Origin of the sequence: Parasaccharibacter sp. TMW2.1890, assembly GCF_023337645.1 — a bacterium.
Lineage (GTDB): Bacteria > Pseudomonadota > Alphaproteobacteria > Acetobacterales > Acetobacteraceae > Bombella > Bombella apis.
In genome coordinates this window covers 807400-864174 of record NZ_NWUV01000001.1, presented here as the reverse complement: position 1 = coordinate 864174, position 56775 = coordinate 807400, and the positions used below count along the sequence as shown (strand labels likewise).

Genomic DNA, 56775 nt, shown 5'->3' with positions numbered 1-56775 from the left:
TTTACCAAGAACAGCACGGAGGGCCTCAATCTGCTGGCCCATTCACTGGGCAGCCAGCTTAGGCCCGGGCAGGCCGTGCTGATCTCCGCTCTGGAGCACCATGCCAACATCGTGCCGTGGCTCATGCTGCGGGACAGGCTGGGCATCGAGCTGCGTGTGGCCCCCATCAATGCGGATGGGGACATCGATCTTGCCGCTTATGAAGAGCTGCTGGGTGATGGCCGTGTTGCGCTGGTTTCCGTCACGCACATGTCCAACGTGCTGGGGACCATCACGCCCGTGAAAAAGCTGGCGGAGCTGGCCCACAGGCACGGGGCGAAAGTCATCGTGGATGGCTCCCAGTCCATCGTCCACCGCAGGGTGGACGTGCAGGCTCTGGGGGCGGATTTCTTCGTCTTTACCGGCCACAAGCTTTATGGGCCTACGGGTGTCGGCATCCTCTGGGGCAGGCTGCCCCTGCTGGAGGAGATGCCGCCTTTTCTGGGTGGAGGGGACATGATCCGCTCCGTCTCGTTCGAGAAGGCAAGCTGGGCCGATGCGCCGCACAAATTCGAGGCTGGCACGCCCGCCATTCTGGAAGTGCTGGGTCTGGGAGCCGCCATCCGTTTCGTGGAGGAGCTGGGGGCAGACGTGATTGAAGCACATGAGCGTGATCTGGTCTCTTATGCCCAGAAGGTGCTTGAAAAGACGGATGGTGTGAGCATCATGGGAAACCCGGTGGAGCGGGGCGGTGTCTTCTCACTTCAGGTGGAGGGGGCACACCCGCATGATCTTGCCGTGCTGCTGGACCAGCAGGGCATTGCCATCCGGGCCGGGCAGCATTGTGCTGAACCGCTGATGCAGGAGCTGGGCGTGCAGGCAACCGCCAGAGCCAGTTTTGCCATTTATACGACACGTGACGAGATAGACGCTCTGGCCCACGGCATTGAGCGTGCGCGTGCCTTACTTGCGTGAGGATGTCATGACAGAAACAGACGAGCTGAAGAGCAGAGATGAGGCGGTTTCTTCCGCTGTGGAAGAGAACGTTCCCGCCGGGCCGTCTGTTCCGACACGGGAGCAGGCCTATGCGGGGCAGGAGGAGCTTGTTCCTCCCCCCGTGGATGCGCCGCCACAGCAGGATGAGGTCATCGCCGCCATCGAGACCGTCTTTGACCCGGAGATTCCGGTCAACGTCTACGAGCTGGGGCTGATTTACGCCATCGACCTGCATGATGACGGGCGTGTGGATATTGAGATGTCCCTCACGGCCCCGAACTGCCCGAGTGCGCAGGAGCTGCCCCAGATGGTGCGCTATGCCGTGCTGTCCGTTCCGACCGTGCGGGAAGTGACCGTCAAGGTGGTCTGGGATCCGCCGTGGGACATGAGCCGGATGAGCGACAATGCCCGTCTTGCCCTGAACATGTTCTGATCCTGAATGAACACGCTGGAAACTGAAGATCGGGAGGGTACCCTCATGACAGATACTGCCCCCAAACGCAGCCTGCCACCCCTGATGACCATGACAGACCGGGCCGCCGCCCGCCTGAAGACCCTGTATGAGGGAGCCGAGAAGGGAAAGTTCCTGCGCATCAGCGTGGGCAAGCGTGGCTGTTCCGGCATGTCTTACGAGATGAATTTCGTGCCGGAAGTCCAGAAAGGGGATGAGCGGATCGAGGATCATGGGCTGACCCTGCTGGTGGACAGCAAGGCGACGCTCTTCCTGATCGGCACGGTCATGGATTATGAGGTGAAGGAGCTGGAATCAGGCTTCACCTTCACCAATCCCAATGAGAAGGGCCGCTGTGGCTGCGGGGAGAGTTTCCACGTCTGATGGTGGAAGCAGGCGCAACGTGATGAAGCGGGAGGGAGGTTATCCCTTCCGCTTTTTTTCGGCTTTGCGGATGCGTTTCGGATCTCTGGAAAGAACCAGCACGGTCTCGACATCCGTGGACCAGAGAAACTGGTCGATCACGGTCCATGACAGCACGGCAAAACCGGCCTGCTTCAGGGCGGGGAGTTCTTTTTCCAGCGCAGCTGGATTGCAGCTGACATAGACCACATCCTGCACTTTGGAGCGCAGAAGGGAGGCCAGCTGCTTGCCTGAGCCAGCATAGGGCGGGTCCAGCACGACAACACGGGCCTGATTCAGTTCAGGCGGCAGGAGGGGCTGGCGATTCAGGTCCCGCTCGGAGCCTTCTGCACGGCTGCCGTGGGTAGCGGCACGGAGGGAGGCGATGGCCGCCCTGTCGCCCTCATAGGCCTGCACGAAACCGTGCTGGGCCAGCGGGAAGGTCAGGGTTCCGCATCCAGCATACAGCTCGATGATCCGGTCCTTCCGGTTCAGCGGCGGCAGACCGGCAAGAACGGCTTCACGGATGGCCTGCTCACCTTCCTGACTGGCCTGAAGGAAACTGGCTGGTGGGGGTGAGACCCTGACACCGCCAAAATGATGGAAGACCGGCCCCGTCTGTGCAGCCGTTTCCATCATCCTGCCGGGAGCCGGACGCCATGTGATGCGTGGAATCCCATGGTCCCGTGCAAAAGCGGCCAGTTTTTCCCTGTCAGAACCGCTCAGGGGAGCGGGTGTCTCCAGCGTCAGGTCTGGGCCGCTGTCCAGAAGGTTGATGGCCAGATTGCCACGCCCTGTCAGGGCACCAAGGGAGGAGAGGCACTCACGGAGTGGAGGAAGCAGCTTCAGCAGTTCCGGGCGGATGAGGGGACATTCCGTCATGTCCACCGGGTCACCACCCCGTTGATGCAGCCCGAGAATGATGCCCCCTGGTACCCTTTGCAGGGCTACGTCCAGCCGCTGGCGGCTGTGAGGGGGCGTCTGGTACAGGGCAGGTTCTGGCAGGTCCGTAAAGCCGCTTCTGTTCAGGGCACGCTGGACCTGATCCTTTTTCCACTCCAGCAGGGCGGTCTGGTCCATGTGCTGGAGGGCACAGCCGCCGCAGAGGTCGGACAGGGAGCAGGGCGCTTCTACCCGATGGGGGGATGTGCTTTCCCGCTCCAGAAGTTCCGCTTCGCCGTCATGGAATCGCAGATGCAGTTGCTCGCCCGGCAGGGTTCCGGGAATGTACCAGGCCCGCCCCTCATGACGCACCATCCCGTCTCCCGAACGGCCGAGCTGTTCGACAGTGGCGTGAATCTGCGTGGACGTTTCCATCATGAGTCGGACGGATCACGTGGTTCCGGCAGGAAGCTGACCTTCATGAAAGCAGGTACATTCTCGCCAAAGCCATCCTGCATCCCGTTCTTTTCCGGTACGGGCGGCAGCAGTTCGGCTCGGCCGGACCGCTTGTGGTCATGCTTGCGGGCTTCCGGCAGAGGATCACGCTCCGGCTGCTTCTTGCGGGCCGGACGGTCTTCCTGCTTCGGTTCGGCAGTTTTCCTGTTTCTGCCATTCCGCTGCTGACCCTTGCTCTCATCCTTGGCGGAGGCAGGGGAGGCATCCTCCTCTCCACGCCATTCAAGATGGCGGAAGCCTTTTACAGCCAGCGGCTCGATCGTCTTGCCCGTCAGGCTCTCGACGGCCTCGAGCAGCTTCTGCTCATCAGGTGTGGCCAGACTGTAGGCCTTGCCTTCCTTGCCGGCACGGCCCGTGCGGCCAATACGGTGGACGTAATCTTCCGCATTGAAAGGCAGGTCATAGTTGAAGACATGGGACAGCCCGCCAATGTCAATGCCACGGGCCGCCACGTCGGAGCAGACGAGAATCTGGAGATCACCTGTGCGGAAGCGCTCAAGGGTTTCGAAACGTAGGTCCTGCGTCAGGTCGCCATGCAGGTGGCCGACAGAGAATTTCTGCCGTGTCAGATGGCGTTCCAGTGTGTCCACGTCACGCTTGCGGTTGCAGAAGATGATGGCGTTCTGCACGTCATCCTGCCGCAGCAGGGCGCAGAGGGCACGGCTCTTGTCCTTCTTCTCCACGACCAGCAGGCCCTCGGTAATGGTGCTGGCAACGGAGGACTGGCGGGCGACGGTGATTTCCTTGGGACTGTTCAGGAAATTGTCGGCCAGACGGCGGATCTCCGGAGCCATGGTGGCGGAGAAGAAAAGGGTCTGGCGCCGTCTGGGCAGCAGGCTCACGATGCGCTCAATATCGGGAATGAAGCCCATGTCCAGCATACGGTCGGCCTCATCAATGACGAGAAGGTCAGTCTGCGTCATCAGCAGTCCGCCCCGTTCGAACATGTCGAGCAGCCGCCCCGGGGTGGCGATGAGGACGTCCACGCCACGGTTGAGCAGTTCCTTTTGCTCGTTCATCTTGCCGCCACCGATCAGCAGAGCGTGGGTGAGGCGCAGATGCGCCCCGTACTGCTTGAAGTTCTCGGCAACCTGGAGGGCAAGCTCACGGGTGGGTTCCAGAATGAGCGAACGGGGCATCCTGGCCCGGGCTCGGGATTTGGAGAGCTTCTCCAGCATCGGCAGGGTGAAGGAGGCCGTCTTGCCGGTGCCAGTCTGCGCCACGCCAAGGACGTCACGCCCGGTCAGAATCTCTGGCACGGCCTGTGCCTGGATGGGCGTGGGATGAGTATAGCCCATTTCCTCCACGGCCCGGAGGATCGGTTCGGAAAGACCAAGATCGCTGAAGAGGATACGGCTTTCCGAGCCGGTCTCGGTGGGTGTTCCCTCAGCTGGTTTTTCTGCCTGCGGCTCAGCCGTTTCTGCTTCAGCCTTCTTCGCTCTTTTCCGGCGAGACTTGGCTGGTGTGGCGGATGCCTTGTCTTCCGTTCCGGCTGGTGCGGCGCTGCCTGCCGTGGTTTCGACCGTTTCTTCAGCAGCTTTCCGACGGGTGGAAGGGCGGCGTGTTGGAGGGGTAGCCGACTCTTCGTGGTCGTCCACGGTTTCCGTGGCCGGTGTGGCTTCGGCCGTCTTTTTGCGGCGTGTGCGAGGCGTTGCCGGTTTTTTTTCCGGGACGTCGGCTTTGGCAGTTTCTGTTTCGGCTGTTTTTCTGGTGCGGGTAGTCGCCCTGCGTTTGCGTGCGGGGGGAGCTTCCTCACTCCCGGCAGCTGCTGTGGGGTCTGCCGGGGCAGATGCTTCCTCAGCAGTGGCAGCCTTGCGGCGGGTGGGCTTTACTGTTTTCTTTGCCGGAGTGGAGGCGCTGCTTTCTGTCGCCTCATCTGGGGAGGGAGCATCTTCTGGCGTGGGTTTCACGCTGCGGCGGCGCGTCGTGCGCTTGGGTTTCTCGGCAGGCTCCGCAGCTTCAGCAGCCGGGGCTGTCTCATCAGCAGCCGTGGCGGCTGGAGTCGTGGCTTTCTTCCTGGTACCGGCTGCCGTGCTGCGGCGTCGCGTGGCTGGCTTGCGGGCGGCAGTGGTGGTGTCATCCTGCACAGTATCGTCCGCTGGCTGTTCCGTCCCGGTTTCTGTCCCGGTGCGGGGTGTCTTCGTGCGGGGAGTGGACGTTTTCCGCACGCGGCTGGTGCTGCTGCGGGTCTTGGACGGACCAGAGGATGGTTTACTGCTCAAATGACTCTCGGAATGTTTCTGTTACAGGGCAGGCTGCCCGGCAGCCTGTCGGGCAGATGAAAGGCAACCGGAGAGGAAGGGTATCAGCCTCTCCGGTTCGTTAATATCCGTTATCGTCAAATGCCGTTTTTGGCAAGGTAATAGGCGGTCGCTCACAGTGAAGAGAGCTGGATGTCAGGCGCCGCCACCAAGAGCACCGGCGATGATGGCGATGATGCCTGCCAGCGCCATGAGGGCTGCCCGCCGATGCAGGGAGCTGAAAAGCTGCGGCTGAGGGCGGATGGCACGCCGTGCTGCCCGCAGTGGGCCGAAAAGCATGCTCAGGAAAATGACGATCATCACCAGCCCGCAGAAGGCCATGAGGTGGAACGGCCAAGGCAGATAGGCGCCTGCATGGATGATGAGGGCGATTCCGCTGAGGACAGCCACAGGGACGACGTGGCAGAGCGCCTTGAGATAACGGCCATAGGTCTGAAGCAGAACCGTGTTGGCCTGCTGTGCTTCCAGCAGGCGGACGCTGCGGCGGGACTGGAGGCAGAAGATGGCGCCACCGACCCAGTAGGTGATGCAGAGGAGATGCAGGGCGAGGATGAGCCCCCAGAGAATGGAACTGGTCATGGTCAATCCGTAACGTGTAACTGAGTGATTGGCCACGTCTTATAGAGGGAAGATTCCATTATGTCCTGTTTTCCGTATCAGGAAGCCCTGTCGCAGGTTCTTCTGGCTCCTGAGGATACACGGCGGATGGATCATGCCATGGCATCGACTCTGTCTGTAATCATGGAGAGAGCTGGCATGATGGCTGCCCGGGCTGTCTGCCAGCATGTCCGGCCCTGCCGGGTTCTGGTGGCCTGTGGGCCAGGGAACAATGGGGGCGATGGCCATGTGCTGGCCCGTCATCTGGCCGAGCGTGGCTGGCCTGTGTCCGTGGCGGTGCTGCATCCGCCTGAGCCTGGCAGTCTGGCTGACAGGATGGCAAAGCGCTGGCATGGGCCGGTGGTGGCTTTCACGCAGGAGGAGGCCCGACGGGCTGATCTGGTGATTGATGCCGTATTCGGTGCTGGCATGAACCGGTCCCTGTCGGAATGTGTCGAAGATTTCTTTGCTGCGGCACGGCAGATCATTGCCATTGACGTTCCATCTGGTCTGGACGGTGCTACAGGGGCGTGTTCGGGGCGTGTGGCAGCCTGCCGGATGACCATTGCCCTGATCCGCAAAAGGCCGGGCCATCTGCTGGAACCGGGGCGGTCGCTCTGTGGTGAGGTTGTCTGCGTCGATCTGGCGGCGCCTGCCGCTGCCATGATCCAGATGGAGAGTGTCCGGCTGTGGGAGAATGCACCGGGTTTATGGCGGCTCCCGGCGCAGAGGCCTGGGGACCACAAATACAGACGGGGCGTGGTAAGCATCTGTGGTGGTGCTGCCATGCACGGTGCCGCCTTGTTTGCGTTCGAGGCAGCCCGGCATGTCGGTGCCGGGCTTGTCCGCCTTACGGTGCCAGCCGAGGCTGCCACGCTGTACCGACTCGCTTCACCGGCTGCTATTGTGGATGCACAGCCCATGGAGCAGGCGCTGGAGGATGAGCGCCGGCACGTCTGGGTCTGTGGCCCCGGCCTGTGCCCGGAGGAGGTGGAGCGGACACTGCCATGCCTTCAGAAGTCTGGTCGAACAATCGTGGCTGATGCCGGTGCGCTGTCATGGGCGGCCGGGCACCCCGAGCGACTGAAGGGGGTTTCCGTCATGACGCCGCACATGGGTGAGTTTTCCCGCCTTTTCGGGCAGGTGGAGGGGAGCCGTCTGGAGGTTGCACGGTGGGCTGCAGCCCGGTTGGGTGTCGTGGTTGTTCTGAAGGGAGCCGATACGGTCATTGCGGCTCCGGATGGCCGTTCGTCCATCAACGTCCACGCCACGCCAGCTCTGGCCATTGCCGGGGCAGGGGATGTGCTGAGTGGGCTTGTCGGGGCCTTTCTCGCCGCAGGGCTGCCCGCCTGGGAGGCTGCTGCGGCGGCTGTCTGGGTTCATGGTGAGGCAGGACGGCGTGCTGCCCGCAGGAAAGCAGGCTGGATCGTACCGGAAGACCTTTTTGGAGAGCTGGGGGCGGCCCGGCATGCGGCTTCCAAGAGGCCTGAAGGGGACAGTGTGTGCGTGAGGGCAGAATAACAGGACCGCCCATGGCAGAAATGACATCTTTGCAAAGAGAAACCCTTGCCGATGCCTGTCTCATGCGCTAAATCCGCAGACTGATGAAGGGTCCGTGCCTGCCTGTCAGGGGGTGCGGATGCTGGAGAACAGGTCGTATGGTTCATGCGGGCGTGGTGAAATTGGTAGACACGCCAGATTTAGGTTCTGGTGGCGCAAGCTGTGGGGGTTCAAGTCCCTCCGCCCGCACCAAGGCAGTCTCCTCCTGAGTACAACAATGTCGATGATCCCCTTGTCATAGAGAAGGAATAGCGGTTTCATGCAGGTTACGCCCACACTCACCGAAGGCCTGAAGCGGTCCTTCACCGTAGTTATTCCCGCTGCTGACCTGCAGGGCCGTTGCGATGCCCGTCTGGCTGAAGTGGCTCGTGATGTGAAGCTTCCCGGCTTCCGCCCGGGCAAGGTTCCGGCCTCCGTCGTCAAGCAGCGCTTTGGTGAATCCGTCCAGGCGGAAGTGACGGAAAAGCTGGTGCAGGAGAGCGTGAAGTCCCTGCTGGAAGAGCGTGACATCCGTCCGGCCATGCAGCCGAAGGTTGAGATCGTTTCTGGTGGAACTGAGGGCAAGCCCTTCGAATTCACGCTGGAGATGGAAATCCTGCCGGAAATCCCGACCCCGGACATGGCAGGCACGAAGCTGACCCGCTACAGTGCCAAGGTTGCTGATGAGGTTGTGGACAAGGCTCTGGCCGAGGTTGCCCAGCGCAACCGCAAGTTCGAGACGGTGGATGAGAGCCGTCCGGCTGGCAAGGGTGATGTGCTGAACGTCAATTTCGTTGGCAAGAAGGATGGCGTGCCGTTTGATGGTGGTACGGCCGAGGATGTCAATGTCGAGATTGGCGGTGCTGGTTTCATCCCCGGTTTTGCCGAGCAGATGGAAGGCATGAAGCCGGGTGAGGAACGCACGATCACGGTGACCTTCCCGGAGAATTACCAGGCCAAGGAGCTCGCCGGTCAGGAGGCTACATTCGAGATCAAGGCCAATGCGCTGAAGAAGCCGGTCGATCCGACGATTGATGATGAGTTTGCCAAGTCTCTGGGGCTGGAGAGCGTCGAGCAGATGCGCAAGCTGATTGCCGAGCAGGCAGAGGGCGAGTACAAGCAGCTTTCCCGTATGCGCATCAAGCGGGACCTGCTGGACATCCTGTCCAAGAAGGTTGACTTTGAGGCCCCGCAGAGCATGGTGGATGCCGAGTTTGGCCAGATCTGGAGCCGTATCGAGGCTGAGCGCAAGAATGGCAGCCTTGATGAGAAGGATGCTGCCAAGGATGAGGAAACCCTGCGGGCCGACTATCGCAGGATTGCCGAGCGCCGTGTGAAGCTGGGTCTGCTTCTGGCCGAGCTTGGCCGCAAGCAGGACATCCAGGTCTCGCAGGAAGAGCTGCTCTCTGCCATGCAGCAGGAGGCTCGCCGGTACCCGGGGCAGGAGCAGGCCGTGTTCGAGTTCTTTACGAAGAATCCTCAGGCCATCGATAACCTGCGCGGGCCAATCCTTGAGGATAAGGTCGTCGATTATCTGATCGAGCTGGCTGAAGTGACCGACAAGGAAGTGACGGCAGAGGAACTGGCCAACATTCCGGATGCTGACTGATTGCTGCATCTGAGGAAGGAAGGGGCAGCAGCCGCTGCCCCTTTTTTTTGCTCTTGGCAGGAAGATTCCTCTGATATTAGTCCATTCTGTGCGAAGACACGGGCAAAGAGGGTGTGCTAGGCTAGGGGGAGTTGTAAAGGAAAATACCTATGGGCATTGAAGACCGTAATCCTCTGGACGTGTTCAATAACACTCTTGTTCCAATGGTGGTGGAGCAGACCTCAAGGGGTGAGCGCTCTTTCGACATCTATTCCCGGCTTTTGCAGGAGCGTATCATTTTTCTGACAGGCCCGGTCTATGACCAGGTCTCGTCTCTGATCTGTGCGCAGCTGCTCTATCTTGAGAGTGTCAGCCCGACCAAGGAAATCTCTTTCTATATCAACAGCCCTGGTGGGGTCGTTTCTGCCGGTCTGGCGATGTACGACACCATGCAGTATATCCGTTCACCGGTCAGCACGGTCTGTATCGGTCAGGCAGCGTCCATGGGGTCACTGCTGTTGGCTGCCGGTGAGGCGGGCCGCCGTTTCTGCCTGCCCAATGCCCGTGTCATGGTCCACCAGCCTTCCGGTGGAGCGCAGGGGCAGGCTTCGGACATCGAAATTCAGGCCCGTGAAATCCTGCATATCCGTCGCCGGCTGAATGAGATCTACCGTGAGCATACAGGGCGTGCGCTGGAGGAAATCGAGGAGGCGCTGGAGCGTGACCGTTATCTCTCTGCTGCGGAGGCCAAGGAGTTCGGGCTGGTGGATGAGGTTGTGACACGTCATCCCGCGGAGAAGAAAAGGGCCTGATCTGATTGTTGAACAGGGCATTCAGGGGTCTGAACATACCCGTCTCCCATACGGGTTTGAGGAGCTGTAATGAGCGGAAAAGATAGCGATTCAAAGAATACGCTTTATTGTTCATTCTGTGGGAAATCCCAGCATGAGGTGAAGAAACTCATTGCCGGGCCAACCGTATTCATCTGTAACGAATGTGTTGAACTGTGCACGGACATCATCCGTGAGGAGCGGAACACAGGCCCTGTGACCAGTGGTGAAGGGGTGCCAACTCCACGGGAAATCTGCCAGATACTCAATGATTATGTCATTGGCCAGAGTGAAGCCAAGAAGGTGCTTTCGGTGGCGGTGCATAATCATTACAAGCGGCTGGAGCAGTCCGAAAAGGCTGGTGATGTCGAGATCGGCAAGGCCAACATCATGCTGATCGGTCCGACGGGAACGGGGAAGACCCTGCTGGCCCAGACACTGGCCCGCATTCTGGACGTTCCCTTCACCATGGCCGATGCCACGACACTGACAGAAGCTGGCTATGTGGGAGAGGATGTTGAGAACATCATCCTCAAGCTGCTTCAGGCCTGTGACTATAATGTTGAACGTGCCCAGCGTGGCATTGTCTATATTGATGAGATCGACAAGATTTCCCGCAAGGCGGAGAATCCGTCCATCACCCGGGATGTCTCTGGTGAAGGCGTGCAGCAGGCTCTGCTGAAGCTGATGGAAGGCACGGTGGCCTCCGTTCCTCCGCAGGGAGGGCGCAAGCATCCGCAGCAGGAGTTCGTGCAGGTCGATACGACCAACATGCTCTTCATCTGTGGCGGGGCCTTTGCCGGGCTGGACAAGGTCATCAGTGCCCGTGGCAAGGGCAGTGGCATTGGTTTTGGGGCGGATGTGCGCTCCGAGGATGACCGCAAGCTGGGAGATATCCTCAAGGATATCGAGCCGGAAGACCTCATGAAATACGGCCTGATTCCGGAATTCATTGGTCGTCTGCCGGTCATCGCCACGCTGAATGACCTTGATGAGGCCGCTCTCGTCCAGATTCTGACAGAGCCGAAAAATGCTCTGGTCAAGCAGTATCAGCGTCTCTTCCAGATGGAAGGGGTGGAGCTGGAGTTTGAGGAAGAGGCCATCAAGGGGATTGCTGCCCGTGCCATCGAGCGGCAGACCGGGGCCCGGGGTCTGCGTTCCATCATGGAAAAAATCCTGATGGAAACGATGTTTGACCTTCCAGGCCGGAAGAATGTCGACAAGGTTGTCGTCACCCGGGATGTGGCGGAAGGCCGTGCAGAGCCTGTCTATGTTCATGGCCAGCAGGCTGAGGAAGAAAAACAGGCGGACTGAAAGAGGCGGACGCTGGCAGATTTCCATCATCTGCTAGCGCTTCGCAGCGACAGGGGTATTGTCCCTTGTGCCTTGATACCCCACATAGAGATACAGAATGAAAGAGCCCCTTGCCGTGCCACTTTTTCAGGGCGGCGGGGGTTTGATCGTCCGTTATGGAGATCCTGAAGCATGAGTGACGAAAAGAAACCAAAGACAGCCCGCCGCAAGACTGCTGCCAAGGATGCCGACAAGGGTAGCGTCGCCCGGACGCGGCGTACGGCTTCCACGTCTGCTACCCGTAAAGATGGAGAGGCCAAGGCTTCTGCGGCTCCTCGCAGGAAGGCTGCGTCCTCCAAGGCTGAAAGCGGCAAGGCTACAGTGGCCGCTCAGTCGCCCCGGAAGGAAGCGCCTGTCATGCCGGTGCTGCCCCTGCGGAATATTGTCGTCTTCCCACACATGATTGTTCCACTCTTTGTGGGACGTGAGAAATCAATCCATGCTCTGGAGCAGATGCCGGAGGATGTCCGTGAGATCATTCTCGTGTCCCAGAAAGATGTGGGCAAAGATGAGCCGACTGTTGATGATGTGTTCCGCATCGGGACGGTTGCCAGCGTCCTCCAGCTTCTGAAATTGCCCGATGGTACGGTGAAGGTTCTGGTGGAAGGGCTGCGCCGTGTCCGTCTTGTTGGCCTGAAGGAGCAGGATGGCTATTTTCAGAGCTCTGTGGAAGACCTTCCTGATGAGCTGGGTGCCCGTGGTGGGGAACGTGAAGCTCTGGCCCGTTCTGCCGTAAAACGGTTTGAGGATTATGCCCGGCTGAACAAGAAGGTGGCGCCGGAGGTACTGGCCTCGGTCAGCCATCTGGAGGATCCGTCCCGTCTGGCGGATACGATTGCCAGCCACCTCAACCTGCGGATTCCGGAACGGCAGGAGCTGCTGGAAACCCTCTCCGTGGAGGAGAGGCTGGAGCGTGTCTTTGCGGGGATGGAAGCGGAAATAGACGTTCTTCAGGTGGAGAAGCGTATCCGCAGCCGTGTGAAGAAGCAGATGGAGAAAACCCAGCGGGAGTATTATCTGAATGAGCAGATGAAGGCCATTCAGAAAGAACTGGGTGAAGGCGAGGATGGCCGTGACGAACTTGCCGAGATCGAAGAGAAGATCGAAACGCAGGGGCTAAGCCAGGAAGCCAGGGAGAAGGCCCGTGGCGAGCTGAAAAAGCTGCGGAGCATGAGCCCCATGTCTGCCGAGGGCACAGTGGTCCGCAGTTATCTGGACTGGCTGGTCAGCCTGCCATGGAAGAAACGCTCCAAACTGGCAAAATCCCTCCAGAAGGCAGAAGACGTTCTTGAGGCTGATCACTATGGGTTGGAGAAGATCAAGGAACGTGTCCTCGAGTATCTGGCCGTCCAGAGCCGTGCGAAGAAGCTGAAGGGGCCGATCCTCTGTCTGGTTGGCCCTCCGGGTGTTGGCAAGACCTCTCTGGCACGGTCCATCGCCAGGGCGACAGGGCGGAAATATGTCCGCATTTCCCTTGGGGGGATGAAGGATGAATCCGAGATACGTGGTCACAGACGGACCTATATCGGTGCCATGCCGGGCAAGATTGTCCAGGGTATCAAGAAGGCCGGGGTGAGCAATCCACTCTTCCTGCTGGATGAGGTGGACAAGCTGGGGTCGGACTGGCGGGGGGATCCGTCTTCCGCCCTGCTGGAGGTGCTGGACCCGGAACAGAACAACACGTTCGGGGACCATTACCTCGAGGTGGAATATGATCTTTCTGACATCATGTTCATCGCCACGGCCAATTCTCTCGACATGCCCCAGCCGTTGCTGGACCGCATGGAGATCATCCGTCTTTCTGGATATACGGAACAGGAGAAGCTGGAGATCGCCAAGAGGCATCTGCTGGCCAAGCAGGCGAAAGAGCATAATCTGAAGCCTGGTGAATGGCACGTGACAGACGAGGCTCTTCTGGCGCTTATCCGGTCTTATACACGGGAAGCCGGGGTGCGCAGTCTGGAGAGGATGATCGCCCGTCTGGCGCGTAAGGCCGTGCGTGAGATTCTGTCTGGCAAGGTGAAAAAGATCGAGGTGACGCCAGAGACGCTGGAGGTTTATGCCGGTGTCCCACGTTACCGTCATGGTGAGGCTGATCAGGAGGATCAGATCGGTATCGTGACGGGCCTGGCCTGGACACAGGTTGGCGGAGAGATCCTGACCATCGAGAGCCTGACCATGCCGGGCAAGGGCACGATCCGTCATACCGGCAAGCTTGGTGATGTGATGAAGGAGAGCGTGTCTGCGGCTTTCTCCTATGTGAAGTCCCGTGCCGAGACATTCGGTATCGACCCGGCCGTGCTTGAGAAAACGGACATTCACGTGCACCTGCCAGAGGGGGCCGTGCCGAAGGATGGCCCTTCTGCGGGTTCAGCGCTGACCACGTCTCTCGTCAGTGTGCTGACACGCATCCCGGTCCGGCATGATGTTGCCATGACGGGGGAGGTGACCCTGCGTGGCCGTGTTCTGGAGATTGGTGGGTTGAAGGAGAAGCTGCTCGCAGCTCTGCGGGCTGGCATCAAGACGGTTCTCATCCCGGAAATGAATGTCAAGGACCTGGCTGAGATTCCTGAAAATGTGAAAGAAGGGTTACAGATCATTCCCGTCCAGCATATGGATGAAGTGCTGAATATTGCCTTGACAGAGCCGCCGAAGGCTTTGGCAGCGGGGCAGATGGCGGGCAGGAGTGCCAAGAAAGTGAACGGGGAAGGAATTTCTCGCTCAATTCAACATTAAGTAAGGGTATTCTTGGCTTCAGGCTGTTGACGCGGACGAAAACCGCTTCATAGTGCAGGTGTAAATCGCAATATGTGATTCTGGCCTCTTTGCGAGGCTGTCTCACCAAACGTTGAAAGGCTTACCATGGAGAAACCTCTGAACAAGCAGGAACTCATTGCTTCCGTTGCCGAGGCCGCTGATCTTCCCAAGGCGAAGGCTGGTGATGTCGTGGATGCCGTGTTCGGCACCATCGAGAAGACCCTGGCCAAGGGGCAGGAAGTTCGCCTGGTAGGCTTTGGCAGCTTCGTGACAGCCACCCGCAAGGCTGCCAAGGGCCGCAACCCGCGTACGGGTGAAGAGATCGACATTCCGGCTTCCACGTCCGTGCGTTTCAAGCCGGGCAAGGGCCTGAAGGATGCCGTCAGCAAGTAAGCTGGCATCGTGGAAACGGGGAAGATAATTTTCTGAAAAAAAATGAGAATTCCCCGTTGCGCTCCGTGAGGCTTTTGCCTATAAACCGGGGCGGGCAATTAGCTCAGCGGTAGAGCGTCTCGTTTACACCGAGAGGGTCGGCGGTTCGATCCCGTCATTGCCCACCATCTTACATTCAAGTTTTTTTATGACCTGGCGTTTCGAATATCATGAAACGCTGGCATCCACTTCCGATCTCTGTCGGGAACGGGCTGAAGCCGGCGAAGAAGACAGGCTGGCCGTTGTGGCAGAGCGACAGAGCGCAGCCCGGGGAAGCCGGGGGCGTAGCTGGCAGAGTGGCGAGGGAAATCTGGCATTTTCCTTTCTTTTCCGTTTTTCCGAAAATCAGGCCATGCGGGCGGTTCTGCCCTATATGGTGGCTCTGGCCCTTCGTGATGGGCTCGTGGCTGCAGCGGATCTGTCGGGGGAGGCTTCAGCCTCGCTATGGCTGAAATGGCCGAACGATCTTCTGCTTTCAGGCCGGAAAATGGCAGGTATTCTGATTGAAACCGGTTTTCTGGCAGCCAGGGCAAAGGGGCTGCCCTGTTGGGCGGTCATAGGCATGGGGGCCAATCTGCGGCAGGCTCCGGTCGTGGAAGGCCGGACACTCGCAGCCCTTTCCGAGGTCTGCTCTCCGCCGGATGCCCAGGCCTGCGCCCAGGCCATCGTGCGGGCGTTCGATGGATGGATGGAACGCTGGCAGCGTGAGGGCAACGGTGTGATCTGGGAGAGCTGGATGGAGCGTGCTCATCCTCTGGGTACTCGACTGATCCTTCGAAGACATGGTAGGGAAGTAGCAGGACAATTCGCCGGGCTTGATGCGCAGGGACATCTTCTGCTCGCACTGGACGATGGTGGCATGACCTCGGTCGTGACGGGTGATGTGATCTGTGAGTAAGGGAGGGGATGTGCTGCTCGTCATTGATGCTGGCAATACAAATGTGGTTTTTGCCGTTCATGATGGCGAGGCATGGGTAGGACGCTGGCGCATCTCGACGGATGATCGCAGAACGGCGGATGAATATGCCGTCTGGCTGCTGGCCTTGATGGAACGGGCAGGTCTGGGCCCGGATTGTGTAACGCAGGCCATTATCGGGACGGTGGTTCCGGCTGCGTTGTATGATCTGCGGCGCCTGTGCCGTAGCTGGCTGCATGTGGAGCCTCTTGTGGCCAATCATGAGCTGGACTGGAACATGGATGTGCTGGTGGATACGCCGGCAGAGCTTGGGGCTGACCGCCTGCTGAACGGCCTTGCCGCCCGGCAGCTTTACGGCGGGGGCCCGCTGGTGGTTGTGGATTTTGGTACGGCGACAACCTTCGATGTTGTCGATGCTCGGGGCCGCTATTGCGGTGGAGCGATTGCACCGGGGGTCAATCTCTCGATGGATGCCCTGCATCAGGCAGCGGCCCGTCTGCCCCGTGTCAGTGTTGGCCGGCCGGTGGAAGCAATAGGCCGCAGCACAAGTGTTGCGATGCGATCAGGCCTCTTCTGGGGGTATGTAGGTCTGGTCGAAGGGATTGTTCACCGCATTGCCGGTGAGATGGATGGACGTCCCCGGGTTGTGGCGACGGGCGGTCTGGCTCCGCTCTTCTCCGAGGGGACAACGTTATTTGATGAAGTGGCACCCGACCTGACGCTGGAGGGACTGCGCCTCCTGGCCGGGCAGAACAGGGACCGTTTCATCACCGATTTTTCCGGGCAACAGGCCCATACCGCCTTCGGGCACCCTGATAATTCTTGAACAGGAACTGATGCGTTTATGACAGACCAGAAGAGTGATTTTGCCTTCCTTCCCTTGGGAGGGACGGGCGAGATCGGCATGAATTTCAACCTGTACCGCCTGCGCGAAAATGGTGAGGAACACTGGCTGGCCATCGATTGTGGCATCGGCTTCTCCGGCAATGATACGCCGGAAGCCGACGTGCTGATGTCCGATCCGACCTTCATCGCAGAACGGAAAGACAGTCTGCACGGGCTGGTCATTACCCACGCCCATGAGGACCATGTGGGGGCTGTAGCCCACCTCTGGCGGCAGATGCGCTGTCCTGTCTACGCCACGCCGTTCACGGCAGCCGTGCTGCGGCGCAAGCTGAGCGAGGCGAACCTTCAGAACCAGGTCGTCATCCACATCATCATGCCGGGTTCCCGGTTTGAGGTCGGGCCGTTCGATCTCCAGTTCATCCCGGTAACCCACTCCATTGTGGAAGCCCAGTCCGTCGCCATTCGCAGTCCGTATGGCATTGTCATTCACACCGGGGACTGGAAGCTGGACCCGACTCCGCTTGTCGGCCCCGTGACGGACGAGGATGCCTTCCGTGCATTGGGTGATGAAGGCGTGTTGGCCATGGTGGGTGACAGCACCAATGTCATGAAGGAGGGGCGGTCCCAGTCTGAGGCGGATGTCCGTGTCGGCCTGACGGAAATGATCGCCGGGCTGGAAGGACGTGTGGCCGTGACGTGCTTCGCCAGCAACGTGGCTCGTGTGGAGAGCATCGCCAAGGCTGCGCTCGCTTCTGGCCGTGAGGTGATGGTGGTGGGACGCTCCCTGCGCAATCTGGAGGCCGCCGCCCGGGAATGTGGCTACTTTGCCGATCTGCCGCCTTTCCTGACGGAATATGACATCAAGGATGTTCCTGATGAAAACCTGCTGATGATCATTACGGGGAGCCAGGGTGAGGCCCGCTCCGCCCTGTCTCGTATCGCCTGTGATACCCATTCCACCATTTCCCTGGGGGAAGGGGACACGGTGATTTACAGCTCCCGTGTCATTCCGGGGAATGAGCAGGCCGTCATGACGGTGCAGGACAATCTGACACGCCGTGGCGTGACCGTGCTGACGGACAAGGATGGCATGGTGCATACATCCGGCCATGCAACGGGTGGGGATATCCGCCATCTCTACAGCCTTGTTCGCCCCCGTTACAGCATTCCCACCCATGGGGAATGGCGCCATCTGACAGCCCACGGGGCTTTGGCCCGTGAGGCCGGTGCTGAGGCCGTGCTGCTGGAGGATGGTGACATCCTCAATCTGGGGCCGGGGCCGGTCGAGGTGGTCGATACGGCTCCGACGGGCCTTCTGGCTCTGGATGGTGACCGCCTTCTGCCCATGACGGGCGGTGTGCTGGCGGCCCGTCGCCGGATGCTTTTCAATGGCGTGGTGCTGGCCAGCTTTGCCGTGGATGATGAGGGTTATGTCATTGGCGAACCACGCATCAGTGCACCAGGTCTTCTGGAGCGGGATGACCCTGAAAGCACCCGCATCCGTGAAGAATTCGCCTATGCCATTGATGAGATTCCTGATGAATTCCGTCAGGACGATCAGGCCTTCCGGGATGTGGCCCGCACAGCCCTGCGGCGGGCACTCGGCCGCAAGCTGCGGAAGCGTCCGCTGGTTGATGTCCATCTCCTGCGCGTCTGAGGGAAAAAGAACATGCGGTTAAGTCAGGCATTCCAGCCTACTCTGAAAGAAGTCCCCGCCGAGGCGCAGATTGCCTCACACCGGCTGATGCTGCGGGCGGGGCTTGTGCGGCAGACATCCTCGGGCATCTATACATGGCTGCCCGCCGGGCTGCGTGTCCTGCGGAACATCGCCACCATCGTGCGGCAGGAGCAGGACCGGATTGGCGGACAGGAAATCCTGATGCCGACCGTTCAGTCCGCCGATCTGTGGCGGCGTTCCGGCCGTTATGATGCGTACGGACCGGAGATGCTGCGTCTTGAGGACCGGCACGGGCGTGAGATGCTTTACGGCCCGACCAATGAGGAAATGGTGACGGACCTCTTCGGCAGCACGGTGAAATCCTACCGTGAGCTGCCGAAGATGCTCTACCATATCCAGTGGAAGTTCAGGGACGAGGTCCGTCCCCGCTTCGGCGTGATGCGCGGCCGTGAGTTCTACATGAAGGACGGTTACAGTTTCGACCTGTCCTATGAGGATGCGGTGAGCAGCTATTACCGCATCATGCTGTCCTACCTGAAGATTTTCCGCCGTCTTGGTGTGCAGGCCGTGCCGATGGCGGCCGATACGGGGCCGATTGGTGGCGAGCTGAGCCATGAGTTCCTCGTTCTTGCTCCGACAGGGGAGAGTGAGGTCTTCTATGATGCTGGCTGGGACGAGATTGACTGGGACAGCATCGGCCTGGACCCGCAGAAGGAGGAAGACCTTCAGAAACTCCGTGAGATCGTGAAGACGACCTATTCCGCCACGGATGAAAAACATGACCTTTCCGCCTGGGAGGCCGTGCCGGAAGACCGTCGTCGTGGTGGCCGGGGCATCGAGGTCGGCCACATCTTCTATTTCGGCACGAAATATACCGAATCCATGGGTGTGGAAGTGAGCGGTGCCGATGGTGCGCCCCTGCATCCGCACATGGGGTCCTATGGCATCGGGGTGTCCCGTCTGGTCGGGGCCATCATCGAGGCGTCTCATGATGAGGCCGGGATCATCTGGCCGGAAGAAGTGGCTCCCTATCGGGCAGTTCTGCTCAACCTCCGCCCCGGTGACGAACTGTGTGACCAGCTCTGTGAATCCATCTATAGCCGTGACCCGGAAGGGCTGCTCTATGATGACCGGTCCGACCGTGCCGGGGTGAAATTCAATGATGCCGACCTGATGGGTCATCCGTGGCAGATCATTGTCGGTCCCCGTGGGGCCAAGGCGGGCATGGTGGAGCTGAAGCACCGTGCCTCCGGCGAACGCAGCGAACTGTCTCTTGATGAAGCTCTGGCGAAACTGGGGCTTGGCTGAGCATGTTCGGGCGGTTTGAGCGAACGGTTGCCCTGCGTTATCTGAGGGCCCGCAAGGGGGAGCGTTTTGCGTCGGTCATTGCGCTGTTCTCCCTTGTCGGCATCTCTCTGGGGGTGGCGACGCTCATCATCGTCATGGCCGTGATGAACGGCTTCAAGGCCGACCTCATGGGCCGGATTCTCGGCCTGCATGGAGACCTGAATGTCTATGCCTATGGGCAGGTCATCCGGGACTACAAGGATGATGCCGCATTGATCCGCAGGGTGCCCGGCGTGACGCAGGTCCTGCCCATGACGCAGGGCACGGTCCTTGCGGAGGCGGGGCGTTATTCCACCGGGGCGATGCTGGAAGGGCTGGCACAGGAGGACCTGCGGAATTGGAAGGCTCTCAGCGATGGAATCATGGAAGGCAGTCTGGATGACTTCCAAGGGGATTCCGCCGTTGCCGTGGGGGTCACGCTGGCCGAGCGGGCCGGGCTGCATGTCGGTTCGTCGCTGACCATTCTCTCGCCCAACGGGCAGGCCACGCCATTCGGCACGATGCCACGGGTGCGGAAACTGCACGTGGCCCTGGTCTTTGATGCCAACTGGAATGACTACAACAGCAACATCATTCTCATGCCACTGGCAGCCTCCCAGAAATTCCTGATGATGGGAGACGGGGTCTCGCTGATGCAGGTCAGCACCTCCGACCCGCTGAATGTCAGGCCGGTCAGCCGCCAGATCACGGAGGCCTTGAATGATCCCCGTCTTCAGGTGCTGGACTGGACACAGAGTGCCAACGGTTTTCTGGATGCCGTGACGGTAGAACAGAACGTGATGTTCCTCATCCTTACGCTCATCATTCTGGTGGCGGCCTTCAACGTGATCTCCTCGCTCATCATGATGGTCAAGGACAAGACACGGGACATCGCCGTCCTGCGGACTTTCGGAGCCAGCCGGGGCAGCGTGATGCGCATTTTCCTCATGTGCGGAGCGTCTGTTGGCGTCGTGGGGACCGTGGTGGGGACGGGGCTGGGCATCTGCTTCGCCCTGAACATCGAGCGGATCCGTCACGTTCTGGAATCCCTGACGGGCACGGACCTGTTCAATCCTGAGGTCTATTTCCTGGCCCGGCTGCCGGCCCGTCTGGTCTGGTCGCAGGTTGTGGAAGTCGCCGTGCTGTCGCTGGCCCTGTCCCTGCTGGCCACGCTGTATCCCTCATGGCGTGCGGCGAAGACCGACCCGGTGGAGGCCCTGCGTCATGAGTGACACGAAACAGACCACGGTTCTGACGCTTGAGAAGCTGGGGCGGTCCTTCCGTTCCGGGGATGAAGAACTGCACATTCTCCGGGAGGCTGATCTTTCCCTGAAAAGTGGTGAGCTGGTTGCCCTCGTGGCCCCGAGCGGCACGGGCAAGTCCACGCTGCTGCATCTGGCTGGCCTTCTGGAACGCCCCGACAGGGGAGAGGTTCTTATCAGGGAGAAGGCCACATCCAGACTGGGTGAGGCGGGACGGACGGCCTTGCGGCGGGATGAAATCGGCTTCGTGTATCAGTTCCATCATCTGCTGCGGGAATTTACGGCTGTGGAGAATGTCATGCTGCCCCAGCTTGCGGCAGGCGTGAAACCTGCCGAGGCCCGGAAGCGGGCAGAAGACCTGCTGGTCCGTTTTGGGCTGTCCCATCGGCTGGAGGCCCTGCCGGGACGCATGTCCGGTGGGGAGCAGCAGCGTACGGCCATCGCCCGTGCGCTGGCGAACCGGCCCAGCCTGCTGCTGGCCGATGAGCCGACGGGCAATCTGGATACGAAAACCGCCGATCTCGTCTTCGCTGAGCTGATGCGTGTGGTGCGGGAAGAGGGCGTGGCGGCTTTGATCGCCACCCATAATGAGGCTCTGGCGGCGGCGATGGACCGTACCGTCACGCTGGATGAAGGGCGGATCGTTCCTTTTCAGGGGTAGGGCGTTTTCTGTTCCGCCCCGGCGCGGGGGCGTGGTAAATGGGCGGCATGTCCTATGCCAGCTTTGTCCATCTCCGTAATCACTCCGCCTATTCCCTCAGCCAGGGGGCGATTCGTGTCTCCGAGCTTGTGGAGCTGGCCAAAAAGAATGCCATGCCCGCCGTCGCCCTGACGGACAGCGGCAACATGTTTGGCGGGCTGGAATTTTCCCAGAGCTGCCGCAAGGCCGGTGTGCAGCCCATCATCGGGTGCCAGCTGGCCCTGCCGTCAGCTTCGGGCAGGCCCGGCGTTCCGGCGGAACCGCTGGTCGTTCTGGCCCGGACGGAAGAAGGGCTGGAGAATCTTCAGTATCTTTCCACGCAGGGCTTCTTGAATGGGGATTCGGCAGATCCGTCCATGCCGCTGGACGTGCTGTGCAGCCGTGCCGGTGGGCTGTTCCTGTTGACGGGTGGCAACCGGGGGCCGATCAACCGGCTCCTGCTGGGGGAGCAGAGGGCTGCGGCGAAGCAGATGCTCGAGCGTCTCAGGGAGGCCTTTGGGGGGTATGTGGCCGTCGAGATCAACCGGCTGGATGAAGCTGGTGAGGAGATCACGGAGCCGCAGCTGATCGCTCTGGCCGATGAGCTGGACCTCCCGCTTGTGGCGACCAATGAATGTTTTTTTCCTCGACCGGAACTGCATGAGGCGCACGATGCGCTGCTCTGCATCGCCCAGGGGCGTACCATGGCGGAGGAAGACCGCTGGCGTGTGTCCCGTCAGGCATGGTTCAAGACTCCGGATGAAATGCGGAAGCTCTTCCATGACCTGCCGGAGGCCTGCGACAATACGCTGGTGATCGCCCGTCACTGTGCCGTGGCGGTGAATACCCGCAAGCCGCTCCTGCCTGTCTGTCCGAAAGTTCGTGAAGGCAGCACGGAAGAGGAAACCCTGCGGGCCATGGCGCAGGAAGGGCTGGAGAAACGTCTGGCTGTCATGAAGGATGGGGAGAACCGTCGGGCCGAGTACGAGGAGCGGCTGGAGACCGAGCTGAAAATCATAGCCGATATGGGCTTCCCCGGTTACTTCCTCATCGTGGCGGACTTCATCCAGTGGGCCAAGGCGCATGACATTCCGGTGGGTCCGGGGCGTGGGTCCGGTGCTGGATCACTGGTAGCCTATGCGCTGACCATCACGGATATTGATCCCATTCCGTTCGGGCTGCTTTTCGAGCGGTTCCTGAATCCCGAACGTGTATCCATGCCGGACTTTGATATCGATTTCTGTCAGGACCGGCGGGATGAGGTCATCCGCTACGTGCGGAATGAATATGGCCACGAACGTGTGGCGCAGATCATCACCTTCGGGAAACTCCAGGCCAAGGCGGCCGTGCGGGACGTAGGGCGTGTGCTGGGTCTGCCTTATGGCATGGTCAACCGTGTGGCGGAGCTGATCCCCAACAATCCGGCCAAACCGACACCACTGGCCCAGGCCATTGAGGAAGAACCCCGGCTTCAGGAGATGCGGGACACGGATGAGATGATCCGCCGCCTGCTGGAGATCGCCCTTCAGCTGGAGGGATTGTACCGCCACGCCTCGACCCATGCGGCCGGTGTGGTGATCGGGGACCGTGATCTTGTGGAGCTTGTGCCTCTCTACCGCGATCCACGAAGTGAGATGCTGGTCACCCAGTACAACATGAAGTTTGTGGAGCAGGCCGGGCTGGTCAAGTTCGACTTTCTGGGGCTGACGACCCTGACCATTCTCAAGCGGGGGGTCGATTTCCTGCGGGAGCTGGGGGAAGAGGTGGACCTCTCTCATATTCCGCTGGATGACAAGAAAACCTTCGAGATGATGGCCCGGGGAGACACGGCGGGCGTGTTCCAGTTCGAAGGGGCGGGCATGAGGGACATGCTCAAGCAGATGGCTGCCAGCCGTCTGGAAGACCTGATTGCCGGCGTGTCGCTCTACCGCCCCGGCCCGATGGAAAACATTCCTGAATATTGCCGCCGCAAGCATGGGGCACCGTGGGAGCCGCCTCACGAGGAAATCCGCCCGATTCTGGAAGAGACCTACGGCATCATGGTCTATCAGGAACAGGTGATGCAGATTGCCCAGAAGATGGCGGGCTACAGCCTTGGCGGGGCCGACCTGCTGCGGCGGGCCATGGGCAAGAAGATCGCCTCGGAGATGGAGAAACAGCGGGCCATTTTCTGCGAAGGGGCTACGAAGAGGGGCATCCCTGCCGAGAAAGCCGAAGAGGTGTTCGACCTCATGGCCAAATTCGCCAATTATGGCTTCAACAAGTCTCATGCTGCCGCTTATGCCTTCGTGTCCTATCAGACGGCCTGGATGAAGGCGAACCATCCTGTTCCCTTCCTGGCAGGCTGCATGTCTCTGGCACGGGAAAAGACGGAAAAGCTGGCGGCTCTCTGCCAGGAAGCCAGACGCATGGGGATCCCTGTCCTGCCGGTGGACATCAATAAATCCCAGGCCGATTTTTCCATCGAGAGGATGGAGGACGGGCAGCTGGGCATCCGTTACGCCCTGGCAGCGGTCAAGCGGGTTGGTTTCGTGGCTATGGAAGGGCTGGTGCAGGACCGTGGAGAAAAGCCGTTCTGCGATCTCACCGATTTTGCCGAACGGTGTGATTCCCGGCACATCAACAAGATACAGATGGAGAGTCTGGCCAAGGCAGGTGCGTTCGACAGTCTGGAGCCAGACCGTCACACCGTGTTTGCCAGTGCGGAGATCATCCTGCGGCGGGCGCAGTCCCGGGCGCAGGAGAAGGAAGTGGGACAGGCCGGTCTGTTCGGTGGGGGTGTCGATAGCAGCCTGCGGGAGGTCCTGCGGTTGAAGAAGGTCCGTCCCTGGCCGGATTTTGAGCGTCTCTCTCATGAGGCCGGGGTAATCGGGTTCCATATGAGTGCCCATCCGCTGGATGCTTACAGGCAGGTGCTGCGCCGACTGGGGATCACGCCTGCTCTCCAGCTGGAGAGCAGGGCGCATCAGGGTGTATCACGTGTTTCCATTGCGGGCTGTGTGGTGGACAAGAAGGAGCGTCCCACCAAGACCGGCAAGAAGATGGCATGGGTCACCCTGACGGATGCCAGCGGTGGCTGCGAAGTCACGTTATTTTCGGAAACATTGCAGAGTTGCCGGGACATGCTTGTGGCTGGGCAGGCTGTCCTGGTGCAGGCGGAGCTGAAATTGGATGGAGATGCCCTGCGTATCACGGCCAATAGCGTGCAGGACCTGGAAACAGCCGCAGCCAATGAGCAGGGAGAGCTGCGTATCTGGATTGATGATGAGGCAGCTCTGGCCCCCCTTCATGACATGCTGGCAGAGGTCAGGGGCGGGCGGGGGCGTGTCGTGCTGTTGCCTACTCTTGAGGAGACGCAGGCGATTGAGATCAGGCTGCCGGGTTTCTATCGTGTCACACCCCGTCTGGCGGAGCAGATGCACACACTGGAAGGAATCAGAAAGCTGGAACAGGCCTGAAACAGAAAGCCCCGCCTGTCAGGGCGGGGCGCTGTGGCATCAGAAGGGGATGGGAAGTTCGACACCATTGACCTTGACGGTGCCATTCTTCACGACGATGTGCCAGCCAACATGGTGGTCGGGTTCTCTGGCGCTCATGAAGCGGGCAATGAGCAGGGCGGCTTTGAGTTCTGTCGGGGCTACCCTGTTGACCCGATCGATCATTTCGCCGATCCGCCCAATGGAAAGGTGAACATCCGCCTTGAGGTTTTTTGTTCCTTCACCTGCCACGACCGTGCCCGTTCCAGTCACATCGCTGCCGTTGATGACGGTCTGGAACCTGTTGATGGTCAGATGATAGGGGGGCTGGGCTGCCGGTGTGAAGCTGACATCGCCAGACAGGGTCGGTGGCAGCAGGATGGCGCCGGGGGAATGAAGACCACTTGCATCAAACACGACATGAATGGTCGGTGTGGTGCTGAGGACATTCACATGTGCCGAGCTGGCGGTGGAGACCCGGTCTGGCCGGGTCATGGTGATGCCGCTCCAGTGCAGTTCTGGCAGGGTGTTTTTCACCTCTTCCACTTCGGGCAGAGGCTGTGTGGAGCAGACATCCGTCATGCCACGGTGATAGGCTGTCAGGGCAGCATAGGCGACCGCCGCATTGAGGCGGGTCAGGGCGGCCTCATCCATTTTCTGTTTATGGTCAACAGCCGTGGCGGAGACGACCGAGATGCGGTGCTGCGTGCCTGTCAGCTCGGCTTTCATGCCCTGGATGGTTACGCCATGGCCGGTCCTGATGACCTGGCCGGGAGAGTAGGTAAAACAGTCCGCCGAAAGGTGCGGCAGTGTATCGGCCGCTGCCGTGGGCAGGAGGGACTGGCTGCTCAATGCCAGCAGGGAGAGGCCGGCTGCTGCGGCCAGCGTGCGGAAAGGACGGGCAGGATGATGTCGCATGATGTTTTTGAGAGTGGCGGAGTCCGGGGCGCCTGACAATGGGGGAGAGGAAAATTATCCTCTCCGTCCCTGCCGGGCAGAGCGTGGGGCAAAAAGGGCTGTCAGCTGGGCTACCATGGTGTCCCCCAGGTCTTCGGCTGAACTGATGGTTACGCTGTTGGCGTAATATCGTGTGACGTCATGACCGATGCCAATGGCCAGCAGTTCCCCGGATGGATCATTTTCCAGCTGATGGATGACACGGTGCAGATGCAGGTCCAGATATTCTGGCCCATTGGCGGAGGAGGTACTGTCATCGACTGGTGCGCCATCGGAAATCACCATGAGGATGCGACGATGTTCCGGACGGTGTCTCAGGCGTTTCCATGCCCAGAGAAGGGCCTCGCCATCGATGTTCTCTTTCAGCAGGCCTTCCCGCAGCATGAGGCCGATGTTGCGGCGTGCCCGCCGCCATGGCGTGTCTGCCGATTTGTAGATGATATGGCGTAGATCATTCAACCGTCCCGGTTTTGGTGGCCTGCCGTCCTGTGTCCATTTCACACGGCTTTCTCCGCCCTTCCATGTCCGTGTGGTGAACCCGAGAACTTCGACCTTGATGCCGCAACGTTCCAGCGTGCGGGCCAGAATGTCCCCACAGATGGCCGCTGTCGTGATGGGACGGCCCCGCATGGAGCCTGAATTGTCGATCAGCAGTGTGACGGTCGTGTCCCGGAAGTCGATCTTGCCTTCCTGCTTGTAGGAGAGTGGCAGGGAGGGGTTGCTGATGATGCGGGGCAGACGGGCTGCATCAAGAATGCCGTCTTCCTGATCGAAATGCCAGCGACGCTGCTGCTGGGCCAGCAGCTTCCGTTGTAGCCGATGGGCCAGACGGGAAACAAAACCTTGCGTCTGCTGGAGCTGCTCATCCAGTCTTTCACGGAGCAGGTCCAGCTCGGCCGGGTCGCAGAGATCGCTCGCATGGACCTCTTCGTCAAATTCCTGCGTATAGGCCTGATAGCCCCCAAGCCCCTTTACGGGACAGGGCCGTTCCTCTTCCGGCTGGGCAGAAGGACCTGCTGGCTGTTCGTATCCATGTTCACCCTCTGTCAGGATGGTTTCCATCTCATCAGAGGACAGACCTTCCGGGTTTGCTGATTCGTCGGAATCGTCGCTCAGGGCTGCCTGGGCATCTTCAGCCGTGCTGTCTTCTTCTTCCTGCCCGTCCGGGTCAGGGGCAGAGGATTCGCCACTTTCTGTCTGGTCGTCCTGGCTCTGCCCACGGGATTTTGAAGGGTCCGGCTCTTCTTCGGCTTCGCCTGTCTCCTTCAAGGTAAGAACATGCACGAAACGCTGGGAGGCTTCATTGAAGAGTGTCTGGTCGTTCTGCACGTCAGCCAGACGGGCCAGAGCCTCACGGGCCCTGGGGGTAAGGGACTGGCGCCATGCGGCCAATGCCGGCCCGGTCATGCTTTCCGGCAGTTTGCGGCCAGAGAGGGCCTCCCGTGTCAGCAGTTCCAGTGCGAGCGGCATGGGCATGTCGTCCTGCACAATCATTTTTGCGCTGTTGAGGGCATGAAGCCGCCGCCCCAGATAGTCTTCCAGATTGGCCTGCACCCCGGCCATGTGGCGGGCCCCATAGACCTCACAACGGGCCTGCTCCATGCCATCGGTGATGGTCTGGGTCTGGGCATCGGGGATGGTGATGCGTTTTTCCGGGTCGTGGTGACGCTGGCGCAGGGCCACGGCATCGGTGGCCCCCCGGATATAGGTCTTGTCCTCGGGAGTGAGAGCCGCACGCTCCAGAGAAGCCAGAGCGGGTGTCATGGGAACATCCTGATGACCACTCAGGGCGCGCTGCGTGGCAAAAGTTGCCTTGCGGAAGAGTTCGTGCGGATCGGACATGAGACTTAACCCAGCGGTGAGGCGTTGAAGCAGCGCTGATAATATTCAGCCACGATGCTGCGTTCGGCTTCATCACATTTGTTGAGGAAACTCAGGCGGAACGCGAAGGGAACATCATTGAAGATCGTGATGTTTTCTGCCCAGGAGAGGACCGTCCGGGGGGAGATGACGGTGGAGATGTCCCCGTTCATGAAACCGGCACGGCTCAGGTCGGCCAGTTCCACCATCTGGCCGATGAGGGTCTCCTCCAGAGCATCGCCCATCTTGGCCTTGATGATGCGGATTTCCTGTTCCTTGGGCAGGTAATTCAGGGAGGTGACAATGTTCCAGCGGTCCATCTGGCCCTGGTTGATCTGCTGGGTGCCGTGATACAGCCCTGTTGTATCGCCCAGCCCGACCGTGTTGGCCGTGGCGAAGAGGCGGAAAGACGGATGTGGGTGGATGACGCGGTTCTGGTCCAGCAGGGTCAGGGCCCCGTTGGCTTCCAGCACGCGCTGGATGACGAACATCACGTCGGGCCGTCCGGCATCATATTCGTCAAAGATCAGGCTGCATGGATTCTGGAGACACCATGGCAGCAGACCTTCACGGAATTCCGTGACCTGCTTGCCATCTTCCAGCGTGATGGCGTCCTTGCCGATGAGGTCGATGCGGGAGATGTGACTGTCGAGATTGATGCGGACGCAGGGCCAGTTCAGCCGTGCGGCGATCTGGTCGATATGGGAGGATTTTCCGGTTCCGTGAAAGCCCTGCACCAGAACACGGCGGTTATGCATGAAACCGGCCAGAATGGCCCGGGTCGTGTCCCGGTCGAACTGGTAGGCGGAGTCGATCTCGGGGACATGGTCCGTCTTCTGTGACCAGACAGGGACTTCGAGATCAAGGTCGAGCCCAAACAGCTCCCGGGCGGATTTCAGGCTGTCAGGTGTCTGGGGCAGTGTCTCGGAGAGGGACTGTGCTGAAGGGAGAGCCATGACATGATTCCTGTCACTAAGTAGGGTGGTACATGGAAGACCGAATGAGTGTCTATCCTATTAAGGACTCTACAGGTACGATTACACAATCACCCGGTCATGAAAAGATGCAGGGAAGGCAAGGCAGCTATCCGGCTCCGGCTGTTGCCTGCTCAGTGCTGTTGGCAAAATGGTCCCGCAATGTGGCGTAGGCCGTTCCGATGACCTTGAAGCGTTCTTCCGCTCTTGGGTCGTCCCTGTTGGCATCAGGGTGATAACGGCGTGCCAGGACACGGTAGCGGGTCTTGATGATTTCAAGCGTGGTCGGCCATTCGAGATCAAGCTGGGCCAGGGGCTCACGTAGGGCTGGCGGGGCCTGCCGTCTCGTTTCGGTCGCCCGGGAAGGGCGACGGTGCCGGTTCAGGATGTCCAGAGGGTCATGCAGATCATCCAGTGTGAAGGAAGCCCGTGCCGAATCGTTGCCTGGCGTGCCCATCTTCCATGAAGGGCGCTGCCAGGAGGTATCTTCCCGCAGGTGGCGTTCGATCTGCCCTGGCGTCATGCCCCGGTAATAGTCCCAGCTGGCATTGTACTGGCGGACATGCTCCAGGCAGAACCAGTAATAGCTGCGCAGGTTGTCCCGTCCCCGGGGGGCCCGGTACCCTGCCGGCCTGTCACAGTCCGGGTGGTCGCAGCATTGCTGGGGGGCGTCCGGGTCCGGTGCGAAGGCTTTGTGTCTGGATGGTTTGCATTGCATGATGGACGATATGGGGAGAGGTCTGGCATGGATGCAAGCATCCTTTTCCTGGTGGGGAAAGATTCCTGTTATGGGCAGGACAGATGGAACCTGTAACTCCGTGGATGAGCGTGGAAGAAAACCGATGAAAAGAGTCGACCGCATGAGGGCAGTACTGGAGGAGGCCCTGAGCCCGTCCATACTGGAGATACGGGATGACAGTGCACGCCACCGGCATCATGCAGCCATGCGTACCCAGGCCCAGGAAAGCCGGGGGCCGGAGCAGGTGGGCGAGACGCATTATCATCTACATGTCGTCAGCCGCCGGTTTGACGGGATGAAGACCCTGGCCCGACACAGGCTTGTGAATGACCTGCTGGCCGGGGAGTTCCAGACGGGCCTTCATGCCCTCTCCCTGTCTCTGGAAGGGGAGAGCCAGCCATGAAGCGCATGATGGCAGGCAGCCTGCTGTTCTGGGCCGGCATGGTGGCGGCTCCGTTGGCTGTTTCTGGTCTCACGGGGTGTGCCACATCAGGCTATGATCATCTTGTCATGAATGACAGGCACGATATCCGTCGGGTGGAGACCTATCTCAACGGGTTGTCGTCCCTTCAGGCGTCATTTGTGCAGGATGGTCCGGCCCAGCAGCAGGGGGATGGACATTTCACCTATGTGCCCGGACGGTTCGAGATGGTGTATGAGGTTCCTCATGCCATGAGGGCCGTGGCCCGTGATGGTCGGTTTGTCCTCCGGAATGCTGATAATGGTGCCGTGACGCACCTCTCTCTCAAGCGGAATCCGCTCGGACTTCTGCTCCGTCATCCTGTCAGTTTTGACAGGGATGTTCAGGTGACGAATGTCTCCCGTGGGACAGAATCGCTCCAGCTTTCCGTGGCAGAGGCTGACAATCCTTCCCAGGGGCTGCTGACCCTCCAGTTTTCTGACGTGCGTGGCCATCTGACCCTTGTTGGCATACAGGGGGTGGATGCCCGTCACCATCATTTTGGTCTCTCCCTGTTCGACGTGCAGGAGAACCAGCCTGTTTCCGAAAGCAGCTTCAGTCTGCCGGAGTAGCAGCTGGATGGATCACAGGGCCGAACAGGGCCGTCCAGCTTTTCAGCAGGGCCCTGTCGGCATCTTCCATCTGTAGGGCTGGGTTGAAGCGTTGCAGGCTGGTCACGCCATAGTCCCGGATGCCGCAGGGGATGATCCCGTCAAAGTCACTGAGTCGTGGCGAGACATTCAGTGAAATTCCGTGCCAGCTGACCCAGCGTGTGACACGGATTCCCAGAGCGGCGATCTTGGTTTCCAGCCCGCTTTCCCTATCGAAACACCAGACGCCGATACGGCCTTCCCGGGTGAAGGCGTCAATTCCCAGCTCCTGAAGGCTCATGATGAGCCAGCGTTCCAGCAGCTGGACGAAGGCCCGTATGTCCCGTGCGGGGAGGGGGCCGTGCGGCTGCGTGAGGTCCAGCATGACATAGGCGATGCGTTGTCCGGGACCGTGATAGGTCCACTGGCCACCCCGTCCGGCTTCGAACGTTGGATAGCCCTGAGAGTTGATGAGGTCTTCAGCCCTGGCAGAGGTTCCGGCGGTATAGAGGGGGGGGTGTTCTGTCAGCCAGATACGTTGGGGGGCCTGCTGATGGTGGATGGCCTCCACCTGCTGGCGCATGAAGGACAGGGCTTCGGGATATGGGCAGATTTTTTTATCCGCCTGCCAGATAATTTCTTTATAAAACCGTGTCATGACCATTGCCCTCCCTGTTCTGATGGGCTATAGGCCATTTCACCGAAGCGGTCACGCCTCAGACGAGGGAAAACGGGACTGCTGATCACGGAGCGGCCGTGGCGGAATGGTAGACGCGCAAGCTTGAGGTGCTTGTGGGGGAAACCCCGTGGAAGTTCGAGTCTTCTCGGCCGCACCATATTTCTTCTGCAATTTGAGGATATGGTCCGTAACATGGGTTCCACCGTGTTACGTCTTTTTCATGAAAAACTGATTGTTGGCATCGGGATGGCCCCTGTATCGAAGATGTACTTTAGGTTACATCTTGGATGGTGGTCTGTTTACCTGTGAACAGCCGCCTTGTGCCGAGATTGATGGATGAGTGCTCTGTCGGATGATGGAAGGCAGGGCAGACAGACCGAGAGAGAGCCGAGATGATCAAGCCATTGAAAAAAGCCGTTCTGCCTGTCGCAGGTCTGGGAACACGCTTCCTGCCGGCGACGAAGGCCATGCCGAAAGAGATGCTGCCCGTCGTGGACAAGCCGCTTATCCAGTATGCCATCGATGAGGCCCGTGCTGCCGGCATTGAGGAGTTCTGTCTGGTTACGGCCCGTGGCAAGGACAATCTGATTGATTATTTTGATATTGCCTACGAACTTGAGAGCACTCTGAGGGAGCGGAAGAAGATATCTGCCATCAAGGCTCTGGAAAGCAGCAGTGTGGAGGCTGGTTCACTGGTGGCTGTGCGCCAGCAGAATCCTCTGGGGCTTGGTCATGCCATCTGGTGCGCCCGCAACTTCATCGGGAATGACCCATTCGCCATTCTTCTGCCGGATGACATCGTCCAGGGTGGGCGCAGCTGTGTGGCCCAGCTGGCTGATGTCTACCATCAGACAGGGGGAAATGTGGTTGCTGTGGATGAGGTCCCCCGGGAGTGGACGGACCGCTACGGTATTCTGAAAATTGGCGAGGATGATGGGCGCAAGGTGGAGGTCAAGGGACTGGTTGAAAAGCCCGCTCCGGCAGATGCTCCTTCCAATCTTGCCATCATTGGCCGGTATGTCCTGACAGCTGACGTGCTCAAGCCACTGTCCGCTCTGAAAACCGGCGTGGGTGGTGAAGTGCAGCTGACGGATGCCATGGCCGAGATGATCGGCAAGGTGCCGTTCCATGGTCTGCGTTATGAAGGCACGCGGTTTGACTGTGGCAGCAAGCTGGGCTTCCTCGAGGCTCAGGTTGCTCTGGCGCTCCAGCGTGAAGACCTGGAAGATGACGTGCGTGCCTTCCTGAAGAAATATGCCTGAGAGGATGTGAGCTCATGACGGGATTCAAGCATCATTTTGAGCCGACCAGCCTGCGGGAATACGATATTCGCGGCATTGTGGGGAAAACCCTTCATGCCGAGGATGCCTATGCGCTGGGCCGTGTTTTTGCGAGCATGATCCGCCGGGACGGTGGGAGCGTGGTGACGGTGGGCTATGATGGCCGCCTGTCATCGCCGGAACTGGAGGAGGCACTGGTCCGTGGTGCCGTGGATTCCGGTGTGACGGTGCGCCGTGTCGGGCGTGGGCCGACCCCGATGCTGTATTATGCGGCTGTCACGGGGGAGTCTGACGGTGCCATCATGGTGACGGGCAGCCACAATCCACCGGATCATAACGGCTTCAAGATGATGCTGAAGGGCAAGCCGTTTTTTGGCGAGCAGATCCGTGAGGTTGGCCGTCTGGCCGCAGCGGGTGACGTCGTGCCCAAGGCAGAAGGGAAGGTCGAGACGATTGATCCTTCTGAAGCCTATATTGAGCGTCTTCTCAAGGATTATGACGGGGAGCGGCCGCTGAAGGTCGTGTGGGACAATGGCAACTCCGCTGCTGGTGAGGTGCTGACCCGCCTGGTGAAGGAGCTGCCTGGTGAGCATACGGTCCTGTACCCTGAAATTGATGGGACCTTTCCGAATCATCATCCAGACCCGACCGTCGAGGGGAACCTGCAGGATCTGATCAGGACCGTCCGTGAGAAAAAAGCGGATATTGGCGTGGCCTTTGATGGCGATGCCGACCGGGTTGGCGTCGTGGATGGCAAGGGAGAGATTCTCTGGGGGGATCAGATTCTCGTTCTGCTGGCCCGTGACGTGCTGAAGAAACACCCGGGAGCGACCATCATTGCAGACGTCAAGGCCAGTCAGGTGCTGTTTGATGAAGTCGGCAAGGCTGGTGGTGAGCCTCTGATGTGGCGGACCGGGCATTCCCTCATCAAGAGCAAGATGGCCGAGACGTCGTCTCCGCTGGCGGGTGAGATGTCCGGGCATATCTTTTTTGCCGATAAGTGGTATGGATTCGATGATGCCCTCTATGGGGCGATCCGTGTTCTTGGGATCGTCGCCCGTCTGCCCGGCACTCTGGCAGACATGCGGGAGGCCCTGCCACAGATGGTCAACACGCCGGAGCTGCGCTTCCCTTGCGATGACACCCGCAAGTTTGATGTCATCAAGGAAGTGGCCGAGCGCCTGAAGAAGGAAGGGGCTGATGTGTCTTCCGTGGATGGCGTGCGTGTGAATACGCCTGATGGCTGGTGGCTGCTTCGTGCTTCCAATACGCAGGCGGTTCTTGTCGGGCGTATTGAGGCGCAGTCTCATGAGGGGCTGGCTCGCCTGAAGAAGGTGTTTGTCAGTCAGCTGGAGGCCTCTGGGCTTCAGGCACCGGATTTTGACGCTGCCGCTGCCGGACACTGAGACCTCGGGGGAAGCACCGCCATCTCGTTTCTGAGGATGGCGGTGCTCTGAGAAAAGGTGGACTGGCTTTGCAGAAGTAAATGGCTTGGGCGGAATGTGCTGGACTGGCTCATTCCGCCCAATTGCGTTTCATGCGGGGAGGAAGTGGCGTCGGGTGGTGGCTTTCTGTGTGGGCGCTGTTTTGCTGGGCTCCGGTTTGTCCATTCTCCCTTCTGTGATGCCTGTGCCCTGCCCATCACGCAGGAGGAGATGGCCGAGCGTGGGATGCTTTGTGCAGACTGTGAAAGGTCTCCACCGCCATGGCACAGGGCACGGGCGGCTTTTCTGTATGAAGGACAGGCCCGCAGCCTTGTCATGGGACTGAAATATGGAAGCCGGACAGAACATGCTGCAGCTCTGGCCCATTTCATGATCCGGGCAGGGGGGGACCTGATAGGACCGGATGTGGTGCTTGTGCCTGTTCCTGTGCATCGTGGGCGTCTGTGGCAGCGTGGATATAATCAGGCGGCCCTGATGGCCATGGCCCTTGCCCGACGGGAAGGGCTTGCCTGCTATCCAGATGCGCTGCAACGGCGGTTCAGGACTGCATCTCTCGCAGGGCTCTCCCGGAAGGGGAGGCGGAGGCAGATGGCGGGAGCTGTCACGCTGCGGCCCCGTTACTGGAGTTTGCTGCGTGGGCGCCGGGTCGTGCTGGTTGATGATATCCTGACAACAGGGGCTACGGCAGAGGTCTGTGTAAAAGCATTGCTTGAGCATGGCTGCCTTTCCGTGGATATTCTTGTGGCAGCCCGGGTGACACTGGCATGACATCCGGCTTTGAGACCAGAAAGGATTGTTACATGCCAAAAGTTGAAATCTACACGCAGCCAGGGTGCCCTTACTGTGTCCGGGCCATCAGCCTGCTTCAGTCCAAGGATGTTCCCTTTGAGGAAATCCATGCCCCTCGTGGTTCTGCGGAGCGGGAAACAGCCCGGGAACGTTCAGGAGGAGGGACGACAGTGCCGCAGATTTTCATTGGCGGCAAAGCGGTAGGAGGGTGCAGTGAGCTCATGCAGCTGGAGCAGGATGGACAGCTTGATGCCTTGCTGGGCCGCGGCTAGGGCGTTGTTCGCCGCTGTTCTTGTTCTTGCTGGGGGTGTGATGGTCACGGTATCCCGTGCGCAGGCTCAGGCGGCATCCAGTCTGGTCGGGACATGGCTGGTAGAGGAAAAAGACGGCATTTTCAGTATTGCGCCCTGTCCGTCGGATGCCAGCCGTCTCTGCGGCTGGCTGGTGGGCATGGATTATACGGAGGCCGAGCCGGAAAAGGATGTCTGGGGACGTTCGGAATGTGGGCTCGAGATCATCAGCAACATGAAGCGCCGCAAGAATGGACAGTGGCATGGGACGATTCTGGACCCGAGGAGCGGGCGGACCTACCAGGCGATCATGTGGCAGGGGAAGGGAGATACTCTCAAGCTGCGTGGCTATGTAGGGCTGAGTCTGTTTGGTGAAACGCAGACATGGAGCCGCATTGCGGCCCCGGTGATCGGCAGGCAGTGCCGCATGAAGATAAACTGATTGATTTTCCAGTCATTTTTCTTCCTATGATGAATGGCTCTTATGGAGAGAGGCCTTTTTTGGTAGCGTTGGCCCGTTCTTCCCGTAGGGGCAAAGTTGAAGGAGAGTAATACGTTATGTCACAGAGTCTTTCCCGGCGCCGGTTTACTCTGGCGCTTGCTGGATTAGGGGCCGCCACGGCCCTGTCGCCTCTGCGGGCAGCCCAGGCCCAGAAGGGGCCGTTGCCCCGTATCCTGTGCTTTGTTGGTGGTTATACGGAGCATGGTCCTCCGGGGGGAGCTGGTAACGGCAAGGGAATCTCTGTCTTCGAGATGGACCGTGATACCGGGTTTCTGACACCGGTTGCCACGTTCATGGACATTCCCAGCCCATCCTTCATTACGTTGAGCCGCAACCGGAAGTTCCTGTACGCTCTCAGCGAGATCAATGATTACGACAAGGCTGGCAGTGGCTCTGTGACGGCATTCTCCGTGGATACCCGCAATGGGACACTGGCCAAGATCAACACTGTCAGCTCCGGTGGTGCTGTCCCGGCCCATCTGAGTGTCCATCCATCCGGGAAGTATCTGCTCGTTGCCAATTACATGGGTGGCAGTGTGGCTGTCCTGCCCATCCATGCTGATGGGTCACTGGGCAAGGCTACGGATGTGGTCCACAACAGCGGGCCGAAGCAGCCGGAACGGGCGGCAGACAATCCGGAAGGCAATTTCGCCGTTTCCGATCATTCCAGTGCCCATCCGCACATGATTGCGACCGATCCGAGCGGTGCGTTCGTTCTGGTGGATGATGCCGGGCTGGACCGTGTCTATGTCTGGAAGCTGGACCTGGCCACAGGCAAGCTCATCCCGGCACAGAAGCCGTTCTACGACATGGAACCGGGTTCTGCCCCCCGTCACTTCGTGTTCGATCATTCGGGCCGTGTGCTGTACAACCTCTGTGAGCAGAACTCCAAGGTCGTGGTGTCCAAGTTTGATCCGCAGACAGGCGCCATCACGCAGATTCAGTCCGTCAGCACCGTGACCTCCCACTTCCGCGGGTCCACGCTGGCTGCGGAAATCCTGATCGCTGAGAGCGGGCGGTTTGTCTATGTTTCCAACCGTCTGGGTGACTCCCTGGCGGTCTTCTCCGTTGGCATGGATGGCACGCTGACGCTGGAGGATGAGGTCTGGATGCATGCCGACTATGGCCGTGCCATGATGTTCGACCCGAGCGGCTCATTCCTGTTCTGTGCCAACCAGCGCTCTGACTCCGTCACGGCTTTCCGTGTGGATCGTGAGACCGGTAAGCCTGTCTTCATGAACCACTTTACCGCCGTCGGCAGCCCGACGACGTTTGCCTTCATGGTGGCGGATTCCTGAGAGGTCTCTTCCCTCGTGAAGTAGAAAAGGCGCCCGTTTGTGGCGCCTTTTCTTTTGGTAGTGTCAGTCTTTCTGGAAGAGGGCGATGTAATTGATGCTGGTATCGTGGCTCTCCTGCCAGTGTGGCGGCCGGAAGGACAGCCCCTTGAGGTCCAGCAGGCGTAGCCCGACCTGCCGGGCCATGCTGTCCAGTTCTGTCGGACGGATGAATTTTTTCCAGTCATGGGTACCGACAGGGAGAAGGCGCAGCACATATTCCGCCCCCAGCTTGGCCATGAGGAATGAGCGCAGACTGCGGTCCATGGTGGAAATGGCGACATACCCGCCCGGCTTTGCCAGGCCTGATAGCAGGGAGAGAAAGACTTGCGGGTCCCGTACATGTTCAATGATCTCCAGGGCAGAGATCACGTCAAATTGCCGACCTTCCTCAAGAAGGGTTTCGGCACTGCTGCATAGATAGTGCAGGGGGGCGGCCTGCGGCGGCAGGGGGTGAAGGGCGACGTGTGCCCGGGCGGCCTGTATGCCGTCTTCGCTGGCATCAACGCCCAGAGTATCAAAACCAAGCGTGGCGAAGCGCTCACTCGCCAGTCCGGCACCGCAGCCAATATCCAGCAGGGTTGGCAGTTCGGGGAGATGGAAAAGCGAGGCAGGCAGATGCCGGACAATCCAGGAGGTGCGCAGAGGGTTCATGGCATGGAGCGGGGCCATGGGTCCTTTCGGGTTCCACCAGTCTTTGGCCAGTGCACTGAACTGAATTATTTCATCATTGATAACAGATGATGTTCCGTTACCTGCTCCGTTGGATGATGATGGTGATGAAACAGACATTCTTGGCGGTCCTCCCGGCTTTCATGGTGCTTTTCTGCCATGTTGTGGCTAGACGCGAAAGGGCAGGAGAGCTATGTGGAACGGATATTTATGTGATGCTAGCCTTATTGTTGGAGCTTTCTCCCCGATGTCCATACACGACTGTTCGGATGATGTAACACGGTCTGCGCCCCGCACGGTCGTGATGAAATTTGGCGGGACGTCCGTCAAGGATCTGGAGCGCATCCGCATCGTGGCTGAGAAGGTCCGGAAGGAGAGAGCCAGAGGACAGCGCATTGCGGTTGTCGTCTCTGCCATGTCGGGCGTGACCAACCAGATGGTGGATTATTGCCGCTCGCTGGATGCACAGGCTGATCCGGCGGAATATGACGCTGTTGTGGCGTCTGGCGAGCAGGTGACGAGCGGTCTGCTTGCCATTGCTTTGGGGGCGCTGGGTGTGCCGGCCCGTTCTTTCCAGGGGTGGCAGATTCCCTTGCTGACGGATGAAGCCCATGGCTGCGCCGCCATCGAGGATGTAGATGGGCGTGCCCTGCGGGAATGCATGGATGAAGGTATCGTGCCCGTGATCGCCGGGTTCCAGGGAGTGGATGCCAGAGGCCGTATTGCAACACTGGGCCGTGGTGGCTCCGATACGTCCGCCGTTGCGCTGGCGGCTGCCATCAGGGCGGACCAGTGTGATATCTATACGGATGTGGATGGCATTTACACGACCGACCCAAGGATTGTTAAGCAGGCCCGCCGTCTCGAGCGGATCACTTATGAGGAAATGCTGGAGCTGGCATCCGTAGGTGCCAAGGTTCTCCAGACCCGCAGCGTGGGGCTGGCCATGCGGGAAAAGGTGCATGTGCGTGTCCTGTCCTCTTTTGTGGAGACGGATGACAGCAGCGGAACCATTGTAGTGGATGAGGACGAAAGCGTGGAAAAGAAGCTGGTGACCGGTATTGCGTATTCCATGGATGATGCGAAGATCACCATCCGACAGGTACCTGACGAGCCGGGCATTGCGGCAAGAATCTTCGAACCTCTTTCCGCTGCAGGGCTAAATGTGGACATGATCGTCCAGAGCATCGGTGCGGATCGCAGCACGAACATGACTTTCACGGTCAGCAAGGGGGATGAGAGCCGGGCCTGCCAGATTTTGGAGGCAATGCGTGCCGAGATCGGTTTTGGCGGGTTGAGCACATCCCAGAATGTCGTGAAGATCAGCGTGGTCGGCGTGGGGATGCGGTCCAATACGGGCGTGGCCACCACCATGTTCCGGACACTCGCCGAGAAAGGGATCAACATTCAGGTCATTTCCACCAGCGAGATCAAGATTTCCGTTCTGATCGATGCAGAATATATGGAGCTGGCCATGCGGGCGCTGCACACCGCCTATGGGCTTGATGCCTCCGAGGGAGCACAGGCATGAGCGGGGAAGCAAACGCACGCGAGACGCTGGACCAGCTCTGGAAACCGGGATGTGATTTCCTGGGCAGTCGGTATGCCATTCTGGGCGGGGCCATGTCCTGGGTCAGTGAACGGAATCTGGTATCGGCCATTTCCAACGCAGGCGGCTTTGGTGTGATTGCCTGCGGTGCGATGGAGCCAGAGCGGCTTGAGGAAGAGATCGTTGCCACGCAGGCGCTGACAGACAAGCCTTTTGGCGTCAATCTCATCACCATGCATCCGAAGCTGGATGCGCTGGTGGATGTCTGTCTGGCCCACAAGGTGACCCACGTCGTGCTGGCTGGTGGTGTTCCGACCGGTGCGACCATCCGCCGGGTGCGGGATGGCGGCGCCAGGGTCATGGGGTTTGCTCCGGCGCTGGCTCTGGGCAAGCGGCTCGTGAAGCTGGGGATTGAGGCTCTGGTCATTGAGGGATCCGAGGCGGGCGGTCATGTCGGCCCGGTTTCCCTGAATGTTCTGGCGCAGGAAATCCTGCCCAACATCACGGAAGTGCCCGTTTTCGTTGCGGGTGGCCTTGGCCGTGGTGATGCCGTCCTGTCCTATCTGGAGCAGGGGGCAGCCGGTGGCCAGTTCGGGACAGTGTTTGCAGCCTCCCGGGAAAGCATCGCCCATGAGCGTTTCAAGGAGGCCTTCCGTCGGGGTAATGCCCGTGATGCCGTGATGTCCGTGCAGCTGGATGAGCGCTTTCCTGTCATTCCCGTGCGTGGCTTGGCCAATGCAGCTACGCGCCATTTCATGACCCATCAGGCGGATGTGATCGAGCGTTTCCGCAAAGGAGAGATCGAGCGGGAAGCTGCCCAGCTGGAAATCGAACATTTCTGGGCTGGGGCTCTGCGCCGGGCCGTCATTGAAGGTGACGTGGAAAACGGATCCATGATGGCCGGGCAGTCTGTCGGCATGGTCAAGGAGATCCGCCCGGTAGCGGATATCATCACCACGCTGGTGGATCAGGCTGTAGAAGCCCTCCAGAAGCGTGAGAAACGCCTCCATGCGGCGGTTGCACGGTAACGGCAGGATACTGGACAGACAGCGCTGTGTTCGGACTGGAGCTCTGGTCAGATGAGGAAGAGGGGTGACGTGATGGACGATAAAGCAGGGCAGAATATGGCCGGTCAGTCATCGGCCACTCTGGGAGCTCGCCTGATGGCCCGACGCAAAGAGTTGGGCTGGAGGCTTGAGGATGTCGAGGCTTACCTGAAGGTAAGGCTTGCAACACTTCAGGCCATTGAAGGCGGGCGTTATGCCGAGCTGCCAGACAAGGTCTATGCCCTTGGTTTCATCAAGAGCTATGCCCGTCTTCTGGGGATGGAGAGCGAGGAGTTCATGCAGCAGGCCAGGCAGGAGTTGTCGTCTCTTGCGCCGCCACGTCAGAGCGTCCATCTGGTTCTTCCCGGCCCTCAGGAAGGACGTTCAGCCGGTCTCTGGGTGTTGTTGGCTGTTGGTCTGGTGGTGATCGCCGGAGGATATGCCGGGTGGTATCACTTCTCTTCCCATGGGCAGCTGGCTTCGTCCGTTCTGCCGTCCCATCTGGCAGAGACTGGTGAAACGCCAGCGGCTGCGGTACCGCCTGTTGCCTCACAGCCGACTGTTCCGTCTCCAGCAGCCGGGCAGTCTGCCACGGCGCAGCCCACAGCACCGGTTCTGTCTTCTGGTGCCCAGGGGGCGGCCACGGGGGCAGGGGATACTCCGAAAGATACGCCTGATCTGCCGCCAGCGCCGGAGGCTGTTTCTCCTTCTGCCACGGCCATGCCTTCTACTGTTGATGCAGCGGGTAATGAGGTGCTTCACAATGAGGGTGATCACCCGGCCGGTTCGTCTTCTGGTGACAGTGTGACGGGGAATGCCCCGTCTGCCATGGAGACATCGAAGGCCCAGTCCCCGCAGCCGACGCCAGCGCAGCAGGCTCCTGCTCCGAGTCAGGAAGCAGCTGACAGAGTTGCAATACTGGCCCGGGAAGACAGCTGGGTGCAGGTTACGGATGCCTCTGGCAAGGTTCTGCTGGTTCGTGTGCTGAAGAAGGGAGAGAGCTGGCAGGGGACTGCTGGTGAAACCTATCGTGTGACGAGCGGCAATGCCGGGGGTGTTGTTTTTCAGGCGGGGAATGTTGTAAGCGCTCCCCTAGGGCTGCGTGGCAGGGTTGTCCGTAACGTGACGGTCGATGCAGCATCTGTGGAGCAGGGCCATTATGGTTACGGTTCCCTGGCCACCGGGGCCGGTGAGGTGCCGGGACCGGCGGACAAGCGCAGCCAATAAAATTCTGTGACCGTCCATGAGGCGGTCACGTTTATCATGGGTCAGTCCAGTCAGGACCCGGAGAGGTTATTGATGAGCAGTTTACGTCCCTATCAGCATATTGAACGCCGTAAATCACGGAAGATCTATGTTGGTAATGTTGCCGTTGGTGGCGACGCACCTGTTTCGGTGCAGACCATGACCAACACGCTGACAACGGATATCGAAGGAACGATTGCTCAGATCCGCAAGGCCGAAATGGCCGGTGTGGATATCGTCCGTGTATCCTGTCCCGATGAGGCCAGCACGAAGGCCCTGAAAACCATTGTGGAAGAAGTCAATGCGCCGATCGTGGCGGACATTCACTTCCATTACAAACGGGCTATCGAGGCAGCGGCGGCCGGTGCGGCCTGCCTGCGCATCAATCCGGGTAACATTGGCAGTGCCGATCGTGTGCGTGAGGTCGTCAAGGCAGCGCGTGATCATGGCTGCTCCATCCGTATTGGCGTCAATGCTGGGTCTCTGGAGCGGCATCTGCTGGAGAAATATGGCGAGCCGAAGCCGGAAGCACTGGTGGAAAGTGCGCTGGAACATGCGAAGATTCTGGAAGATCATGACTTCCATGAATTCAAGATCAGCGTGAAGGCTTCTGACGTTTTCATGGCCGTGGCGGCCTACAAGCAGCTGGCAGAATGCTGTGACCATCCGCTGCATATCGGCATTACGGAGGCTGGCTCCAAGCGGGCGGGGACGGTGAAGTCTGCCCTCGGGCTGGGCAATCTGCTCTGGGCTGGTGTAGGTGACACGATGCGCGTTTCCCTCTCTGCTCCTCCAGAAGAAGAGGTGCTGGTGGGCTGGGACATTCTCAAATCGCTCGGCCTGCGTCACCGTGGTGTGAAGATCATTTCCTGTCCGTCCTGTGCCCGTCAGGGTTTCAATGTGGTGGATACGGTCCAGACGCTGGAGGACCGTCTTCAGCACATCAAGACACCGCTGACACTTTCCATCATCGGCTGTGTGGTTAACGGGCCTGGTGAGGCGCTGATGACGGACATCGGTGTGACAGGTGGCGGGTCTGGTCGGCACATGGTCTATGCAGCGGGCAAGCAGGACCATACCATGCCGGCTGAGAACATGATCGACCATATCGTGGAGCTGGTGGAAGCCCGTGTGGCTGCCATTGAGGCCGGAACGGCCGAGAAGGCAGCGCACTGATGGCACGGTTTCAGCCGCCACGGGGGACGAGGGATCTGCTGGGCGAGGAGATGCGTCGCCACCAGCATGTTGTTGGTACGGGCAGGACGGTCTTCCGCCGTTATGGTTTCAGCCAGTGGGCCACCCCCATTTTTGAGGACACCCATGTTTTTGCCCGCTCTCTGGGGGAAAGCTCGGATGTTGTTTCCAAGGAAATGTATACGTTCGAGGATCGGGGAGGGGAGAGCCTGACCCTGCGTCCGGAGGGAACGGCGGGTGTGGCTCGTGCGCTGGTTTCCAATGCGCTGACACAGGCCCTGCCACAGAAGATTTTCTATACGGGCCCAATGTTCCGCTATGAACGGCCGCAGAAAGGGCGCTTCCGTCAGTTCCATCAGATCGGTGCGGAGCTGATCGGTGCGGAAAGTGCCTTCCGTGATGCCGAGATCATCGCCATGGCCCGGGACTTTCTGGTCTCGCTTGGTCTGGCGGATGATCTGCGTCTGGAGCTGAACACGCTGGGTGACAAGGCCAGCCGCATGGCATGGCGGGAGGCTCTGGTGGCCTATTTCCGCCAGCATGAGGATCGCCTTTCCGAGGACAGCCGGTCACGGCTTGAAATCAACCCGCTGCGGATTCTGGACAGCAAGGCAGAGCAGGACAGGGCCCTTCTGGCCGATGCACCAGCTTTTGATGACTATCTCAATGAGGAATCCCGTACATTCTGGGAGGAGCTGAAGGCTGGTCTGGAGGCTTTTGGCGTCTCTTTCGTGGAGAATCCCCGAATTGTTCGTGGGCTGGATTATTACAGCCATACCGTATTCGAGTTTGTTACGGACAAGCTTGGTGCGCAGGGGACCGTTCTGGCCGGTGGCCGGTATGAGGGGCTGGTTGAAGAAATGGGCGGCCCTGCCGTGCCCTGCATCGGCTGGGCCGCTGGTGTTGAACGTCTCGCCGCTCTGATTGATGCTCCGGCTGAGGAGGTCAGTGATGTGGCCATCCTGCCGATGGGGGAAGCTGCCCTGCTCAAGGCCGCTTCCATTTCCCGGGCGTTGCGGGATGGTGGTCTGGCTGTCTCGATCGAGACACGGGGCAACATGAAGAAACGCATGGACCGTGTTGTGCAGTCCGGGGCGACACATGCGCTCTTCCTGGGGGATGATGATCTGGCACGGGATGTCGTGCAGCTGCGTCATCTGGCATCACGGGAACAGGAAGAAGTGCCCGTGACGGACATCCTTGTTATCCTGGAGCGTGCCCGAGCCTCATGAGTGCGGCTATGGAGCATAAGCTGGAGCAGATCATTGCCCGCTTTGAGGAAATGCAGGCAATGATGGCCTCTGGTGAGGCCAGTGGAGACGAGTTTGCCCGTCTTTCCCGGGACTATGCTGCCATGGAAAAACCTGTGGCAGCCATCCGGGCGTGGCAGGCTGCTCAGAAGCGTCAGAAAGAGGCGCAGGCTCTGGTGCAGGACCCGGAGATGAAGGAGCTTGCCCAGCTTGAGCTGGAAGAGGTCGAGGCCGTGATGCCCGCTCTGGAGCAGGCCATGCAGCTGGCGCTTCTGCCTCGGGATGATGCTGATGAACGGAGCGCCATTCTGGAGGTCCGCCCCGCTGCCGGTGGGGATGAAGCAGCGCTGTTTGCGGCAGAACTCTTCGAGGCCTATCGTCGGTTTGCCGAGAGCAATGGCTGGCGTTTCGAGGTCATGTCCCTGACGGAAAGTGAGCTTTCTGGCATCCGGGAAGGCATGGCCACCATTACAGGGCGAGGCGTGTTTGCCCGTTTCAAATATGAGTCCGGCGTGCATCGTGTCCAGCGTGTCCCGGCGACAGAAAGCCAGGGACGCATCCATACATCTACCGTTACCGTTGCTGTGCTGCCGGAAGCGGAAGAGGTTGATGTGCAGGTGAATGAAGAAGACCTGCGGATTGATGTGTTCCGGGCCTCCGGTGCAGGGGGACAGCATGTGAACAAGACGGAGAGTGCTGTCCGTATCACGCATCTGCCGACAGGTGTTGTCGTGGCCATGCAGGAAGAAAAAAGTCAGCACCGCAACAAGGCCAAGGCCATGCAGATTCTGCGGGCCCGCCTGTATGAGGCGGAACGGCAGAAGGCGCATGACAGCAGGGCAGCCGACCGTAGATCCCAAGTTGGTACAGGAGACCGGTCTGAACGGATAAGAACCTACAACTTCCCCCAGGGGCGGGTGACAGATCACCGCATCAATCTTACTCTGTACAAGATTGATCAGGTCATGGGTGGCGAGTTTGACGAGATTGTCAGCGCCCTGACCCACCATGAGCAGATGGCCCTGCTGGCGGCGGAAATCGGCAGTTCCTGACAAGTCCCCTGGGCAGGGTGATCAGCTGTTGGAGGAGAGGCAGCGGGAGGAGTTGCCGTTGTGGTGATCGGTAGCAGCCGGATCGTTTTCATCCATCAGGAAGAAATCTCGGAAATTTTCGCTACCCACGGCTTCGAAATAATGGCCGTCCGGATTATGGAGGACACCATCTCCGCTCACGTCCCGTGTTTCGGCCTTGCCATCATGCATGACGGTAACGGTGCCGCAAAGAGTATAGGGAATATCAACACGGCCCAGAGGCAGAGGGATCACGGCACTATCATCAGCATGGGCGAGGTCAAGGTGGAATATCGCTGCCAGATGACCATTGAGATAGAGGCGTGTCGACTCTGACACCTCATCGGGCGCACGTCCGTCATGAACGGTGAAACTGCCCCCCGTTGGTCCATCCGGCATGGGCCCGACAGTTTCACCCTTTGCGGCTGGCAGCATCAGGATGCCGAGGCAGAGTGAAACAGGCAGGGAGCGCAGGAAACGGGCTATGGTCATCGTCTGGTTTTCCTGGATGATGGGAGGCGACAGGTCAGGGAATGAAATTCATGCGTAAAATAGACCTTTTGCAGCAGGCCGGGGAGAGGCTTTTTCAGGCCGGGATTGAAGAGGCAGCATTCGAGGCTCGCTTGCTGCTCTGCTGGGCCTGCGGGTGGACCCGGATGGAGCTGATGCAGCATGACGGGATTCCGGCCGAGGGTGTGGACCGCTTCCAGCGTGCCATTCAGCGCCGCAGCCAGCGGGAGCCGGTTGCCTTCATTACCGGGGAGCAGGGCTTCTGGACACTGGATTTTCACGTCTCACCGGAGACATTGATCCCCCGGGGCGATAGTGAGACCCTGCTGGAAGCGCTGCTGGACCATAAGCCGGATCGTCAGTCTGTCAGATCCATTCTGGACCTTGGAACGGGCACAGGCTGCCTGCTTCTGTCTGCTCTGAGTGAATATCCACGAGCCTGGGGGTTGGGTGTGGATATTGCTCCCGCCGCCGCCGCCCTTGCCCGACGGAATGCAGGCCGCAATGGCCTGTCGGACCGGGTGGCTTTTATGGCGGGAGACTGGGCTGCTGCGGTGGGAGGGCGTTTTGATGTCGTGTTGTCCAATCCTCCCTATATTGAACATGCGGACATGGCCCATCTGATGCCTGATGTTGCGGCATATGAACCGCATCGGGCTCTGGATGGGGGAGATGATGGCTTGGTGGCCTATCGCATCCTGTGCCGGAGCCTGCCACATCTGCTTATGCCGAACGGGTGTGCCGTGCTGGAGCTGGGGATGGGACAGGCAGATGCTGTCACAGAACTGGCCGAAGCGGAAGGACTTGCGGTGCTGGAGTGCCGGAAGGACCTGGGAGGTGTGGAGCGTGCCCTGGTGCTTGCCTTTTCTTAGGAAAGCAGTTGGCTTATGGGCTGATGCCTGATAGATTGCCGTAGGAAGATACAGGGGATGGACAGCGTTACGGTGATGGCTGTCGGTCAGGCGGTAAAGTGTCGTTTCCTCTGGGAGTGATGTTTCTTCGGACAATATGGGAAGAAACGGCAGATTGGCTGCTGAAGGCGCCATTGTGACAAGATTGCAGGTTTGAAAATATGAAGCGAATGAGGAACCGTCATCATCGTTCAGGCGGCGGTGGAGGAGCATCCCGTGGCAATAATGGTCAGATTCCTCTGAACCGGAACCATGTTTTTGAGAGCAACGGGCCTGATCTGCGCATTCGTGGCACTGCCCAGCAGCTGTTCGAAAAATATCTTCAGCTGGGTCGTGATGCCACCGGTACCGGGGACCGGGTGCAGGCAGAGGCCTATTTCCAGCATGCCGAGCATTATTTCCGTATGCTCAATGCCATGAATCAGGCAGCTCAGGCGGCCCAGCAGGAGCGTGCCGAACGGCAGCGCAATTATGAGCAGACACGTCAGGAGCGCCGGGAGCGTCAAGAGCATGAGGACGAGGCGGCAGCTCCGGCCCTGGCGAGTGAGCGTCGTCCGTCCGAGCGTCGTCGTCGTGCTGAAAAGCGTGATGAAGAGGCCGAGCAGGACAGCGAGGACTGAGGCCACTTTCCCGACCGTACGGCACCAAGAGAGGGCGGGTTGGCTCAGGTCAACCTGCTTTCTTTTTATGAGGCTGTCAGTGTTCTGAAATTATGGGGAAGATACCTGCCAGCACCAGATGCACGGCATCCGCAACGGCTCATTCAGCAAATTTTCAGGGGATGGGAGAAGGGAAGATGGTAGCGGCGGACGGATTTGAACCGCCGACCAAGGGATTATGATTCCCCTGCTCTACCGCTGAGCTACGCCGCCATCATGTCCTTCAGGAGGCATCTGCCTTCCGATGAAGGTGCTTTTATGGCAGGCAGATGAGGAAGTCAACAGGGAGGTGGGCTATCATCATGTTTTTTTGTTCTTTTCTATTCACTTCCTGAGGCGAGGCTGTCATTTTTCGCTGACAGCCTGTTACACCTTCAGTCAGAGGGCTTTTCCTTTTGTCCCAGCATTTCACAAACATCCTCTTTGCGTTCAGCAATGCGCTTTCCTGGTTGCCACCTGCGATCGTATCGATCCTGATGCTCGTGATCGTTGGTCTGACAGCGTTTTATGCCGGACACGGGGCGAGTGCGCTGATCCTGCGTATTCCTGGTACACGCAGCGGGGCGATGATCCGCAACACCGTCAGCGTGTTGCGTCGGCCCATGCAGGTCATGGTTACATTGCTGGTCCTTCTGGCAGCGCTGCCAGCGGCCACGGGCTTTTCATATGAGGAGGAGCAGAATCTCAGGCTGTTCTTTTTCTTTCTGCTGATTCTGGTTTTCGGCTTTTCTCTCATCAGCATGTTCCGCCTGATGTCAGAGGCATATCTGAATCGTCTGGCACGGTTGGATTATGCGGATGACATCATGGCCCGTGCTCATCAGACACAGATCAAGGTGCTGCGGCGGCTTGGAGAGATTCTCATTGGCCTTGTGACGGTTGCTTCGGCCCTGATGCTTTTTCCGTCTGTCAAACAGTATGGTGTGTCCCTTTTTGCTTCTGCCGGAGCGGCCTCGCTGATTGTCGGTCTCTCGGCGCGGGGACTTCTGACGAACCTGATAGCGGGGGTGCAGATCGCCATCACCCAGCCCATCCGGATGGAGGATCTGGTCGTCATCAATGGTGACTGGTGTTGGGTGGAGGAAATCACGGCAACGTATGTCGTGCTGCGTGTCTGGGACTGGCGACGCCATATCGTGCCCATTTCCTATTTTCTTGAAAATCGCTTTGAAAATTGGACGCACAACTCGGCCGCCATAACCGGCGTCGTGTTTCTCTGGCTTGATTATGATGCCCCAATGGATGAAATCCGGGATATGCTGAGGGAGATCGTGCGAAGCTGCCCGCTCTGGGATGGCAAGGTGTTCGATGCCCAGGTGTCGGATTGCACAGATCAGGCCATGTCGGTCCGTGTCATTGCCAGTGCCCGCAATGCCATGCAGAGCTGGGATCTGCGTTGTGATATTCGGGAAAAAGCCATTGCCCGCATCCGGGCGGAGTTCCCGCAGGCGCTGCCACGGCGGCGTGTGGCGTTCGTTTCGCCGGAAACAGGGGCAAAACTGGATGTGACAGACCCGGATACCCTTTTGTCTCCTCCAGTACATCGCCCGCCACCGGGCAGTTACATGGGGCCCGGTAGCAGGGCCGATGGGCGCAGATAGTGTGGCGAAGGAGGGTCCCCCATCAGTTTCGGGCAAGTCAGGACTGATGGGGGCGGTATTATTCTGCTGAGGCTGACGGATTGGCCATGCGGGAGTTGTGATACCCGTAGAAGCGATAGGTCAGCGCACCGATCAGGAAGTAGGTGACCAGCAGAATGACGGGAACAGGATTGCCGCCCAGCAGGGCGTGGATCATGTTGAAGATCAGTGGCAGGATCATGATCAGGCAGAAAATGATCCCCAGAACAGGCGTAAGGCCAATCCAGAATCCCCGGATACGGATTCCTCCCAGTGGCACGCTGAAGGGGCGCCGGGTATCGGCAGCATAATTGCGCTGCCAGATGACCGTAAAGCAGACCATGGCGAAGGCCAGTGCCGTCCCGAGGGAAACGAGATCGCTGATGATGTCGATGGGCAGGGTGGCTGTCATCAGGGCAATGATGGTCCCCATGATGAATGTCCCACGGGCTGGTGTGCGGTAGCGCTTGTGGATCCTGCTAAAGACGGACGGGATGAGCCCGTCCCGCCCGGTGGTCAGCAGGATGCGGGACTGACCATACATCAGGCCCAGCAGGACGGAGGAAAGGCCGATGGTGGCGCCGCCATTCACCAGCAGGGCCAGCCACGGTTTGCCCATGGCCTGTGTGGCAACGGCCAGGGGGTCAGCCACATTCAGCTTGCTGTAGGGCACGATTCCCAGCAGTACGGCTGCTACGGCAACATAGATCAGCGTGCAGATCAGCAGGCTGCCAATGATGCCGATGGGAATGTCACGTGTTGGATTGCGGGCCTCTGATGAAGCAGTGGAAACGGCTTCGAACCCTCCATAGGCAAAGAATATGATGGAGGCTGCCCGGAAGATGCCAGCCACACCAAAGTGGAAATGGGCCTGGGCCGGTGGAATGAAGGGGAACCAGTTGGCCGGGGTGATGTAACTGACACCGATGATGAGGAAGAGGAACAGGACACCAATTTTCAGGGCGACAACGAGAGAGTTGAAACGGGCGGATTCTTCAACACCACGGGCCAGCAGGGCGGTTACCAGCAACACGGAGATGAAGCCGATCAGGTCCAGCCGGAATCCGGCTGTCAGCGCTGTTCCTTCGGAGCCGGGCACCGGCTGAAGGCTTGTCTGTGTCAGCCAGACTGGCAGATGGATGTCGAAAATGCCCAGCAGGGAGTTCATGTAGCCCGAAAGACCAGCCGCCACAGCGGTGCAGGATATGCCGTATTCCAGCAGCATCAGCCAGCTGACATTCCATGCTGCCCGTTCTCCCATGGAGATGTAGGCATAGGAGTAGGAGGAGCCGGATACCGGGAAGGTGGAAGAGAGCTCCCCATAACAGAAAGCCGTGAAGAGACAGGCTGCCGCCGCTACAAGGAAGGAGAGCAGCACGGCAGGTCCGGCATATTCAGCCGCCGCCGTACCCGTCATGACATAGACGCCCGCCCCAACGGTCGTTCCGACCCCCATGAGCAGAAGCTGCGTGGCTGTCAGACTTCTTTTGAGCGTGACGGAATCATTTTCTGCCGTGATCTGGCTCATGGTCTTGCGCCGTGGATCACGACGCCTGGCGGAGGAGGAGGAACGTTTACGCATAAAGAGGGTGGATCATCCAGAAATAGACAGCGGACTTGATGGATGGGCAGGTTGCCCCTGTGGCCATCCTCGCCTCGTAATCGGAAATGGAAACCATGCAGCAGCCTGCGCCCTTCAGGATGGAGGCTGCTTCATGGTCGAGTTATGCCGTCCATAGAACAGATAGGTCGCAAAACCCAGCCCTGTATAGAGGATGAAGAAGGCCAGCGGGATGATGTTACCCTGCAGGGTGACGTGCAGTATGTTCAGCCCCAGGGGAACAATCATGCAGAGGCAGAAGAAAATGCCCAGCATGGGCGTGATGCCCAGCCAGACCCCCCGGATGCGGATTCCTCCGAGTGGCACCTGGAAGGGCCGGTGTGTCTCCGGTGCCCTGTTGCGTTGCCAGATGACAGTGAAGCAGACGATGCTGAAGGCCAGTGTGGTGCCAATGCAGAGCAGATCCCCCAGCAGTGCGATGGGCATGGTGGCGCTCATCAGCCCCAGGATGAGGCCCAGCAGCAGCGTGGCCAGCCATGGTGTCCTGAAGCGTGGATGCACGACGCTGAAGATGCCCGGCAGAAGTCCGTCATGGCTGATGGCGTGGACCATGCGGGAAATTGCATAAAGCAGACCGATAAGAACGGAGAACAGCCCGACCGTGGCCCCTGCATTGATGAGAAAGGCCATCCACGGCTGATTCATGAGGCCCGTTGCGATGGCCAGAGGGTCTGGCACATCCAGCATCTGATAGGGCGCAATGCCCAGCAGTACGGCCGCCACGGTGACATAAACCAACGTACAGATGATGAGACTGCCGATGATGCCTATGGGCACATCCCTGGTGGGGTTGCGGGCTTCTGCCGCTGCGGTGGAGACGGTTTCGAAACCACCATAGGCAAAGAAGATGATCGAGGCAGCCCGGAAGATGCCAGCCACGCCGAAATGGAAATTCCCTTCCGAAGGCGGGATGAATGGGTGCCAGTAGGCAGGATGGAGATAGAACAGGCCAACCCCGACAAACAGTGCCAGCACGCCGATCTTGATGCTGACGAAGGCCGTGTTGAACCGTGCTGCGACCTCAATCCCACGGGTCAGGACCAGGCTGATGAACAGCATGACAACCAGGCCGATCAGGTTGAAGCTGGGATGAAAGGCCAGCAGGCCGGTACTTGAATGAGGGATGGACTGAAAGGTTGTCTGGGAAATGACAGCCGGAAGATGGATGCCGAACCCACTGAGCAGGGATGTCAGGTAGCCCGAAAAGCCGGCCGCCACGGCGGTACCGGCAATGCCATATTCCAGTATGAGCAGCCAGCCGGTCACCCATGCCATTTTCTCGCCCATGGAGAGATAGGCATAAGCATAGGCTGACCCGGAGACAGGGAAGGTGGAGGCCAGCTCCCCATAACAGAGTGCCGTGAACAGGCACGCCGCAGCGGCAATCAGGAAAGAGAGAAGGACGGAAGGCCCGGCATACTCTGCTGCCGCCGTCCCCGTGATGACGTACACGCCCGCTCCAATGGCGGTCCCCACGCCCATGAGCAGGAGCTGCGTGGCGCCAAGGCTGCGCTTGAAGTTATGCTGTTCACCAGCGGACTGTATCTGGGAGAGGGTCTTGCGGCGCGCCTTGTTCATGGCGTGGTCAGCTGGGGCATGAGTGTCACGATTCCTGCATAACGGGGCTGGAACGGTATGATACCGGAATGTTTTTATTCATGACTCCTTGGAAAGCCTTTGTAAATTATGCTTGCGGAGTTTTTCTGTGCTCAGGGGTGAAAATGGAGAAGGCAGGCGCTGCCAAGGCCGGCAAGGATGCAGTAAATGCCGAATCCTGTCAGGGTGTGCCGGTTGTCATCATGGAAGAAGCGCAGCAGGAGCCGGGAGCAGATGAGGGCCGTTACGCCAGCCACGACAGCGCCAATGAGGGACTGCGTGATCATGCTGCTGGAGAGATGGACATGGCGGAGCTGCCAGGCCTCTTTGGCCGTGGCTGCCAGAATGATCGGCTGGGCCATGAGCAGGGAAAAGCGTGTCGCTGTCAGATGGTCCAGTCCCCGCATCAGCCCACCATTAATGGTGGCACCGGAGCGTGATAGCCCGGGGAACAGGGCCAGACATTGCCAGAGGCCGATGATGAGGGCATCTTTCCAGGAGAGTTCCTGTGTCTGGTAGGCATTGTCCTGTTCATGCCGGAGGGCCCGGCGGCGCATGATCTCCGTCAGGATGAGCAGCAGGCCGTTGAGGGTCAGGAATCCTGCCACCATGAGCGGATTGGCAAAAACGAGCCGCAGGTGATGCTCAAACAGTCCGCCCATGATGACGGCTGGTATTGTGGCCACGACAAGCAGGCTGCACAGGTGGATCGCCTTGTTGCGGGTTCTGGCTGTTCTGCGGGGGGAGAAGAGGCCGAGCAGGATAGCCCGCCAGTCCCCCCAGAAGACATGCGCCAGAGCCACCAGCGTGCCGACATGCAGCATGGTCAGAAAGGGCAGGAAGGTCGGGCTGTGTTCATCCAGCGACCAGTGAAGGATTCCGGGCAGAAGGACGGCATGGCCAAGGCTGCTGACAGGGAAGGGTTCCGTGATGCCCTGGATGATGGCGAGGATGAAGGCCTGGAGATCTGTCATGCGGAACCATGGTCTGTCTGGAGGTGGGGGAGATTGAGGAAAAGCCGTGACGGATGCTGGTGGGAAAGTCCCATTTATGGTAGCGGTAACGTTCTGTTGTTTTTCATGAAATCAGCTTCTCCGGTCGCAAGGCTAGCAGACTGGGGCGTGAATTTCGAGGTATCTATGTGGGCGATCCTTAAAGGGCGTGGCGGAGCATTCATTGCCAGCAGCTGTGTTCTTCTGGCAGCCGGCGGGTTCGTTGCCTATGGGCTGGGCCTGCTGGAGGGGCCGGATCGCCACATGACAGGCTATCATGCGACATTCAGTTCCGCGAATGGTCTGGATGAGGGGGCTGACGTGGACCTTGGCGGTGTAACCGTGGGGCGTGTGCGTTCCATCACGCTGAATCCGGAAACCGCCATCGTGGACGTGCAGTTTGCCGTACGGGATGATCTGAAGCTCCCGCAGGATACGGCTGTGGCCATTGCGGCACCGACCATTGGCGGGGACAATGCCCTTCAGCTGCTGCCCGGCAAGGCAGGGCAGACATTGCCGGCTGGTGCCACCATTCTGGATGCCCACCCCCTGCTGTCTCTGGAGCAGCAGATCAGCAATTACATATTTGGTGCGGGCAGGCTTTAGGCTGTGTTTTCCCGCCGGGCTCCCGCCGGGCGGGAAAGGACCGGCGGGGTCCGGCCCGGTTGTTGCCTGCCTCAGTCGTTGGTCGGGTAGGATGCCAGCAGGCGCCGCTGCTTCAGCCAGGAGCGGAGCATCCCCAGAATGCCGGAACTTTTCCAGCCTTCTTTCTTTTTTGCAGCACCGATGAGGAAGGCCTGCCGGTAATGGTAGATCTGGGTGCGGTAGGCCTCTGTCAGAGTCGTGCGCCGGTCCCAGATATGGATGGCCTCTGACCCGACCCCATTGATCTCGATGATCTGGAAGTCTTCCCCACGCTTCAGAGCTTCTGGTGAGGTCATCTTGAGGTCGATCCGGCCGAAATGGAAGTCCGGTATGTCCAACATGATGGCGTTGATGCGTTCCGTGAGTGCCGGAGTGATGTCCGGCCTCCCATTCCGGAAGATGGACCCCTTGCAGTGATTTCCGGCAAAAACCAGTGACAGCGTTTCTCCGGCGGGCAGAATCTCGGTTTCACGGCCACTGATACGGGGCAGATAGAGCTGTGGCACCTGTCGCATCCGGGGGTCGGCCATGATGAGCTCCTTGAGTGTGGAGCGACCATTGCCGGTCAGGACAGGGGCCTCCTTGTAAGTGAGGGAGGTGATGCGGCCGACAGGCTCATCAGGATGACGGATATAGAAGATGCCTGCTTCCATCGGGTAGGTGATGAGCTGCTGCACCATCAGGGCCACACCCGCCGGGAAGAGTGGCAGCACCTCGTGGAGCATGGCCAGGGAGGTGATCAGCCTCACTCCCGTACCGTTACAGCCGATGTCAGGCTTGAGCACGACCGGGAAGTCGATCCCCATTTCCTTCATGGCGGCCAGCACATCCCGGGCTGCATCAGCTCCGTTATGAATGATCCGATACGGGGCAATGGCCTCTCGGGCCGTGGGGCCGACCATGTCCAGAATGGAGCTTTTGCTCTCGCCACAGAGGCCACCTGTTTCGATACGGGGATTGGCAGCCGTGGAGATGCTGAGGTCTCCATGACGTAACCCCATGAGAATCCAGTAGATGACGATGGGGGTATAGAAAATGCTGTCGGGCCAGAACTCGAAGAGGGACAGCGTCTTGTGATGGGAAGAAGGTGCTGTCATGGACTATGTGTTCCTACGTTGCAGGTGGCTGATGAAACGTCCCATCAGGAAAATGCAGAGGATGAAGCCGATGATTCCCGCCCAGCGCCAGCCACCCTGATGCGCCAGAAGCCACCCGCCAACATGCAGTGCCAGCAGGAAGAGCAGGCTTGTCCAGACCAGCGTTGCGCCGATGGCCGTCAGGGCGAAGGCCAGAAAGGGCGCACGGAAGAAACCGCAGGCCGTATAGAGCGGCAGGCGGCTGCCTGGAACAAAGCGGGAAATGGCCACAACCCCTATGATGTTGCGGGAGAACCACCGTTTTGCCTGCTCCTCGCTGGGGAGGGTCAGGAAACGGCGCAGGAACGTCCATCGGCTTCCTGCCAGACCGAGGGCATAAAGGCCCATGTCACCCAGGGCCACCCCGGCATAAAGGCTGCCAAGTGCCAGAGGGATGGAAATCTGGTTTCCTTTGGACGCAATGGCCGCCAGGACGGTTGCAACATCTTCCAGGATAAAGGTACCAAGGATGACAGAAAAGGCTTTCAGCCAGACAGGCTGGGACGCCATGATAGCGCTGATACGGATCACAAAGAACGGTCCTGGCTGTGGTTGGCGGGACTGTGCCATGAAATGCGTCTGTCCGCAATCGGCAGTGCCGGGTATATCGGGGCGTTCCTTTGGATGATGAAGGGGAGATCAGGCGTGATGGGAAGTGGAATGATGAAGAGGCGTCATTTTCTGGCTGCCACGGCGGGAGGGTTGATGATGGGCGGTCTGCCTGCCTGGGCAGGTGGTCGGGCGGTGGCCTCTCGGGGGACGGCTGATTATGCAGCATTCCTGGGAGGTGTGCGGCAGCAGGCCCTGTCGGCTGGTGTGCCGTCGGCTATTGTGGAGCAGTCCCTTGCGCTGGCTCAGGCCCCCAATCAGGAGGTTTTGCGGCTGGACCGGCACCAGCCGGAATTTACCCTGACATGGGCGCAGTACCGTGCACGCGTGATCTCGTCTGCCCGGGAAGAAAAAGGGCGGCAGGCCTGGCAGAGGGTGCGGGGGACACTGTCGCCTTTGGGGCAGACGCTGGGCTGTGATGACAACGCCATCATGGGCATATGGGGGCTGGAATCAGGGTTTGGAGAGCATCAGGGCCGTTTTAATGTCATCGAGGCCTTGGCCACTCTGGCCTTTGATGGCAGGCGGGCTGCCTTTTTCCGTAGCGAGCTGATCAAGGCCATGCAGATATTGGCTCAGGGGGTCATCAGTCCGGCCAGCATGCTGGGCAGCTATGCCGGTGCCATGGGGCAGCCTCAGTTCATGCCGAGTGCCTATCTGCGTTTTGCGGCGGATGGTGATGGTGATGGAAAGGCGAATATCTGGAGTTCCGAAGCGGATGTTTTTGCTTCCATTGCCAATTACCTGGGACGGTCGGGCTGGCGGCGTGGTGAACCCTGGGGAGAAGAGGTTGTGGTCCCGCTGGGGAGCAATGGGCAGTTCACGGCTCTGGCTGCCACGAAATCCCGCCATGCCCCCGTGCATCCTGTCAGCACGTGGCAGGCTATGGGGGTGAGGCCGGTCCAGTCTTCCGGGTTCCTGGCACCGCAGGCTACGGGCAGCCTGCTCCAGCCGGATGGACCTGGTGGACAGGCCTTCCTCGTTTATCATAATTTCCGTGCGATACGGGCCTACAATCCTTCCGATTATTATGCATTGGCGGTCGGGATTCTGGGCGATAGGATGACCCGATAATCACGCCGTCCGGCATGGTGCCGGGTGGCCCGCATGGCGGGCATCGCAGGTTTTTTCATGAAGGCCCCGCCGGTATGGCGGGCATGCAGTGCGGGGATTGACGTGCAGACAAGACGTTCTCTCATGGGGGGAGTTGCCGGTTTTACGGCATGTTCCCTGCTGGCATCATCACGGGCCGGGCAGGCCGCCGGGCTGCACAGGCAGGGGCGGGGGCGTCCGGCAGGGCAGGTGAAGGAAGCAGGTCCGGCCACCGATTCGGTCGTGGGGGATGCCGTGACTCCAATGGGCCCCATGCCGACCTCTGCCCGTTGGGCCTATATTCTCGACAGCACGACGGGGACGGTGTTGCTGAGTCGCAATGCGGAAGAGCGGATGCCGCCATCATCCCTTACCAAGATGATGACGGCCTATGTCGTTTTTGCTTTTCTGGCCTCCGGGCGTATCCGGCTGGAGCAGGAATTCCCTGTCAGCTCCAGGGCCTGGAAGATGGAAGGTTCCCGCATGTTTGTCCCGCTTGGCAGTTCTGTCAGCGTGGAGAATCTGATCCGTGGCATGCTCATCCAGTCCGGCAATGATGCCTGTGTCGTGCTGGCGGAGGGGATTGCGGGGTCTGAAGAGCGTTTCGTGGCCTTGATGAACGAGGCAGCCCAGCGCATTGGCTTACGCAACTCTCATTTCATGAACGTGACCGGCCTGCCGGATGCCAGCCATT

At 59.6% G+C, this 56775-nt stretch carries 51 protein-coding genes and 4 tRNA genes (2 of these 55 cut by a window edge); 39 read left to right on the top strand and 16 right to left on the bottom strand.

What is annotated here, in order from left to right:
- The 3 genes in view from CPA54_RS03820 to CPA54_RS03810 are tightly spaced (at most 45 nt apart) and all read left to right on the top strand, a layout consistent with a single transcriptional unit that may run on beyond the window.
- A protein-coding gene (locus tag CPA54_RS03820; protein WP_043559898.1) for an aminotransferase class V-fold PLP-dependent enzyme crosses the window boundary here: on the top strand, positions 1-954 show its 3' portion. The gene continues 258 nt to the left of window position 1, outside the view; 954 of the gene's 1212 nt are visible here — the last part of the coding sequence; its start codon lies off the left edge, out of view; the stop codon is at positions 952-954.
- Positions 955-961: 7 nt separating this feature from the next.
- Complete coding sequence (locus CPA54_RS03815; RefSeq protein ID WP_081563230.1) at positions 962-1408, top strand: SUF system Fe-S cluster assembly protein; 447 nt, start codon at positions 962-964, stop codon at positions 1406-1408.
- A gap of 45 nt (positions 1409-1453) precedes the next feature.
- Positions 1454-1810, top strand: a complete 357-nt coding sequence (locus tag CPA54_RS03810; RefSeq protein WP_043561127.1) for an iron-sulfur cluster assembly accessory protein — start codon at positions 1454-1456, stop codon at positions 1808-1810.
- 39 nt (positions 1811-1849) lie between these two features.
- Here the strand turns inward: CPA54_RS03810 and CPA54_RS03805 are convergent, their stop codons facing one another.
- From CPA54_RS03805 to CPA54_RS03795, 3 genes are all read right to left on the bottom strand, one after another.
- Complete coding sequence (locus CPA54_RS03805; protein WP_154981391.1) at positions 1850-3148, bottom strand: class I SAM-dependent RNA methyltransferase; 1299 nt, start codon at positions 3146-3148, stop codon at positions 1850-1852.
- The gene (locus tag CPA54_RS03800) at positions 3145-5136 is read right to left on the bottom strand and encodes a DEAD/DEAH box helicase (protein ID WP_249085706.1); all 1992 of its coding nucleotides are present in this window, start codon (positions 5134-5136) and stop codon (positions 3145-3147) included. Before CPA54_RS03800 ends, CPA54_RS03805 begins: the two co-directional genes overlap by 4 nt.
- Positions 5137-5622: 486 nt before the next feature.
- Positions 5623-6066 carry a hypothetical protein gene (locus CPA54_RS03795; protein WP_043559900.1) on the bottom strand — a complete coding sequence of 148 codons (444 nt, stop codon included), beginning with the start codon at positions 6064-6066 and terminating at the stop codon, positions 5623-5625.
- A gap of 60 nt (positions 6067-6126) precedes the next feature.
- On the opposite strand from CPA54_RS03795, the gene CPA54_RS03790 reads away from it, so the two are divergent.
- From CPA54_RS03790 to dnaE, 15 genes are all read left to right on the top strand, one after another.
- The gene (locus CPA54_RS03790; RefSeq protein ID WP_249085544.1) at positions 6127-7605 is read left to right on the top strand and encodes an NAD(P)H-hydrate dehydratase; all 1479 of its coding nucleotides are present in this window, start codon (positions 6127-6129) and stop codon (positions 7603-7605) included.
- A 146-nt stretch (positions 7606-7751) separates the two neighbouring features.
- Positions 7752-7836, top strand: a tRNA-Leu gene (locus tag CPA54_RS03785).
- A 67-nt stretch (positions 7837-7903) separates the two neighbouring features.
- On the top strand, positions 7904-9232 hold the full coding sequence (tig, locus tag CPA54_RS03780) for a trigger factor (RefSeq protein WP_081563228.1): 1329 nt from the start codon (positions 7904-7906) through the stop codon (positions 9230-9232).
- A 149-nt stretch (positions 9233-9381) separates the two neighbouring features.
- Positions 9382-10023: an ATP-dependent Clp protease proteolytic subunit gene (locus CPA54_RS03775; RefSeq protein ID WP_043559905.1), complete on the top strand. Its 642-nt coding sequence runs from the start codon at positions 9382-9384 to the stop codon at positions 10021-10023.
- Positions 10024-10092: 69 nt separating this feature from the next.
- Positions 10093-11355 (top strand): ATP-dependent Clp protease ATP-binding subunit ClpX, encoded by a 1263-nt coding sequence (gene clpX / locus CPA54_RS03770; protein WP_043559908.1) that lies wholly within the window; start codon positions 10093-10095, stop codon positions 11353-11355.
- A gap of 171 nt (positions 11356-11526) precedes the next feature.
- Positions 11527-14130 (top strand): endopeptidase La, encoded by a 2604-nt coding sequence (lon, locus tag CPA54_RS03765; RefSeq protein WP_086431452.1) that lies wholly within the window; start codon positions 11527-11529, stop codon positions 14128-14130.
- 126 nt (positions 14131-14256) lie between these two features.
- Positions 14257-14544: an HU family DNA-binding protein gene (locus tag CPA54_RS03760; RefSeq protein ID WP_043559910.1), complete on the top strand. Its 288-nt coding sequence runs from the start codon at positions 14257-14259 to the stop codon at positions 14542-14544.
- A gap of 92 nt (positions 14545-14636) precedes the next feature.
- Positions 14637-14711 (top strand) — tRNA-Val (locus CPA54_RS03755).
- Between the two features lie 20 nt (positions 14712-14731).
- Complete coding sequence (locus CPA54_RS03750; RefSeq protein ID WP_249085543.1) at positions 14732-15481, top strand: biotin--[acetyl-CoA-carboxylase] ligase; 750 nt, start codon at positions 14732-14734, stop codon at positions 15479-15481.
- A gap of 10 nt (positions 15482-15491) precedes the next feature.
- Positions 15492-16325 carry a type III pantothenate kinase gene (locus CPA54_RS03745; RefSeq protein ID WP_043559914.1) on the top strand — a complete coding sequence of 278 codons (834 nt, stop codon included), beginning with the start codon at positions 15492-15494 and terminating at the stop codon, positions 16323-16325.
- 18 nt (positions 16326-16343) lie between these two features.
- Entirely contained in the window at positions 16344-18002 is a 1659-nt protein-coding gene (locus CPA54_RS03740; protein WP_043559916.1) for a ribonuclease J, read from the top strand.
- Positions 18003-18014: 12 nt separating this feature from the next.
- A complete protein-coding gene (gene proS, locus CPA54_RS03735; RefSeq protein WP_249085542.1) occupies positions 18015-19331 on the top strand; it encodes a proline--tRNA ligase in 1317 nt (438 codons plus the stop codon).
- Between the two features lie 2 nt (positions 19332-19333).
- Entirely contained in the window at positions 19334-20581 is a 1248-nt protein-coding gene (locus CPA54_RS03730; RefSeq protein ID WP_043559921.1) for a lipoprotein-releasing ABC transporter permease subunit, read from the top strand.
- A complete protein-coding gene (locus CPA54_RS03725; protein WP_043559924.1) occupies positions 20574-21272 on the top strand; it encodes an ABC transporter ATP-binding protein in 699 nt (232 codons plus the stop codon). The genes CPA54_RS03730 and CPA54_RS03725 overlap by 8 nt, the downstream gene beginning before the upstream one ends.
- Before the next feature lie 47 nt (positions 21273-21319).
- Entirely contained in the window at positions 21320-24748 is a 3429-nt protein-coding gene (gene dnaE / locus CPA54_RS03720) for a DNA polymerase III subunit alpha (protein ID WP_086431448.1), read from the top strand.
- A gap of 39 nt (positions 24749-24787) precedes the next feature.
- On the opposite strand, the gene CPA54_RS03715 is transcribed toward dnaE, so the two are convergent.
- The 4 genes from CPA54_RS03715 to CPA54_RS03700 form a co-directional block, all read right to left on the bottom strand.
- Positions 24788-25684: a hypothetical protein gene (locus CPA54_RS03715; RefSeq protein WP_103791304.1), complete on the bottom strand. Its 897-nt coding sequence runs from the start codon at positions 25682-25684 to the stop codon at positions 24788-24790.
- 54 nt (positions 25685-25738) lie between these two features.
- A complete protein-coding gene (locus CPA54_RS03710; protein WP_249085541.1) occupies positions 25739-27565 on the bottom strand; it encodes a cobaltochelatase CobT-related protein in 1827 nt (608 codons plus the stop codon).
- 5 nt (positions 27566-27570) lie between these two features.
- The gene (locus CPA54_RS03705) at positions 27571-28539 is read right to left on the bottom strand and encodes an AAA family ATPase (protein ID WP_043559934.1); all 969 of its coding nucleotides are present in this window, start codon (positions 28537-28539) and stop codon (positions 27571-27573) included.
- Positions 28540-28666: 127 nt separating this feature from the next.
- Positions 28667-29275, bottom strand: coding sequence for a J domain-containing protein (locus CPA54_RS03700; RefSeq protein WP_043561138.1), 609 nt, complete (start codon positions 29273-29275; stop codon positions 28667-28669).
- Between the two features lie 142 nt (positions 29276-29417).
- On the opposite strand from CPA54_RS03700, the gene CPA54_RS03695 reads away from it, so the two are divergent.
- Together CPA54_RS03695 and CPA54_RS03690 are read left to right on the top strand one after the other, a co-directional pair.
- A complete protein-coding gene (locus CPA54_RS03695; RefSeq protein WP_227431452.1) occupies positions 29418-29699 on the top strand; it encodes a BolA family transcriptional regulator in 282 nt (93 codons plus the stop codon).
- Positions 29696-30328 carry an outer membrane lipoprotein carrier protein LolA gene (locus CPA54_RS03690; protein WP_249085540.1) on the top strand — a complete coding sequence of 211 codons (633 nt, stop codon included), beginning with the start codon at positions 29696-29698 and terminating at the stop codon, positions 30326-30328. Before CPA54_RS03695 ends, CPA54_RS03690 begins: the two co-directional genes overlap by 4 nt.
- Here CPA54_RS03690 and lipB read toward each other — a convergent pair.
- On the bottom strand, positions 30312-31004 hold the full coding sequence (gene lipB / locus CPA54_RS03685) for a lipoyl(octanoyl) transferase LipB (RefSeq protein WP_081563491.1): 693 nt from the start codon (positions 31002-31004) through the stop codon (positions 30312-30314). The two genes, CPA54_RS03690 and lipB, sit on opposite strands and share 17 nt — an antisense overlap.
- 92 nt (positions 31005-31096) lie before the next feature.
- Between lipB and CPA54_RS03680 the strand changes: the two genes are divergently transcribed.
- From CPA54_RS03680 to CPA54_RS03650, 7 genes are all read left to right on the top strand, one after another.
- Positions 31097-31182 (top strand) — tRNA-Leu (locus tag CPA54_RS03680).
- Positions 31183-31417: 235 nt separating this feature from the next.
- Entirely contained in the window at positions 31418-32287 is an 870-nt protein-coding gene (gene galU, locus CPA54_RS03675) for a UTP--glucose-1-phosphate uridylyltransferase GalU (RefSeq protein ID WP_081563219.1), read from the top strand.
- Between the two features lie 14 nt (positions 32288-32301).
- Positions 32302-33711 carry a phosphoglucomutase/phosphomannomutase PgmG gene (gene pgmG / locus CPA54_RS03670; RefSeq protein ID WP_249085539.1) on the top strand — a complete coding sequence of 470 codons (1410 nt, stop codon included), beginning with the start codon at positions 32302-32304 and terminating at the stop codon, positions 33709-33711.
- 57 nt (positions 33712-33768) lie between these two features.
- The gene (locus CPA54_RS03665; protein WP_249085538.1) at positions 33769-34518 is read left to right on the top strand and encodes a ComF family protein; all 750 of its coding nucleotides are present in this window, start codon (positions 33769-33771) and stop codon (positions 34516-34518) included.
- Positions 34519-34550: 32 nt separating this feature from the next.
- Positions 34551-34811, top strand: a complete 261-nt coding sequence (grxC, locus tag CPA54_RS03660; protein WP_081563490.1) for a glutaredoxin 3 — start codon at positions 34551-34553, stop codon at positions 34809-34811.
- Between the two features lie 40 nt (positions 34812-34851).
- Positions 34852-35271, top strand: a complete 420-nt coding sequence (locus CPA54_RS03655; protein WP_043561145.1) for a DUF2147 domain-containing protein — start codon at positions 34852-34854, stop codon at positions 35269-35271.
- Between the two features lie 116 nt (positions 35272-35387).
- Entirely contained in the window at positions 35388-36629 is a 1242-nt protein-coding gene (locus tag CPA54_RS03650) for a lactonase family protein (protein ID WP_081563215.1), read from the top strand.
- A 63-nt stretch (positions 36630-36692) separates the two neighbouring features.
- Here the strand turns inward: CPA54_RS03650 and ubiG are convergent, their stop codons facing one another.
- On the bottom strand, positions 36693-37457 hold the full coding sequence (gene ubiG / locus CPA54_RS03645) for a bifunctional 2-polyprenyl-6-hydroxyphenol methylase/3-demethylubiquinol 3-O-methyltransferase UbiG (protein WP_043559948.1): 765 nt from the start codon (positions 37455-37457) through the stop codon (positions 36693-36695).
- A gap of 127 nt (positions 37458-37584) precedes the next feature.
- On the opposite strand from ubiG, the gene CPA54_RS03640 reads away from it, so the two are divergent.
- The 6 genes from CPA54_RS03640 to prfA all read left to right on the top strand — a co-directional run bounded on the left by CPA54_RS03640 (position 37585) and on the right by prfA (position 44673).
- Entirely contained in the window at positions 37585-38868 is a 1284-nt protein-coding gene (locus tag CPA54_RS03640) for an aspartate kinase (protein WP_043559949.1), read from the top strand.
- Positions 38865-39914, top strand: a complete 1050-nt coding sequence (locus CPA54_RS03635; protein ID WP_043559951.1) for a nitronate monooxygenase family protein — start codon at positions 38865-38867, stop codon at positions 39912-39914. The genes CPA54_RS03640 and CPA54_RS03635 overlap by 4 nt, the downstream gene beginning before the upstream one ends.
- Before the next feature lie 72 nt (positions 39915-39986).
- Entirely contained in the window at positions 39987-41159 is a 1173-nt protein-coding gene (locus CPA54_RS03630; RefSeq protein ID WP_249085705.1) for a RodZ domain-containing protein, read from the top strand.
- 72 nt (positions 41160-41231) lie between these two features.
- Positions 41232-42353, top strand: coding sequence for a flavodoxin-dependent (E)-4-hydroxy-3-methylbut-2-enyl-diphosphate synthase (gene ispG / locus CPA54_RS03625; protein WP_043559955.1), 1122 nt, complete (start codon positions 41232-41234; stop codon positions 42351-42353).
- Positions 42353-43603 carry a histidine--tRNA ligase gene (gene hisS, locus CPA54_RS03620; RefSeq protein ID WP_043559956.1) on the top strand — a complete coding sequence of 417 codons (1251 nt, stop codon included), beginning with the start codon at positions 42353-42355 and terminating at the stop codon, positions 43601-43603. Before ispG ends, hisS begins: the two co-directional genes overlap by 1 nt.
- Positions 43600-44673, top strand: coding sequence for a peptide chain release factor 1 (gene prfA / locus CPA54_RS03615; RefSeq protein WP_043559958.1), 1074 nt, complete (start codon positions 43600-43602; stop codon positions 44671-44673). The genes hisS and prfA overlap by 4 nt, the downstream gene beginning before the upstream one ends.
- A gap of 21 nt (positions 44674-44694) precedes the next feature.
- Here prfA and CPA54_RS03610 read toward each other — a convergent pair whose 3' ends face one another.
- Positions 44695-45183 (bottom strand): hypothetical protein, encoded by a 489-nt coding sequence (locus CPA54_RS03610; RefSeq protein ID WP_081563212.1) that lies wholly within the window; start codon positions 45181-45183, stop codon positions 44695-44697.
- Between the two features lie 50 nt (positions 45184-45233).
- Between CPA54_RS03610 and prmC the strand changes: the two genes are divergently transcribed.
- Complete coding sequence (prmC, locus tag CPA54_RS03605) at positions 45234-46073, top strand: peptide chain release factor N(5)-glutamine methyltransferase (RefSeq protein ID WP_052349186.1); 840 nt, start codon at positions 45234-45236, stop codon at positions 46071-46073.
- A 200-nt stretch (positions 46074-46273) separates the two neighbouring features.
- Complete coding sequence (locus CPA54_RS03600) at positions 46274-46732, top strand: DUF4167 domain-containing protein (RefSeq protein WP_227431449.1); 459 nt, start codon at positions 46274-46276, stop codon at positions 46730-46732.
- 177 nt (positions 46733-46909) lie between these two features.
- On the opposite strand, the gene CPA54_RS03595 is transcribed toward CPA54_RS03600, so the two are convergent.
- Positions 46910-46984, bottom strand: a tRNA-Met gene (locus tag CPA54_RS03595).
- Positions 46985-47166: 182 nt separating this feature from the next.
- Here CPA54_RS03595 and CPA54_RS03590 point away from each other — a divergent pair.
- A complete protein-coding gene (locus CPA54_RS03590) occupies positions 47167-48372 on the top strand; it encodes a mechanosensitive ion channel family protein (RefSeq protein WP_081563210.1) in 1206 nt (401 codons plus the stop codon).
- A 58-nt stretch (positions 48373-48430) separates the two neighbouring features.
- Here the strand turns inward: CPA54_RS03590 and CPA54_RS03585 are convergent, their stop codons facing one another.
- The 3 genes from CPA54_RS03585 to CPA54_RS03575 all read right to left on the bottom strand — a co-directional run bounded on the left by CPA54_RS03585 (position 48431) and on the right by CPA54_RS03575 (position 52581).
- Positions 48431-49972, bottom strand: a complete 1542-nt coding sequence (locus CPA54_RS03585) for an APC family permease (protein WP_249085537.1) — start codon at positions 49970-49972, stop codon at positions 48431-48433.
- Between the two features lie 114 nt (positions 49973-50086).
- Positions 50087-51589: an APC family permease gene (locus CPA54_RS03580; protein WP_086431440.1), complete on the bottom strand. Its 1503-nt coding sequence runs from the start codon at positions 51587-51589 to the stop codon at positions 50087-50089.
- Positions 51590-51720: 131 nt separating this feature from the next.
- Positions 51721-52581, bottom strand: coding sequence for an undecaprenyl-diphosphate phosphatase (locus CPA54_RS03575; RefSeq protein WP_043559970.1), 861 nt, complete (start codon positions 52579-52581; stop codon positions 51721-51723).
- A gap of 165 nt (positions 52582-52746) precedes the next feature.
- Here CPA54_RS03575 and CPA54_RS03570 point away from each other — a divergent pair, with 165 nt between their 5' ends.
- The gene (locus tag CPA54_RS03570; protein ID WP_043559972.1) at positions 52747-53205 is read left to right on the top strand and encodes an MlaD family protein; all 459 of its coding nucleotides are present in this window, start codon (positions 52747-52749) and stop codon (positions 53203-53205) included.
- 71 nt (positions 53206-53276) lie between these two features.
- On the opposite strand, the gene CPA54_RS03565 is transcribed toward CPA54_RS03570, so the two are convergent.
- The gene (locus tag CPA54_RS03565) at positions 53277-54341 is read right to left on the bottom strand and encodes a D-alanine--D-alanine ligase (protein ID WP_249085536.1); all 1065 of its coding nucleotides are present in this window, start codon (positions 54339-54341) and stop codon (positions 53277-53279) included.
- Positions 54342-54344: 3 nt separating this feature from the next.
- Positions 54345-54890, bottom strand: a complete 546-nt coding sequence (locus CPA54_RS03560) for a DedA family protein (protein ID WP_086431524.1) — start codon at positions 54888-54890, stop codon at positions 54345-54347.
- A gap of 150 nt (positions 54891-55040) precedes the next feature.
- On the opposite strand from CPA54_RS03560, the gene CPA54_RS03555 reads away from it, so the two are divergent.
- Together CPA54_RS03555 and CPA54_RS03550 are read left to right on the top strand one after the other, a co-directional pair.
- Positions 55041-56063, top strand: coding sequence for a lytic transglycosylase domain-containing protein (locus CPA54_RS03555; protein WP_043559976.1), 1023 nt, complete (start codon positions 55041-55043; stop codon positions 56061-56063).
- A gap of 57 nt (positions 56064-56120) precedes the next feature.
- Positions 56121-56775, top strand: the 5' portion of a protein-coding gene (locus tag CPA54_RS03550; protein WP_043561153.1) for a D-alanyl-D-alanine carboxypeptidase family protein. Its footprint extends 632 nt past the window's final position; 655 of the gene's 1287 nt are visible here — the first part of the coding sequence; it begins with the start codon at positions 56121-56123; its stop codon lies beyond the right edge, outside the window.

Coding starts and splice junctions, on each gene's coding strand:
- CPA54_RS03815 (WP_081563230.1), top strand. CDS start 962: ATGACAGAAACAGACGAGCTGAAGAGCAGAGATGAGGCGGTTTCTTCC.
- CPA54_RS03810 (WP_043561127.1), top strand. CDS start 1,454: ATGACAGATACTGCCCCCAAACGCAGCCTGCCACCCCTGATGACCATG.
- CPA54_RS03805 (WP_154981391.1), bottom strand. CDS start 3,148: ATGATGGAAACGTCCACGCAGATTCACGCCACTGTCGAACAGCTCGGC.
- CPA54_RS03795 (WP_043559900.1), bottom strand. CDS start 6,066: ATGACCAGTTCCATTCTCTGGGGGCTCATCCTCGCCCTGCATCTCCTC.
- CPA54_RS03790 (WP_249085544.1), top strand. CDS start 6,127: ATGTCCTGTTTTCCGTATCAGGAAGCCCTGTCGCAGGTTCTTCTGGCT.
- tig (WP_081563228.1), top strand. CDS start 7,904: ATGCAGGTTACGCCCACACTCACCGAAGGCCTGAAGCGGTCCTTCACC.
- CPA54_RS03775 (WP_043559905.1), top strand. CDS start 9,382: ATGGGCATTGAAGACCGTAATCCTCTGGACGTGTTCAATAACACTCTT.
- clpX (WP_043559908.1), top strand. CDS start 10,093: ATGAGCGGAAAAGATAGCGATTCAAAGAATACGCTTTATTGTTCATTC.
- lon (WP_086431452.1), top strand. CDS start 11,527: ATGAGTGACGAAAAGAAACCAAAGACAGCCCGCCGCAAGACTGCTGCC.
- CPA54_RS03760 (WP_043559910.1), top strand. CDS start 14,257: ATGGAGAAACCTCTGAACAAGCAGGAACTCATTGCTTCCGTTGCCGAG.
- CPA54_RS03750 (WP_249085543.1), top strand. CDS start 14,732: ATGACCTGGCGTTTCGAATATCATGAAACGCTGGCATCCACTTCCGAT.
- CPA54_RS03740 (WP_043559916.1), top strand. CDS start 16,344: ATGACAGACCAGAAGAGTGATTTTGCCTTCCTTCCCTTGGGAGGGACG.
- proS (WP_249085542.1), top strand. CDS start 18,015: ATGCGGTTAAGTCAGGCATTCCAGCCTACTCTGAAAGAAGTCCCCGCC.
- CPA54_RS03730 (WP_043559921.1), top strand. CDS start 19,334: ATGTTCGGGCGGTTTGAGCGAACGGTTGCCCTGCGTTATCTGAGGGCC.
- CPA54_RS03725 (WP_043559924.1), top strand. CDS start 20,574: ATGAGTGACACGAAACAGACCACGGTTCTGACGCTTGAGAAGCTGGGG.
- dnaE (WP_086431448.1), top strand. CDS start 21,320: ATGTCCTATGCCAGCTTTGTCCATCTCCGTAATCACTCCGCCTATTCC.
- CPA54_RS03715 (WP_103791304.1), bottom strand. CDS start 25,684: ATGCGACATCATCCTGCCCGTCCTTTCCGCACGCTGGCCGCAGCAGCC.
- CPA54_RS03710 (WP_249085541.1), bottom strand. CDS start 27,565: ATGTCCGATCCGCACGAACTCTTCCGCAAGGCAACTTTTGCCACGCAG.
- CPA54_RS03705 (WP_043559934.1), bottom strand. CDS start 28,539: ATGGCTCTCCCTTCAGCACAGTCCCTCTCCGAGACACTGCCCCAGACA.
- CPA54_RS03700 (WP_043561138.1), bottom strand. CDS start 29,275: ATGCAATGCAAACCATCCAGACACAAAGCCTTCGCACCGGACCCGGAC.
- CPA54_RS03695 (WP_227431452.1), top strand. CDS start 29,418: ATGAGGGCAGTACTGGAGGAGGCCCTGAGCCCGTCCATACTGGAGATA.
- CPA54_RS03690 (WP_249085540.1), top strand. CDS start 29,696: ATGAAGCGCATGATGGCAGGCAGCCTGCTGTTCTGGGCCGGCATGGTG.
- lipB (WP_081563491.1), bottom strand. CDS start 31,004: ATGACACGGTTTTATAAAGAAATTATCTGGCAGGCGGATAAAAAAATC.
- galU (WP_081563219.1), top strand. CDS start 31,418: ATGATCAAGCCATTGAAAAAAGCCGTTCTGCCTGTCGCAGGTCTGGGA.
- pgmG (WP_249085539.1), top strand. CDS start 32,302: ATGACGGGATTCAAGCATCATTTTGAGCCGACCAGCCTGCGGGAATAC.
- grxC (WP_081563490.1), top strand. CDS start 34,551: ATGCCAAAAGTTGAAATCTACACGCAGCCAGGGTGCCCTTACTGTGTC.
- CPA54_RS03655 (WP_043561145.1), top strand. CDS start 34,852: ATGGTCACGGTATCCCGTGCGCAGGCTCAGGCGGCATCCAGTCTGGTC.
- CPA54_RS03650 (WP_081563215.1), top strand. CDS start 35,388: ATGTCACAGAGTCTTTCCCGGCGCCGGTTTACTCTGGCGCTTGCTGGA.
- ubiG (WP_043559948.1), bottom strand. CDS start 37,457: ATGTCTGTTTCATCACCATCATCATCCAACGGAGCAGGTAACGGAACA.
- CPA54_RS03640 (WP_043559949.1), top strand. CDS start 37,585: ATGTCCATACACGACTGTTCGGATGATGTAACACGGTCTGCGCCCCGC.
- CPA54_RS03635 (WP_043559951.1), top strand. CDS start 38,865: ATGAGCGGGGAAGCAAACGCACGCGAGACGCTGGACCAGCTCTGGAAA.
- CPA54_RS03630 (WP_249085705.1), top strand. CDS start 39,987: ATGGACGATAAAGCAGGGCAGAATATGGCCGGTCAGTCATCGGCCACT.
- ispG (WP_043559955.1), top strand. CDS start 41,232: ATGAGCAGTTTACGTCCCTATCAGCATATTGAACGCCGTAAATCACGG.
- hisS (WP_043559956.1), top strand. CDS start 42,353: ATGGCACGGTTTCAGCCGCCACGGGGGACGAGGGATCTGCTGGGCGAG.
- prfA (WP_043559958.1), top strand. CDS start 43,600: ATGAGTGCGGCTATGGAGCATAAGCTGGAGCAGATCATTGCCCGCTTT.
- CPA54_RS03610 (WP_081563212.1), bottom strand. CDS start 45,183: ATGACCATAGCCCGTTTCCTGCGCTCCCTGCCTGTTTCACTCTGCCTC.
- prmC (WP_052349186.1), top strand. CDS start 45,234: ATGCGTAAAATAGACCTTTTGCAGCAGGCCGGGGAGAGGCTTTTTCAG.
- CPA54_RS03600 (WP_227431449.1), top strand. CDS start 46,274: ATGAAGCGAATGAGGAACCGTCATCATCGTTCAGGCGGCGGTGGAGGA.
- CPA54_RS03585 (WP_249085537.1), bottom strand. CDS start 49,972: ATGCGTAAACGTTCCTCCTCCTCCGCCAGGCGTCGTGATCCACGGCGC.
- CPA54_RS03580 (WP_086431440.1), bottom strand. CDS start 51,589: ATGAACAAGGCGCGCCGCAAGACCCTCTCCCAGATACAGTCCGCTGGT.
- CPA54_RS03575 (WP_043559970.1), bottom strand. CDS start 52,581: ATGACAGATCTCCAGGCCTTCATCCTCGCCATCATCCAGGGCATCACG.
- CPA54_RS03570 (WP_043559972.1), top strand. CDS start 52,747: ATGTGGGCGATCCTTAAAGGGCGTGGCGGAGCATTCATTGCCAGCAGC.
- CPA54_RS03565 (WP_249085536.1), bottom strand. CDS start 54,341: ATGACAGCACCTTCTTCCCATCACAAGACGCTGTCCCTCTTCGAGTTC.
- CPA54_RS03560 (WP_086431524.1), bottom strand. CDS start 54,890: ATGGCGTCCCAGCCTGTCTGGCTGAAAGCCTTTTCTGTCATCCTTGGT.
- CPA54_RS03555 (WP_043559976.1), top strand. CDS start 55,041: ATGATGAAGAGGCGTCATTTTCTGGCTGCCACGGCGGGAGGGTTGATG.